At 28.7% G+C, this 57671-nt stretch carries 48 protein-coding genes and 1 tRNA gene (2 of these 49 cut by a window edge); 29 read left to right on the forward strand and 20 right to left on the reverse strand.

Annotated elements, in window-relative coordinates:
* Positions 1-294 carry the 5' end (the start) of a bifunctional riboflavin kinase/FAD synthetase gene (locus BS621_RS06940; RefSeq protein WP_077142291.1) on the reverse strand. It extends 630 nt beyond the left edge of the window, so 294 of the gene's 924 nt are visible here — the first part of the coding sequence; its start codon is at positions 292-294; its stop codon lies off the left edge, out of view.
* Between the two features lie 68 nt (positions 295-362).
* Between BS621_RS06940 and BS621_RS06945 the strand changes: the two genes are divergently transcribed.
* Complete coding sequence (locus tag BS621_RS06945) at positions 363-896, forward strand: DUF3611 family protein (RefSeq protein ID WP_077142292.1); 534 nt, start codon at positions 363-365, stop codon at positions 894-896.
* Here the strand turns inward: BS621_RS06945 and surE are convergent.
* Positions 876-1685: a 5'/3'-nucleotidase SurE gene (surE, locus tag BS621_RS06950; protein WP_077142293.1), complete on the reverse strand. Its 810-nt coding sequence runs from the start codon at positions 1683-1685 to the stop codon at positions 876-878. The two genes, BS621_RS06945 and surE, sit on opposite strands and share 21 nt — an antisense overlap.
* A 68-nt stretch (positions 1686-1753) precedes the next feature.
* Between surE and pheS the strand changes: the two genes are divergently transcribed.
* Both pheS and BS621_RS06960 read left to right on the forward strand, forming a co-directional pair.
* On the forward strand, positions 1754-2761 hold the full coding sequence (gene pheS / locus BS621_RS06955; protein WP_077142294.1) for a phenylalanine--tRNA ligase subunit alpha: 1008 nt from the start codon (positions 1754-1756) through the stop codon (positions 2759-2761).
* A gap of 71 nt (positions 2762-2832) precedes the next feature.
* Complete coding sequence (locus BS621_RS06960; RefSeq protein WP_077142295.1) at positions 2833-3741, forward strand: NAD(+) kinase; 909 nt, start codon at positions 2833-2835, stop codon at positions 3739-3741.
* Between the two features lie 7 nt (positions 3742-3748).
* On the opposite strand, the gene cbiE is transcribed toward BS621_RS06960, so the two are convergent.
* Positions 3749-5029, reverse strand: a complete 1281-nt coding sequence (gene cbiE / locus BS621_RS06965) for a precorrin-6y C5,15-methyltransferase (decarboxylating) subunit CbiE (protein WP_077142296.1) — start codon at positions 5027-5029, stop codon at positions 3749-3751.
* An 83-nt stretch (positions 5030-5112) separates the two neighbouring features.
* On the opposite strand from cbiE, the gene BS621_RS06970 reads away from it, so the two are divergent.
* The 8 genes from BS621_RS06970 (at position 5113) to BS621_RS07005 (ending at position 12672) form a co-directional block, all read left to right on the forward strand.
* On the forward strand, positions 5113-5364 hold the full coding sequence (locus BS621_RS06970) for a hypothetical protein (protein WP_077142685.1): 252 nt from the start codon (positions 5113-5115) through the stop codon (positions 5362-5364).
* Positions 5339-5839 carry a DUF3122 domain-containing protein gene (locus BS621_RS06975; RefSeq protein ID WP_077142297.1) on the forward strand — a complete coding sequence of 167 codons (501 nt, stop codon included), beginning with the start codon at positions 5339-5341 and terminating at the stop codon, positions 5837-5839. The genes BS621_RS06970 and BS621_RS06975 overlap by 26 nt, the downstream gene beginning before the upstream one ends.
* 15 nt (positions 5840-5854) lie before the next feature.
* Complete coding sequence (ribD, locus tag BS621_RS06980) at positions 5855-6949, forward strand: bifunctional diaminohydroxyphosphoribosylaminopyrimidine deaminase/5-amino-6-(5-phosphoribosylamino)uracil reductase RibD (protein ID WP_077142298.1); 1095 nt, start codon at positions 5855-5857, stop codon at positions 6947-6949.
* 116 nt (positions 6950-7065) lie between these two features.
* On the forward strand, positions 7066-8928 hold the full coding sequence (gene ftsH, locus BS621_RS06985; protein ID WP_077142299.1) for an ATP-dependent zinc metalloprotease FtsH: 1863 nt from the start codon (positions 7066-7068) through the stop codon (positions 8926-8928).
* A 28-nt stretch (positions 8929-8956) separates the two neighbouring features.
* A complete protein-coding gene (gene argF, locus BS621_RS06990; protein ID WP_077142300.1) occupies positions 8957-9883 on the forward strand; it encodes an ornithine carbamoyltransferase in 927 nt (308 codons plus the stop codon).
* Positions 9884-9945: 62 nt separating this feature from the next.
* The gene (lexA, locus tag BS621_RS06995; RefSeq protein WP_077142301.1) at positions 9946-10560 is read left to right on the forward strand and encodes a transcriptional repressor LexA; all 615 of its coding nucleotides are present in this window, start codon (positions 9946-9948) and stop codon (positions 10558-10560) included.
* 115 nt (positions 10561-10675) lie between these two features.
* Positions 10676-12499, forward strand: a complete 1824-nt coding sequence (locus BS621_RS07000; RefSeq protein WP_077142302.1) for a hypothetical protein — start codon at positions 10676-10678, stop codon at positions 12497-12499.
* A 100-nt stretch (positions 12500-12599) separates the two neighbouring features.
* Positions 12600-12672, forward strand: a tRNA-Ala gene (locus BS621_RS07005).
* A 353-nt stretch (positions 12673-13025) separates the two neighbouring features.
* On the opposite strand, the gene BS621_RS07010 is transcribed toward BS621_RS07005, so the two are convergent.
* Positions 13026-14156 carry a methyltransferase domain-containing protein gene (locus BS621_RS07010; RefSeq protein ID WP_077142303.1) on the reverse strand — a complete coding sequence of 377 codons (1131 nt, stop codon included), beginning with the start codon at positions 14154-14156 and terminating at the stop codon, positions 13026-13028.
* Between the two features lie 216 nt (positions 14157-14372).
* Positions 14373-15185, reverse strand: coding sequence for a hypothetical protein (locus tag BS621_RS07015; RefSeq protein WP_077142304.1), 813 nt, complete (start codon positions 15183-15185; stop codon positions 14373-14375).
* Between the two features lie 338 nt (positions 15186-15523).
* Between BS621_RS07015 and BS621_RS07020 the strand changes: the two genes are divergently transcribed.
* Positions 15524-16342: a class I SAM-dependent methyltransferase gene (locus BS621_RS07020; RefSeq protein WP_077142305.1), complete on the forward strand. Its 819-nt coding sequence runs from the start codon at positions 15524-15526 to the stop codon at positions 16340-16342.
* Between the two features lie 319 nt (positions 16343-16661).
* On the opposite strand, the gene BS621_RS07025 is transcribed toward BS621_RS07020, so the two are convergent.
* The 5 genes from BS621_RS07025 to BS621_RS07045 form a co-directional block, all read right to left on the reverse strand.
* Positions 16662-18236, reverse strand: a complete 1575-nt coding sequence (locus BS621_RS07025) for a nucleoside-diphosphate-sugar pyrophosphorylase (protein ID WP_077142306.1) — start codon at positions 18234-18236, stop codon at positions 16662-16664.
* A 5-nt stretch (positions 18237-18241) separates the two neighbouring features.
* Positions 18242-18583: a cupin gene (locus BS621_RS07030; protein ID WP_077142307.1), complete on the reverse strand. Its 342-nt coding sequence runs from the start codon at positions 18581-18583 to the stop codon at positions 18242-18244.
* Positions 18584-18667: 84 nt separating this feature from the next.
* A complete protein-coding gene (locus tag BS621_RS07035; RefSeq protein WP_077142308.1) occupies positions 18668-19492 on the reverse strand; it encodes a hypothetical protein in 825 nt (274 codons plus the stop codon).
* A gap of 1 nt (position 19493) precedes the next feature.
* Complete coding sequence (locus BS621_RS07040) at positions 19494-20663, reverse strand: hypothetical protein (RefSeq protein ID WP_198025639.1); 1170 nt, start codon at positions 20661-20663, stop codon at positions 19494-19496.
* Positions 20651-21178: a hypothetical protein gene (locus BS621_RS07045; protein ID WP_198025638.1), complete on the reverse strand. Its 528-nt coding sequence runs from the start codon at positions 21176-21178 to the stop codon at positions 20651-20653. The genes BS621_RS07040 and BS621_RS07045 overlap by 13 nt, the downstream gene beginning before the upstream one ends.
* A 343-nt stretch (positions 21179-21521) precedes the next feature.
* On the opposite strand from BS621_RS07045, the gene BS621_RS07050 reads away from it, so the two are divergent.
* The 8 genes from BS621_RS07050 to BS621_RS07085 all read left to right on the forward strand — a co-directional run bounded on the left by BS621_RS07050 (position 21522) and on the right by BS621_RS07085 (position 32165).
* A complete protein-coding gene (locus BS621_RS07050; RefSeq protein WP_077142309.1) occupies positions 21522-23348 on the forward strand; it encodes an N-acetylneuraminate synthase family protein in 1827 nt (608 codons plus the stop codon).
* Entirely contained in the window at positions 23341-24366 is a 1026-nt protein-coding gene (locus BS621_RS07055) for a GDP-mannose 4,6-dehydratase (RefSeq protein WP_077142310.1), read from the forward strand. Before BS621_RS07050 ends, BS621_RS07055 begins: the two co-directional genes overlap by 8 nt.
* On the forward strand, positions 24356-25312 hold the full coding sequence (locus BS621_RS07060; protein WP_077142311.1) for a dihydrodipicolinate synthase family protein: 957 nt from the start codon (positions 24356-24358) through the stop codon (positions 25310-25312). Before BS621_RS07055 ends, BS621_RS07060 begins: the two co-directional genes overlap by 11 nt.
* A gap of 38 nt (positions 25313-25350) precedes the next feature.
* Positions 25351-26058, forward strand: coding sequence for an acylneuraminate cytidylyltransferase family protein (locus BS621_RS07065; protein ID WP_077142312.1), 708 nt, complete (start codon positions 25351-25353; stop codon positions 26056-26058).
* A gap of 189 nt (positions 26059-26247) precedes the next feature.
* Positions 26248-26958 carry a phytanoyl-CoA dioxygenase family protein gene (locus BS621_RS07070; RefSeq protein WP_077142313.1) on the forward strand — a complete coding sequence of 237 codons (711 nt, stop codon included), beginning with the start codon at positions 26248-26250 and terminating at the stop codon, positions 26956-26958.
* Positions 26959-27067: 109 nt separating this feature from the next.
* Entirely contained in the window at positions 27068-28735 is a 1668-nt protein-coding gene (locus tag BS621_RS07075) for an ABC transporter ATP-binding protein (protein WP_198025637.1), read from the forward strand.
* 37 nt (positions 28736-28772) lie between these two features.
* Positions 28773-30203 (forward strand): CDP-glycerol glycerophosphotransferase family protein, encoded by a 1431-nt coding sequence (locus BS621_RS07080; RefSeq protein WP_077142315.1) that lies wholly within the window; start codon positions 28773-28775, stop codon positions 30201-30203.
* A 204-nt stretch (positions 30204-30407) separates the two neighbouring features.
* Entirely contained in the window at positions 30408-32165 is a 1758-nt protein-coding gene (locus BS621_RS07085) for an FAD-dependent oxidoreductase (RefSeq protein ID WP_156858205.1), read from the forward strand.
* Positions 32166-32241: 76 nt separating this feature from the next.
* On the opposite strand, the gene BS621_RS07090 is transcribed toward BS621_RS07085, so the two are convergent.
* On the reverse strand, positions 32242-33159 hold the full coding sequence (locus BS621_RS07090) for a phytanoyl-CoA dioxygenase family protein (RefSeq protein ID WP_077143820.1): 918 nt from the start codon (positions 33157-33159) through the stop codon (positions 32242-32244).
* A gap of 359 nt (positions 33160-33518) precedes the next feature.
* Here BS621_RS07090 and BS621_RS07095 point away from each other — a divergent pair, with 359 nt between their 5' ends.
* The 9 genes from BS621_RS07095 (at position 33519) to BS621_RS07135 (ending at position 44877) form a co-directional block, all read left to right on the forward strand.
* Positions 33519-34706, forward strand: coding sequence for a glycosyltransferase family 2 protein (locus tag BS621_RS07095; RefSeq protein WP_156858206.1), 1188 nt, complete (start codon positions 33519-33521; stop codon positions 34704-34706).
* 210 nt (positions 34707-34916) lie between these two features.
* Positions 34917-35846: a hypothetical protein gene (locus BS621_RS07100; protein ID WP_156858207.1), complete on the forward strand. Its 930-nt coding sequence runs from the start codon at positions 34917-34919 to the stop codon at positions 35844-35846.
* On the forward strand, positions 35839-36582 hold the full coding sequence (locus BS621_RS07105; protein WP_077142319.1) for a hypothetical protein: 744 nt from the start codon (positions 35839-35841) through the stop codon (positions 36580-36582). The genes BS621_RS07100 and BS621_RS07105 overlap by 8 nt, the downstream gene beginning before the upstream one ends.
* Positions 36583-36647: 65 nt before the next feature.
* Positions 36648-37784, forward strand: a complete 1137-nt coding sequence (locus tag BS621_RS07110) for a glycosyltransferase family 4 protein (protein WP_077142320.1) — start codon at positions 36648-36650, stop codon at positions 37782-37784.
* Between the two features lie 92 nt (positions 37785-37876).
* The gene (locus BS621_RS07115; protein ID WP_083703268.1) at positions 37877-39253 is read left to right on the forward strand and encodes a sugar transferase; all 1377 of its coding nucleotides are present in this window, start codon (positions 37877-37879) and stop codon (positions 39251-39253) included.
* A gap of 114 nt (positions 39254-39367) precedes the next feature.
* Positions 39368-40468, forward strand: coding sequence for an SLBB domain-containing protein (locus BS621_RS07120; RefSeq protein WP_156858208.1), 1101 nt, complete (start codon positions 39368-39370; stop codon positions 40466-40468).
* A 4-nt stretch (positions 40469-40472) separates the two neighbouring features.
* Positions 40473-42407: a GumC family protein gene (locus BS621_RS07125; protein WP_077142322.1), complete on the forward strand. Its 1935-nt coding sequence runs from the start codon at positions 40473-40475 to the stop codon at positions 42405-42407.
* Between the two features lie 251 nt (positions 42408-42658).
* Positions 42659-43699, forward strand: a complete 1041-nt coding sequence (galE, locus tag BS621_RS07130) for a UDP-glucose 4-epimerase GalE (RefSeq protein ID WP_077142323.1) — start codon at positions 42659-42661, stop codon at positions 43697-43699.
* Between the two features lie 167 nt (positions 43700-43866).
* Positions 43867-44877 carry an NAD-dependent epimerase/dehydratase family protein gene (locus BS621_RS07135; RefSeq protein ID WP_077142324.1) on the forward strand — a complete coding sequence of 337 codons (1011 nt, stop codon included), beginning with the start codon at positions 43867-43869 and terminating at the stop codon, positions 44875-44877.
* A 35-nt stretch (positions 44878-44912) separates the two neighbouring features.
* Here BS621_RS07135 and BS621_RS07140 read toward each other — a convergent pair whose 3' ends face one another.
* The 9 genes from BS621_RS07140 to BS621_RS07180 all read right to left on the reverse strand — a co-directional run.
* Positions 44913-46340: a mannose-1-phosphate guanylyltransferase/mannose-6-phosphate isomerase gene (locus tag BS621_RS07140; protein ID WP_077142325.1), complete on the reverse strand. Its 1428-nt coding sequence runs from the start codon at positions 46338-46340 to the stop codon at positions 44913-44915.
* 11 nt (positions 46341-46351) lie between these two features.
* Complete coding sequence (locus BS621_RS07145; RefSeq protein ID WP_077142326.1) at positions 46352-47323, reverse strand: GDP-L-fucose synthase family protein; 972 nt, start codon at positions 47321-47323, stop codon at positions 46352-46354.
* 15 nt (positions 47324-47338) lie between these two features.
* A complete protein-coding gene (gene gmd / locus BS621_RS07150) occupies positions 47339-48451 on the reverse strand; it encodes a GDP-mannose 4,6-dehydratase (protein ID WP_077142327.1) in 1113 nt (370 codons plus the stop codon).
* A gap of 193 nt (positions 48452-48644) precedes the next feature.
* Positions 48645-50084: a nucleotide sugar dehydrogenase gene (locus BS621_RS07155; RefSeq protein ID WP_077142328.1), complete on the reverse strand. Its 1440-nt coding sequence runs from the start codon at positions 50082-50084 to the stop codon at positions 48645-48647.
* 202 nt (positions 50085-50286) lie between these two features.
* A complete protein-coding gene (locus tag BS621_RS07160; RefSeq protein ID WP_077142329.1) occupies positions 50287-50907 on the reverse strand; it encodes a sugar transferase in 621 nt (206 codons plus the stop codon).
* Between the two features lie 79 nt (positions 50908-50986).
* Positions 50987-52150 (reverse strand): glycosyltransferase, encoded by a 1164-nt coding sequence (locus BS621_RS07165; protein WP_077142330.1) that lies wholly within the window; start codon positions 52148-52150, stop codon positions 50987-50989.
* Between the two features lie 54 nt (positions 52151-52204).
* Positions 52205-54589, reverse strand: a complete 2385-nt coding sequence (locus tag BS621_RS07170; protein ID WP_077142331.1) for a glycosyltransferase family 39 protein — start codon at positions 54587-54589, stop codon at positions 52205-52207.
* A gap of 1 nt (position 54590) precedes the next feature.
* Positions 54591-55646, reverse strand: a complete 1056-nt coding sequence (locus tag BS621_RS07175) for an O-antigen ligase family protein (protein ID WP_198025636.1) — start codon at positions 55644-55646, stop codon at positions 54591-54593.
* 286 nt (positions 55647-55932) lie between these two features.
* A protein-coding gene (locus BS621_RS07180) for an ATP-binding cassette domain-containing protein (protein WP_077142332.1) crosses the window boundary here: on the reverse strand, positions 55933-57671 show its 3' portion. 85 nt of this gene lie beyond the right edge of the window; only the last 1739 of its 1824 coding nucleotides appear in the window; its start codon lies beyond the right edge, outside the window; it ends in the stop codon at positions 55933-55935.

Consider the following 57671-nt stretch of genomic DNA (forward strand, 5'->3'; position numbering starts at 1 on the left):
TCTTTCTGCACTTAATTTAGATAATTCCTTGTTAAAAGGAATCAGAACTAATTGTTCAATCCCGAGGTCTTCAAGAATAGGTAGTTTTTCTTCAGGTAAATCAAGTCTAAGGCGTGTCTCTTTGTATAGAACTTCTCTTGGATGAGGCCAGAAGCTTGCAATTGTAGGGGTATATAGATTGTCTTCAACAACACTTTTTATTAATTTTCTGTGGCCGGCATGAAGCCCATCAAAACTCCCAATAGCTATTGAAGTAGGATTCTTAACTTCAGATGGCGATATTAAAGAGATCAAAAGATTACGTGCAATTTTATGTTTTTGATGGCAAATTTGAATAGATCATAGTTTATTCAATCAAATGAATGTCTGACAAAATTGATTTTCAGTCCCTTTCATTTGGAATGCGGCGCATTGGATGGATTCGCTTTTGGGTTCAATCCATTTTAGGTGTTGTTGTTGCAGCTGTTTTGCTTTTTTCAAATGTTGTAAATAATAGCGAAGGACAGCTTGGCTTGGCGCCTGGTTTATCACTTACAACAATATCCTTGATCTTACTACTTTTTAGTCTTTGGCAAGGTTGGTTAATAGTTAGAACAGGAAGAGCAATCGCAAGCAATGCAAGACCCTCAAGAGGGCAAACCAGTAGATTAATAAAAAGAGGACTAATAGTTGATTTATTAGGAATTTTGTTTGGATTAATTGGATATCAAGCTCTTATGGGGGCACTATTTATACAAGCATCCTCACAGACGACTGGACAATTAATAACAGCGACATCTGATATTCCAATTACTGGACTTGAAATATTATCTGTTCTCAGCAACACACAAGTTATTGCTGCTCATTTTTTTGGACTATGCTTTTCTTTATGGCTTTTAAGAAGGATTTACAAATGAATTATTAATTTTAGGTAAGTCATCTAAATTACCCCTCCAAAATAAATCTGGTTCTACAGGTGTAAGCGATATTTTATTATCTTGTATTTGAGATACATCACTAGGCCAATTCTTAGGACCATAACCTTTTGATTTAAGATCTAAAACTACTTCACCTGCTAACCAATAATAATCATCACCCCTTGGGTCTTCTCTTTTTGAAAATTGATTTTTATATTTTCTTACTGATAATCTTGTCCAGGATAATTCTCTTATTTTGCTTTCCTCGCAAGGGGGTATATTCAAGTTTAATAAAAGTGAAGCTGGCCAGTTATCCTTAATGGCTTGTTCGGCAATATTCATTGCAATTTCTCCAGCAAATTCAAAATTCTTCCATTTAAAACTAGCTACACTTATTGCCATAGAAGGAACATTTTCTAAAGTTCCCTCCATGGCTGCAGCAACTGTGCCCGAACAAAAAATATCTGTTCCTAAATTTGGACCGTGATTTATTCCAGATAAAACAAGATCAGGTTTATTATCCAAGAGTTCAGATAGTGCTAATTTGACGCAATCAGCAGGCGTGCCCGAACATCCCCAAGCTTCAATTCCTTCCTCGAATAATTCGTCCGCTCTTTCCACTCTTAATGGAGATTGTAAAGTAAGACCATGACCAGTAGCGGACCTTTCTTGGTCAGGACATACTACTTTTACCTTATGCCCTCTTATTCGAGCTGATTTTGCTAATGCTCTTATCCCCGCTGCAAAAACACCATCATCATTGCTAATTAAAATATTTAACGGTTTCATTAATCAATAAATTTTATTTATGGACGATATTTAAGTAAGATGAAGCAATACTTATTTTTACTATATCAGTGAGTCAGATTGAATCATTAAGTCAAATTGAGGAAAAATTAAATAATCTTTCTCTAACAGCAAAAAATAATATAGATAAAGCTAGTACTCATGAAGAACTGGATCAATTGAGAGTTTCCTTGTTAGGTAAAAAAGGTGAGTTGTCAATTGTCTTGAAAATAATGGGTCAATTATCTGCTACTGATAGACCAGTTGTTGGCCAGAAGGCAAATTTAATAAAGATAAATTTGCAAGAATTAATAACTGAAAGAAAAAATCAACTAAATAGTGAGGCCTTAGATAAAAAGATTAAAACAGAAAAAATTGATGTAACTATCCCTTCAATTGGAACCCCCCCTGGAAATAAACATCCTTTAATTTCAACTCAAGATGAAATAATTGATATTTTTTGTGGTTTAGGATATACAGTTGAAAGTGGGCCTGAAATAGAAACTGATTTTTATAATTTTGAGTCTCTCAATATTCCTAAAAATCATCCCGCAAGAGATATGCAGGATACTTTCTACTTAGATGAAAATCGTCTTTTAAGGACTCATACTTCTCCTGTACAGATAAGATACCTAGAAAAAAATCCTCCTCCAGTAAGAATTATTGCCCCAGGGAGAGTGTATAGGAGAGATGCTGTAGATGCTACCCATTCCCCTGTATTTAATCAGGTCGAGGTTTTATGTATCGATCAAGATATTAATTTTAGTCATTTAAGAGGAACAGTTCTTACTTTTTTAAAGACCTTTTTTGGAGATATTCCTGTAAGATTTAGAGCTAGTTATTTCCCATTTACTGAACCTTCGGCAGAAGTAGATGTTCAATGGAAAGGTAAATGGTTAGAAGTAATGGGATGCGGAATGGTAGATCCGAAGGTCCTAGAAAAATTAGGAATAGATTCTGAGAAATGGACAGGATTCGCTGCGGGATTAGGAGTTGAAAGATTTTGTATGGTAAGACATCAGATTGACGACATCAGAAAATTTTATACAAATGATCTTAGATTCTTAGAACAGTTCTAGTAAAATTGAAATTTTAAATTAGGATTGTCTAGCAAATTAGTTTAATATAGTCATAGTTTTTAGTTTTTTGATTGGTACGTAAAGCAGGGCTAATAGTTAATGATGGAAAAGAACTTGCGGTTCAAACTGCAAGTTCTGTTGAGAAAAAGTTGGCAAAATCTAATTATGAAGTTGTAAGGGTCAGTAGCTCTGGCGGAATGGTTGGCTTCGCGAATCCTGATCAACATGTACGTCCTTTGGGATATACGAATTGTGTTCCCGAGGGGTTTGACTCGTCAATAGAATTTGCAATTGTTCTTGGCGGAGATGGAACCGTGCTTTCTGCAGCAAGGCAAACAGCACCTGCTAAAATTCCAATCCTTACAATAAATACTGGTCATTTAGGTTTTCTTGCGGAAGCTTATTTATCAAATCTTGATGAAGCAATAGATAAAATCATTGCTGGAAATTGGGATATTGAAGAGAGAACATGCTTTATTGTTAGTGTAATGAGGAATGATCAGAGGAGATGGGAGTCTCTCTGTCTTAATGAGATGGCTCTTCATAGAGAACCTCTGACAAGTATGTGTCATTTCGAGATTTCTATTGGGCGACATGCTCCTGTGGATATATCAGCTGATGGAGTAATTCTATCTACGCCAACTGGTTCTACTGCATATTCGTTGAGTGCTGGTGGGCCAGTTATTACACCAGATTGCCCAGTTGTGCAATTAACTCCAATTGCTCCACATTCATTGGCATCTAGGGCATTGGTTTTTAATGATTCAGAGCCAGTAACTGTTTTCCCCGCAACTCCTGAAAGGTTGGTAATGGTTGTTGATGGGAATGCTGGTTGTTATGTTTGGCCTGAAGATAGGGTTTTAATAAGAAAAAGTAAACACTCAGTAAAGTTTATTAGACTTGAAGATCATGAATTTTTCCAAGTTTTAAGAAATAAACTAGGTTGGGGGTTACCCCATGTGGCTAAACCAGATAAATAAAAATTATTCAAGATTCTTTTTTTCCTTTTAATATAAAAACAGGATTATTTGGTTCTAATCTCATTCCTTCAGCGATACTTAAGCTTTTATAGGTCTGAATTAAATTTAAAATTGTTTCGAAATTTTTATCTTCTAATTCCTCTTTCAATTCTTTAATAGTTTGAATGTCAATTATTGGGATAACGATAATATCTCCAATACTCATACTCTCAGCCAGAGTATTAATAATTTGAAGTTTAGTGTTCTTATCACATCCTCCAATTACTAATCTATTAGGTTTTCCAAAAGAACTTAAATTTCTTGTGTTCAAGGAATTATTTATGTCTTCCTCTAAAATAAATTTTGGTTTAACGCCAAGCCTTTTTGAGTTTTCTAGTATTAATGCTTTTGATCCAATTCTTTTATCGATACAAAATAAATCTAAATTAGGCCTTAATTTTAGTGCTTCTAAACCTATTGATCCACAACCTGCTCCTATATCCCAGATGACACCATTTTTAGGGAGTTCTAGATCAGCTAAGATTTGAACGCGAACCTCCCTTTTAGTAAATAAATTTGGTCTATCATCAAAAGTTTTAAAAACATTGTCACTTATACCGAAAAGAGGGATATTATAATTTGTGTAATTTTCCTTTGTTTTTGTAAGAACGACAAAGTTCAAACTTGATATATCAGATGGTAATGACTCTTTAAGATTTAATTTTCTTATCTTTTCATTCTCGAAGCCAATCTCTTCAAAGAGCCAAAAATCATAGAAGTCAATAAGATTTAATTCTGATAAGTTTTTTTTGATTATTTCTAAACTATTGTTATTTGAATCTGTAATAATAGCCAAGCTTGAAGGCCTTGATTTAAGAGCCTCTACTAACCTATTAGAATCTCTGCCGTGCATACTCACATTAACAGTATTTTGCCATGGAATCTTTAACTTACTAAATGCCAATTGAATGCAAGTATTTGAAGGGTAGAAACTTAATTCATCTTTTGAAAAATTTTCTAGTAGTATTCTCCCAATGCCAAACCAAAGTGGATCACCTCTCGAAATTAAAATAACATCAGTTTTTTGTGATCTAAGCCATTTAACAAGTTCCTTATTACTGTTGCTCGAAAAGAATAATTTCTTTTTTTCTAAACCATTTTTGCTCCATGATTTTATTTCTTCAAAATATGAATTTGGAACTGCAATAGAAACTGTCTCTTGAAATAGATTTTGTAATTTGAAAGATAGATCCTCAAATTTATAAGAATTAATTCCTACTACATGAATTTTTCTTTTTTTTTCAGTCATAAATATTTAATTAAAAGAAACTTATCTATTTGAATGTTTTATTAAATTATCTTATGATTGTTCGAGCTTTTATAATAAATCAATTGTCTGAAAGAAGAAAGAGATTACATGATTTATTGTTAACTCTAATAAATAAAGATAGTAAATTTGAGTTTATTGAAGAAAACTCTAACGATTTAACATCTAGCTATTCAGAAAAAGACACTTTGAATTTATCTCGAGTTATAGAAAAAAATCGTAAAATAATTAAAAGATATCAATCTATTGTAAGAACAGCTGTTACTCTTGACGCCCTGATGGATTCTGAAAATGAAGAAAATTACAAAATCAAATAAAAATATTTTTTTAAAAAAAATATTACCTTTACTTTTACTACTATCTTTTATTTTTAACCCTTTAAAAGTATCCGCAGAAGTTGCTGAAACAGAAATAAATGGGGAATTAATGAATGCCAGCAGTGAGTTTTTAAGGGATTTGGACTTTGAAACTTGGCAATTAGTAGCTTATAAATCACCTCTATTTGAAAATAGGTTGATCTTGAGGGTAATAGGTTATCCAGGAAACCTTAGGATTGATCATCCCACTGACTTAAGGGTGGAATCAGGAAGGAAACAGTGGCTTTTAGATGATAAAACATTACTTAATGTGGAATTAGCAAATGATGGAAGACAAGCTGCTGCAGAATTTGATCTTAATGAACTTATTCAAAACATCGATAAAAATAGACCATTGAGATTATCTTTATCAGGTGTTTTTTCAGAGTTACCTGTACCTCCTTTTCTGGTTAAAGAATGGAGGACACTCAGTTGATTATTAATAGAGGAGATGTCTGAAAAATTAAAAAGCCATGCAAAATGGATGAAAAGAGCGATCTTTTTGGCTTCTCTGGGCAAAAATACAACGAGTCCTAACCCTAGGGTGGGAGCAGTGATAATAGATAAGAATGGAAAGCTCATTGCAGAAGGATTTCATTACAAGGCTGGCATGCCCCATGCTGAAGCGATGGCTTTTAATAATCTAAAAAAAGATGCTAGAGGTGGGTCAATTTATGTAAATCTTGAACCGTGCTGTCACCAGGGTAGAACACCTCCATGTGTAGATAAGGTGATATCCTCTGGGATAAAAAAGGCTTATATATCTATTGAAGACCCTGATGTAAGAGTCGCTGGTAAAGGTATTAAGCTGCTAAAAGAAGCTGGAATACAAGTTCACTTAGGATTATGTAAAAGGGAATCCTTAGATTTAAATAAGGCTTTCATTCATAGGCATATTACTAAAAAGGCATTTGGTGTTTTCAAATGGGCAATGAGTATTGATGGAAGAATAGCTTTAAAAAATGGAAAAAGTAAATGGATTACTAATGAAGAATCAAGGTCGCTAGTGCACTCTTTTCGAGCAGAATTTGATGCAATAATCATTGGGGGAAATACATTAAGAATAGACAATCCATTTTTGACTACTAGAGGTTTAAAAAATCCAGAGCCACTGCGAGTTGTTTTCACAAAAAGTTTAGATCTGCCTTCAAAATCTAATCTTTGGAATTGCAATAAGGCAAAAACCTTAGTTATTTATGATTCTTCTACAGCAAATGAAAGATATCTCTCAAGGATTCCGAAGTGTGTGGAAGTTGAAAAGGTATCATCAGATAATCCAGAGTCGATTTCAAAAATACTTGCTAAAAGAGGTTGTAATAAAGTTCTTTGGGAATGTGGACCCGGATTGGCTACTTCCGCTATTCAATCTAATTGTATTCAGGAAATAATTACCTTTATTGCTCCAAAAATTTTAGGAGGTAAAAATAGTATGAATCCCTTGGGTGATTTTGAATTTAAAGAAATGAACGAAATTTTTAAATTAAGTAATCCTCAGTTTAGCTTGATTGGGAATGATATATGCGTTAAAAGTTCATTCAAAAATTAAATTTTTTAATACCATTTTATATGGGTTAAAGTATCGTACGGTTCTTACCCAAAAAAAATATTACAGGTACGGAAACTCATTGTTTAGTTTATAATGAGTTCAAATTGTTAACAACTATGCCAATAAGACAAGACGATAATCAACCTAATAAAAGATTTGGAATTATAAATATTATTTTGATAGGAGTTGGAGCATTACTTCTTTTTAGTAGTCTTTTCCCTAATCAAAATATGCAAATCCCTAGGGTACCTTACTCATTATTTATAGATCAGGTTAATGATGGGGAAGTTAAGAGAGCATATATAACCCAAGAACAAATTAGATATGAGTTAAATGGAGCTGAAGAAGGAGCACCTTCAGTTTTGGCAACAACCCCAATTTTTGATATGGATCTACCTCAAAGATTAGAAAGTAAAGGGGTCGAATTCGCTGCGGCTCCACCAAAGAAACCAAATTTCTTCTCAACCATCTTAAGCTGGGTTGTTCCTCCCTTAATTTTTATCTTAGTTTTACAATTCTTTGCCAGGAGAAGTATGGGAGGCGGAGGTGCACAAGGAGCGCTAAGTTTTACTAAAAGTAAAGCTAAAGTTTATGTCCCCGATGATGAATCAAAAGTAACATTTGCTGATGTTGCAGGAGTTGATGAGGCTAAAGATGAACTAACGGAAATTGTTGATTTTTTAAAAAGGCCAGAAAGATATACAGATATTGGGGCGAGAATCCCAAAAGGTGTGCTTCTCGTAGGCCCTCCAGGTACAGGAAAAACTCTTCTTTCAAAGGCAGTTGCAGGTGAAGCAGAAGTTCCTTTCTTTATTATTTCAGGTTCTGAATTTGTTGAACTTTTTGTTGGTGCAGGTGCGGCAAGAGTCAGGGATTTATTTGAACAAGCCAAGAAGAAAGCTCCTTGTATTATTTTTATTGACGAATTAGATGCTATTGGTAAAAGCCGTTCAGGATCGATGGGAGTAGTTGGTGGTAATGATGAGAGAGAACAGACCTTAAATCAGCTTCTCACCGAAATGGATGGATTTGCATCTACTGATAAGCCAGTTATTGTCCTTGCTGCTACGAACCAACCAGAAGTTCTTGACGCTGCGCTTCTAAGACCAGGAAGATTTGACCGACAAGTTTTAGTTGATAGACCAGATTTATCAGGTAGAAAAACAATATTAGAGATCTATACAAAAAAAGTAAAACTTGCTGATTCAATAGATTTAGATTCTATAGCCCAAGCTACTAGTGGATTTGCTGGAGCTGATTTGGCTAACATGGTAAATGAGGCAGCTTTACTTGCAGCTAGAGCAAAAAGAAAAAGTGTAGAACAACAAGACTTAAGTGAAGCTATAGAGAGAGTTGTGGCTGGTTTGGAAAAGAAGAGTCGTGTTTTGCAAGATGATGAAAAGAAAGTTGTTGCATATCATGAGGTCGGTCACGCAATAGTTGGTCACCTCATGCCTGGAGGTTCAAAGGTTGCAAAGATTTCTATTGTACCCAGAGGTATGAGCGCTCTTGGTTATACCCTTCAATTACCCACTGAAGAAAGATTCTTAAATTCTAAAGAGGAATTAAAAGGACAAATTGCCACACTTCTAGGAGGAAGATCTGCAGAAGAGGTTGTTTTTGGAAAGATCACAACGGGCGCATCAAATGATTTACAAAGAGCAACTGATATTGCTGAACAAATGGTTGGAACATTTGGGATGAGTGATATACTTGGTCCCCTCGCTTATGATAAACAAGGTGGAGGCCAGTTTTTAGGAAATGGAAATAATCCTAGAAGATCTGTAAGTGATGCCACTGCTCAAGCAATAGATAAGGAAGTTAGGGACCTTGTGGATGATGCTCATGAGACAGCATTAAATATCTTGAGAAACAATTTACCTCTACTTGAATCAATTTCTCAAAAAATCTTGCAAGAAGAAGTTATTGAAGGAGAGGATCTCAAAACTCTTTTAGCAGAAAGTAAAATGCCTGCATAGTAGAATATTCATCTAACAAGAATTATTCATGCTAAAACCAAATAAGCTTGCTAATAATAATTTCCTATCAAGCTTGGATTTATCTACTGAAGAGGTTTTACATATTTTAGATCTAGCAAATAATTTTAAAAATAAAAAATTAAATATTGATCTTGACAATAAAGTTTTAGGATTAATTTTTGATAAGTCATCAACACGCACAAGAGTTAGTTTTCAAGTCGCGATGACTAGACTTGGGGGAACCACTATTGACCTCAATCCAACAACATCGCAAATAGGAAGAGGCGAGCCAATTAAAGATACTGCAAGAGTTTTAAGTAGATATTGTGATGTTATTGCAATTAGAACATTTGATCATCTAGATTTGGAAGAATACGCTAAGTGGTCTACAAAGCCAGTTATTAATGCTCTTACTGATTTAGAACATCCATGTCAGGCTTTAGCTGATTTTTTAACAATTAATGAGGAATTTCTTGATTTTAAAGATGTAGTTTTGACATTCATTGGAGACGGTAATAACGTCGCAAATTCTCTTATTTTATGTGGGGCGTTATTAGGAGTAGAAGTTAGGATTGCATGTCCTAAAGGTTATGAACCTAACTCTTTGGTGATCAATAAAGCATATGAAATATATAAAAATAAGAATTTGTTGAAAATCACTAATGATCCTATTACCGCAGTAAAGGGAGCAAATGTTTTATACACAGATGTTTGGTCATCTATGGGTGAAGAAAATCAAAAAGAAAAGAAAGATAAAGACTTTAATGAATTTAGGATAGATAGTGATTTAGTAACTAGGGCAAATAAAGATGCAATTATTCTTCATTGCCTTCCTGCTTATAGAAATAAAGAGATAACTGAAGCTGCGATGGAAAGTAAAAATAGTAGAATTTTTCAACAAGCTGAAAATAGACTACATGTACAACAAGGGTTATTAGCTTGCCTTCTTTCATAAAAAATAAATTCTTGCATATTGGGTTTTTTAGAGGTACAAATGTATTAGTCGTTAAATAATTAGTGGAAAATTTACCTGTGGATCTTACAGAAGCTCAAAACGAGCTTTATGGATGGATAAAAAATTATTTAAAAGATTTTCAACATAGCCCATCAATAAGGCAAATGATGCAGGCAATGGGTTTGAAATCTCCTGCTCCCATTCAAAGTCGTTTAAAACATTTGCAAGAAAAAGGCTATATTTCATGGCAGGAAGGAAAAGCAAGGACTCTTCAAATAGTAGATGAACTAACTGATGGAATTCCTGTTATGGGATCTGTAGCTGCTGGAGGATTAATAGAGACTTATAGTGATGTAAATGAGAATTTAGATATCTCGGATGTTTTAAAAAAGAAAGATGTTTTCGCTCTTACAGTAAATGGAGACTCAATGATTGATGCGTGTATTGCAAATGGAGATATGGTTTTGATGGAACCAATAAAGGATTCATATTCTTTAAAAAATGGAACTATTGTAAGTGCAATGGTTCCAGGACTTGGAACTACATTAAAATATTTCGTAAAAAAAGATAATAAAATCTTTTTAGAGGCAGCAAATCCAGCTTATGAGCCAATTGAATTAAATCTAGAGGAAGTTGTTTTTCAAGGAAAGCTACTTGCAGTTTGGAGAAAAATTTAAAAAATTTTACTTGCAATTTTGAAATTAGACTAGTACCTAACTTATAGTTTTTAAAACCATATTTAGTTATTATTCATCGTGTTATTATCTATTATTAAATCTATAAAGATTTGCCGTGATTTTTAGAGGAGAGAAAATTTTTTATTTTAAATCAATATTCTGGTTTGTTTTTTTTACGAATTTAAGTTTAAGTACATTTTTTGAGGCTATAGGGCAAGATGCAATTATTTGGGAAAAGTACAAAATTGAGAAATCAAGAAAAGATCCTATAGATACAAAACTAAAAAAACAGTCTTCTGATTTTGAGACTTTCGGGCAAGATGCAATTATTTGGGAAAAGTACAAAATTGAGAAATCGAAAGAAGATCCAATAGATACAAAACTAAAAAAACAGTCCTCTGATTTTGAGGCTATAGGGCAAGATGCAATTATTTGGGAAAAGTACAAACTTGAGAATTCACAAGAAGATTTTATAAATCCTGATGTTGCCAAGAAACCTGCAACTTGGAGGAATCGTATCTTACGATTTTCCTTTGAGGAGATTGATATGCCAGAGGAAGGTGAACAAATGGGTTTATATGGTTTAGGTGCTTATGAAAGATTTAATCCTTGGCTGTACGGTGGGATCACAGCTTATGGAGCAGCGACCGGACGCCGTGGTGGTTTCTTTACTGGTGGCTATACATTGGGCATGGAAGGCAAGTTAACCGATAAATGGAATATAGATGTTGGTGGATATGTAGGTGCTGGTGGCGGCGGTGCGGCTCCGGATGGAGGAGGGTTACATATTCGTCCCCATATAGGTATCAAGTACAACTTTAACTGGGGGTTACTTGGCCTGAATTATGCCTATGTAGATTTCCCCAACGGAGATATTTCTAGCGATGCAATCGCGCTTTCAATGGAGTTCCCTTTCAGTTCACTGATAGATAATTCAGATGATAATGGGATTGCTGCGACTGACTATTTTGGTACCGAATGGAGCAATTTAAGCCGTCACCGATCTCATTTGGCTGCTCGCGTTCGCTCCTACTCACCATACAGCGGCAGCAAAACCGTATCTGGAAAGTCGCTTGATAATCAATTGGGTCTCGTCGGCGTAGAGTATTCTTATTTTCTCAATGAAAACTGGTTTACCACCTTTGAAACTGCCGGTGCAGCATTTGGTGATGTAGGAGGTTACGCTGAACTTTTAGCTGGGCTAGGCTATCGCCTTCCCTTAACCAAAAACGATCGTATTGCCTTACTCCCCTCACTAACCATCGGCGGCGCCGGCGGCGGGGACGTTGGAACAGGGGGAGGATTTGTCGCTAGAGGAAATCTAGGCCTAGAATATCGACTTTCGAGTGATCTTAGCTTAATTATGGACAGCGGCTATCTAACCGCTCCAGATGGCAATTTTGACACCCAATATGTTGGATTGAATTTGGCATACGTAGAGGAAACTTTTGCACAGGATCAAAAAGGCGCTCCCCTAGAGGAAACTGAGCTTATAAAAACAACTAGATGGCGCTTTCGCCCAACGCACCAATGGTATTTTGATGCGCAACGTAAGGGAAATTCTTTACGAGATATGCAACTTTTGGGAGGTAAAATTGACTGGATGCTAAACGATTGGTGGTACCTTACAGGCCAAGGATTAAGCGCATATGGCGGCGGGGCAGGCGGCTATTCTGAAGGTCACTGGGGGTTAGGCGTTATTAGCCCGAGTTGGAAGAATTGGAACCTCTTTGGTGAAATGCTCATAGGTGCAGGAGGGGGCGGCGGCGTTGATAGCGGTAGCGCCTTATTGTACAAACCGAGTGTTGGTTTAAAGTACAAGTTAAATAATGACTTCAGCCTTCAAACTGGCATAGGAAAAGTGATTTCTAGAGAAGGGAATCTAGATGCTAATACCTTGGACGTTAGTCTGGTTTGGCGTTTTGGGACACCAAAATAAAGCTTCCATTATTTATTTATGGTTTTTATTATATTTAGTTCTTTCTGCCTTCTAAGGAAGCATATTAATAATGTATTATCTTAATAAATCATAAGATTATGGGGCCATAGCTCAGTTGGTAGAGCACCTGCATGGCATGCAGGGGGTCAGCGGTTCGAGTCCGCTTGGCTCCATTAGGATTTTCGCTAGTTATACCAATTAGTTTGGTCAGTAATCAACAATAATCAACAATAATACGTATCGAATAATAATGTATAAATATGGGTTCTCTGCCAGCTACTCTGCGAGCCGCAACCCTTGCAAATAGGTTTTTAGGGTTTGGAAAGAAATCAAAATAGAAAAATTTAATGAATTAAAGATGCTTTCTTTATTAAGTCGAGAAAATCAGAATGATTTAATCAACATTTCTGAAATTTAAAATTGAAAGATAGTAAAAAGAAGATTTTTTAGATGATGATTTTAATGAAATAGATGCAAGATTAAAAGCAGGTTGTTATGTCCATTGCGGTCAAAGAAAGATATAATTTTATATAAATTTTGCATTTGGATTAATGTTTTTTAAAATATCTTCTTTTATCTCATTATTGTAAGTACCCGCTTTCAAAATAATTAATGGGTTATTAATATCTTTCAATATTTTTGGAGATTTTACAAATAATTTTGAACCGTAAAGTCTTTTCCCTTGTTTTTCAGTATCATTATCTAGGATACATTCAATTTTATTAATATTTAATCCAAACTCTATAAGGTATTGAGAAAAAATATGTGCTCCAAACAGAAATACTCTATGAGAATTAATATTGATATCAGAATTTAACTTTTTAATTAAGTTTTGATGATATTTAATGTAACTCATAAAAATTGACTTATTTGTTTGATAATAATCTTGAGGCAAGTTAGATATTTTTAATTTCTTCGTTCTTATGCATTTATAGAATATGCTGTGATCCTCTTTAAAATATTTTTTATCTATTATTTCAAAACCACTAGAGGTTAAAAGGAAATCGATTAAAGGCTCAGTTATAAATATGGTGTGTTCGAAATTCAAGCAGTTAGTATATTTTCTTAACAACATCTCATGAAGATTTGGAAGAGAAAAAATAAGATAAGTTGATAATTTAGTTTTTGATAAATCCTTAAAAAATTGCAGAGGATCATATAAGTGTTCTAATAAATGAGAATGAACAATAGTATCTACTTCATCATCTATTTTAAATTTACTGTCGAAGAATCCTTTAATAAATTTCGCCTCACATCCAAAAACAGGATTTGGATTTGGTTCTATAATAGTCCAAGGAATTTTTGCTTTTGATAAACAATTCTTAGCGAGAATACCATGAGCCCCCCCAATCTCTAGTACATTTTTGGGATTATTTTCTAAGATATATTCTGAAAATTTCTGATGATGATCCATCCAAATAGATCCAATAGATCCAGAATTATGGCTTTGACCATATAGAATTTCTAATGGCACTAATTTACGTAGTTGAATTATCCCGCTTACTTTTGATATCTGCCAAGTTTGGTCAACTCTTATATCAGACTCGAAATTTGAATTAACACATCCCATAAATATTGGATAGTTTTTTAAAGTATGCAAATCTTCCATTTCGAAGTTGCCTGTAATAATATCCTTATCTCTAACAATTATTTCCATATTAGGTAAAAAAGATCTAAACAAACTATTTAAATTGTAAATTAAATTCCTAAAAACAAAAAATATTTTAAAAAAAAGAAGGAAAATTAAATATTTTCATTAATCAAGAAGAAATTCTATTATTCTTTTTTTTTATTAACTTATTTTTAATATTAAAATAATTTTTCGTTAACAAATTAGAAAAATTTACAAGTTAATGTTTTATCTAAAAAATTGCTAACTAAAAACTTTTGAGTAGAAACTTTTTAAATAAACCCTAAATTCACCAATTTTTCTTTTAATAAACATTTTTATTTTTGAAAGTATTGATTGTTTAAGATAATACCTAAGAGGTTTAACATCATTAATATCAATATAATAAAAAGGCTTAATATTTAAATAATTTAAATGCTCTAGAGAAGCAAAAGGACTTCTAATTGAATAGTTCAATATCTGATCATAAAGAGATGAAAATTTAATGGCTTGTTCATAAGAGGAGATAAATAAAAAATCATGAAGTGACTCATAGTTATCAAAAGCTCTTGGAATACAAATAAATTTGTTAATTAAATCAGGCGTCAAATCAATTTTCTTAGTAAAAAATAAATCATATCTAAGTTGAATAACAAAATCATAATTAACATCAAATTTTTCTTTGTATTCTTTCATTAATCCGATAGATTTTTTTACACTTAGCCATCTACTATGAGTTTGCAAAATTAGTCTTTTTAACTTCTCAATACCACCTTGTTTTGAATACTTGTCAAAAATAGCCTTATAAGATTTATGATTCTGAATTTTATAATCTTTTAATGAGATATTTGAAAAATCTAATTGTTGTTCTACAAAAATAGATTTAGGTTTATATGTATTAATTATTTTTTCTTTCATATTAACGGACCAAGAATGTGCAAAAAAGTCAATATCTAAATCCTTAAAAATCATTTTCTTATAATTTTTATAAGATTTATTTAAATTTAATTCCCTACCCTCTCCGTTACTACCTTTAGAACCCCCTGTCAAACCAAAAAGGCATACTGCAATTTTCATAATTAGATATCACTTAAGTTAATTTTTAATAATATAACATCAATAAAAAATGCCATAAATCATAAAGTTATTTTATTTTAAGGTTTTTTGTCTTATGAAAGACATACAGGCTGTTGGGGTTCGAGACCGCTTAGTTCCATTTTATTATTGAAGAATATTTCTTTTATAAAAATCTCCAAATTTTATTATTTTGGGATCTTTTTAGATATGATTCAGACTTACCTCTAAGGATAAATTTTTTTTAAAGATCAAATATTACAATTTCAAGACTACTAATTTACTTTTTTAAAAAGCATAGAATAGTGCATTTATAGTTTTATTAAGAATGAATATTTCAGGTGAGCAATCCTTTAACTTTAAAACTTAAGAAAAAATACTATAGATATAAATTCAAATTAAATATTGCCAAAAATATCATTATTGAACAACCTTTTAACAAAGGGATTAATTTAGGCGCTGGAAAGAATTGGAAGCAACTTAATTGGATAGGTATAGATAAATTAGATGGTAATTATTTAGATGACAAAAGTATATTACCTTTTAAGGATAAAAGTATTAAGTATGTTTATAGTTCTCATTTTTTTGAACATATTAATGATGAATGTGCAATAAATTTATTTCGTGAGATTAAGCGTGTTCTTATGGATAATGGCCTTTTAAGAATAATAGTTCCAAATTTTGAATTACTTCATCAAAATCTAATAAATAATGATTCCACTCTAATGGAGTTAAGTGGATTTAAAGGAAGAACTGAGTGGCAGAAATTTGGTATAGAAAATAATAACACTAATAAAATCCTTCACTGGTTCGCAAGTTATTCAAATTACCAAGAAGAAAATATATTTGAGAACTGTCCAGAAGACTTATATAGAGGTCCACCAAAATTAAAAAAAGAGGAAGTACTTTCAGCAGCAAAAAATTTGACAACCCTGGAATTTGGTGAATGGGCAATTTCTAAAATTAAAAAAAAATATATTAAAAATGGTGGTCATATAAATACTTGGACAACAAAAAAATTTATTGATCTCTTATTAGATGTTGGTATAAAATCTAAACAAAAAAACTATGGCGATTCAGAATCCAAAGTTCTTGGCTTATTTGATTATTTAAATGATAGGAGTCAAATTTCTTTATGTCATGAGGGATGTGTTGATTGAATAAATAATTAATTTAATTAAAATATTTTTCAAAATAAAGTATAAAAATCACCCTCTAAAGATTAAAAATTAGGATATCATCTTTTCTATGAATTCTATTTTCATTTTTGGAATAATCATTGACCAGCCCTGCGAGCAAAATCCCGAAAATACTTTTAAAATCTTATTAGCGTTTAGTTGTTGATCTGCATTTTATGAAGCGGTTCAGTATTTCGAGTCCACTTGCCTTTATTAGGCTTTCAAATTTTAGAGCATAAATTACAAGAATCAGTGCAAAATCTTGTGAGCTATTAGTTTGCTATGCATTAATGCTTATCTTCTATTTCAAGTTGTTTATATTTTTATATAGCATGCTTTTACCTAAAGAAAAAAGAAGTTCACTATATGGATAATGATGAAGACCTGCTATGTTTAGATAAATTAGAGAAGTTAATAAATAAACTTTTCTTGAACTGTAAGTATTATTATTTAACCAATTATTAAAATAGTTTTCACATTGAACTAGATTAAATGTTCTGTTTAAGTCAAAATTTATATCATCATTAATCCAATTTATTGAGTATAGATTTTTCTCAATTATTTTGTGGTTAACTATCAAACCATGCATTAATTTAGCAAAATCATAATATCGATCACCACATTTAATATTAGATGCAAAATCCTGTCTCCAATCAAGGAAAATAAATTTTTTGCTTTTATCATCATATAAAATATTTTCAAGATGAAAGTCACCATGAAAATCAGATGGGATTCCTTCTGATAAATGATTCCAATCTAGCTCAAGGATAAGATCTTTAACTTTTGGAATCTTTTCTCCATTAATATATGTAATTGTATCTTTGTGATTAAATTTTTTAAAAAACAAATCTATTCTTTTTTCCGTTTTAACTTTATAAAAGTCTAGGCACTTATTCTTGAAATTATTAAATTCGTCTTTGGATAGTTTTATATCTTTCCAAAAAATGGAAGATTCTTTAAGTAAATTTATAAATTTTGGGATATTAACTTTATTAGAGAGAACTTCCCCATCTGCTTTTTTATATGCGTACATATTCTCAGAAACATCAGTAATATGTGGAATGAAATCTTTAATTATTTTAGACCTTTTAACTCTATTTTTAATAAATTCCTTATCATCAGAAAATTTTATAACTTTATCATTTACGAACCAGATACATTCATTCTCTTTTTCTAAAATTGTAGGACTTTCCCTAAGTTGAAAATATATTTTTGCCTTCTTAAGTGAATCCAAGTTACCTGTATCGTGCCAAGTAAATGGTATGGATTTAATGGGTGTTGTTTTTATCAAATTTTTAAGTGCGTATGACTCCCCTATTCTTATAGCTTCTTCTTTACCTTTAATCATTTGATCCCAAAATTCTTTTGGTTTATTTATTCCAGCAAGTCCAATATATGGAAAACAATCTTTATCTGTAACTTCCTTTTCACAAATATCAAATACTAATTTATCTTTAACTTTTAATGACCTGTATTGTTTATCATTTTCTAGATTTGAATAACCCATCCAATTACAATTAGGAGATGGAATATTTTCCTCAACTAATGTATCGCATGACATAAATATAAAAGGCTCATTTAAATAATTCCTACATTGAATTATTGAATAACCCAGACCGCTTCCATCGCCTTTATAGTTATCAACATCTACAAAAATAAATTTTCTACTGGGATAAGAAATTTGTAAAAATTGTTTTACAAGTTTACCTTTATAACCAAGTGCTATAACAAATACTGTATCTTCTGAAAACTTTTCAATTTGCCAAGATAAAATTGGTTTAAGATTTATGCTTATTAAGGATTTGTTTAAGTATTTAGTATATTTGTCTAGTCTTGAGCCTAAACCAGCAGTAGGGATTAGTACTTTATATTTCATATTATTTAAATTCTATTGTAATCATCTAAAATCCTAACGACGTCATCCATTTCTGGAGTACTTGCCTCTAGATAAACACTATCCTCAACACCTTCCATTCTATGAATTTGTCCTGGATTTAATGTGATTGATTCACCCTTTAGATAAATTTCAGAATCCAATTCATTTTCATTTTCACCTTTATAAATTCTAAGCTTTCCACTTAAGATATATATGGTTTCTTTTTTATAATTATGATATTGCAAGCTGCATTTTTTACCCGCATACATAGTTAATTTTTTCAGCATATATTTGTCATTGATTTCTAATACTTCTTCCTTGCCCCATGGCTTATTTATAATTTTCATATTTTTTTTTTAACTATATTAATAGTACTTCTCTGGTGTCTAGTTGATTTTAAAATTTAAAATTTTATTATAATTTTATTAAAATTAAATCTTATAATGTTCTAATTCTGGATGAAATTCGAAAAATTTATCATAGAAGTTTTTTACGTATTGATTCATATCCCATCTGCTATTAAATCCATACTTTCTTTTGATCCATTTCTTACCTTCTTCTAAATACAACTTTCTATTCTCAAAAAAATCCTCTGTACGTATAAGATCTGATTTTTCAATTAAATAAGTTTCATTCTCTTCAGCAAAAACTTTTTTTGTAATTGCTGCTGCCCAATTGTTGACATATGCCTTAGCAATAATTTCACTTTCTGTAAAATATCCCCTAAAATTACTCCCATCAAATAAAAAATTTAAGTGATTAGGATTTTCTTTTTCAATTATCATTTCAATAAATTTTCTTCTTAAAAGTAAAGCATTATTATGGATAAACCAAAAATATTTGGTTTGACAAGAGTTTAATAAACTAATTTCGCCCCAATTTTTAGAGGCAGGAGATAATATCCCAACCATTGGATGTTCTTCTAGAACATTTAATAAAGTTTTTATAGTTTCTAATGGATAGAGCTCTGTGTCATTTGTTAGTAAAAAGAAAGCTTCATATTTGTCCCAATTTTTCTCTTTAAATAGTTCAAGTAGTGCATAATTCATTCCCCGACCATATCGTAAACCATTCTTAATAGCTTCATTATTATTAATGTACCATGTACAATATTTAGATAATTTATCTTTATCAGAACCAGCTTCGATTACATAAGTGTCATTATAATTAGCATCATATTTCTTTAAATGCTCATAAAGTGCATTAGTGGGATCAGGAAGATTCCTATTAAGAATTATCGTACAAATTCTTTTCATTTTATAGTACCATTCTAAAGTTTTTTAAGTATCTATAAATAGACTTTTTAATCGCTTCTTTTAAATTAAGATCCAGATTTATACCCTTTGTGTCTAGGATATTATCGGCTTTATTTTTTATTTCAATGAATTCTGGCGTTGAGAAATTATAATGACCAGCTATTATCGCTTTTTCTCTATCAGTTGTTTTACTTCCTTTGATTATCCATTTATCCCATTTTCTAGAATCATAAGAAAGCCTCAAGAATTGACTAGCGATATTTTTAAGGCCATTATTTTCTAAAGTTTTTAAAAAGGCTTTAGTTTCTGTAACCCCAAATTCAGGAGCTACATTCGCAGAGTGAATTCCTAGTCTTGGATGCCAAGATAAAACTTCATCAGAAAGATAGTCGGCATTATGTTCTTTCATATAAATCTGATATTTCTTACATATATTAATCATTTGAGGGATCTGAATTTCTGGGGGAATTTCTTTTTTAACCCTAAAAGGACTGTCCAAAGATCCAATATTTCTTAATTCTTTCACTTTTGTTCCTGTTTGGATAACGACAAATGTAGGTTTTGGGTATTTATTCTTTTCACAAAACTCATAAATTTTAGATAAGGTAAAGTGCAACTCTTCCTGACTGTTTGTGCTTCCAGTTTGTTCTTCAGTGCCTATTTCATAAATTATTTCCTTACCCTGTTTTTTTGCATAGTTACAACAAAAATCATATAGTTCAAATAACCTCTCTAAGCCTTCCTCAACACTTATAGGTCCATGTATATCAATACTTGGATCTAAATGTAAAATTTGAAAACCAGCATCAATATCAACTTTATATGATTTTTTTGCGGATTCCATAGCCTCACGAAGTCCAAATCTCTCTTTTCTTTCAAGATCACTCTGCCAAGGGCCACCATGGTCTCTTGCAAGATAAGTTAATCCAAGTTTATCCTTATTAAATACATATTTTGAAAATTCTTCTGTAGACCAATTATTCACATAACCCCCCCCAAAATCTTCTGAATCTATTTGTCTCCTAGAGGCTATTAAAATTAAGGGAATTTTTTCATGATTGCTTATTTCAATAACTGAATCAACACAATTCAATGACATTGGTCCAACTCCTAAAAGAGTAGAACATTTCTTCATATAGCTAATAAGCATTTCCTTGATCATATTGCCCATTCACCTGAAAACTTAACTTTATTATGGGGAAAATTTTTTGGGTTATAAGGCTTAAAAAACTTTTCTAGAATATGAAGGCATGCTTCAGCCACAGACCTGTCCCCACCTGATCTTTTAGTTACAAAATTGGCACTTTTTTTTGTAAAAGGATCACCATTTGAGGGTGCGATACTATATCTAACCTCTCTCATAACATAATGATCAAAAATACCGTCTCCCATATAAATAACATCATTGCAATTATAGTTATCTTTAATCCAATCAATTCTTTTAACAGTGCTTACAAGGTCAAGTTTAAATTTCATATCTTCTACTATTCTTTTTTGGGAGATTTTAAATCCTTTTTTATCGCCTGTTATAAATCTAATATCAATGTAAGGTTTTAAAAGTGTAAGAGCATCATGGTCGTCAGGTCCAAAAACTTTTAATAATTTACCTTCCTCTGAGTAAAAAAAATCTCCAGATGTCATAACTCCATCTACATCAAGAAGAAATATTTTTGGTTTATTATTCAAATTAATTAAAAATCTAAGATTTAAATTTATCTTATCATTTGTCGTTAACTGTTTTTATTTTACAAAAAAACCAGTTGAATTAATTTGTATCAATTAAAACAAATTTTTCAATTTTCAAATTATTTATCAAAAAGCTATGGCTGAATATTAATAAAATATTTATTTTTTCGTTAACTTAATCAACATAATTTTGTATTTTGATAAGTGTTTTATAAATAAATGTCAACTTAAGTAGTTTTCAAAGAAGAGTTTAAGAAATCAATAATATCTTAACTTTAGTATGAATAAATTTTTTTTGTATATTTGGAATGATATATATAAATAAATAAATATTTGATTCAAAATGAAAATAAGCTTAATAGCAGAAATTGGCATAAATCATGATGGAGATTACGAAAAAGCAGTTTTTTTAATTAAAAATGCCGCTAGATCAGGAGCATCTTCAATTAAGTTTCAATACAGAAATTTACAAAGATGTTATTCCAATTCTTCAAGAGAAGAGATAGGTGACCAAATGATTAAATCAGAAATAATTAGAAATTATTTAACTCCAGATAAAATATTAAAACTTCTTCACTTTGCTAGAAAAATAGATTTAAAAGTTGGTATTAGTTTTTTTAATCTAGAAGATATAAATGATTTTAAAGAAATCAAGGAATTTGATTTTTTCAAGATTCCATCTGTAGAACTTTTAAATTTCAAATTAATTAAGAAATTGCTATCATTTGGCAAAGAATTATTAATATCTACTGGGTGTAATTCAGAGAGTGAAATTATAAGTTGCATTGATAGGTTTAAAGAATATAAAAATTGGAGGATGCTCCATTGCGTATCAAACTATCCTCTGAATTTAGTAAATAGTAAACTCGGCTATATAAAAAGATTAAAAGAATTGTCACAAAGAGGAGTTGGATATTCTAGTCATGATGAGAATTGGGAAAATTGTCTTATTGCTGCTACACTTGGTGCAGAAATTATTGAAAGACATATAACTTACGATAAATCTTCGTTTGGTTTAGATCATACAACCAGTTCAGATGTATACGAATTCACTAAATTAAATAAATTTCTTCAATCATTACCAATAATATTGAAGGGGAATAATCCAAGGACATTAAATCAAGGTGAATTACTAAATAAACAAAATTTAGGGAGATCTTTATATGCAAAAAAAGATATCGAAATAGGGTCATATTTAAAACAAGAAGATTTAGAAGAATTAAGTCCCCAAACTGGTATAACAGTTAGGGAATTTTTTAAATATGAAGATCAAAAAGTGCTTAGATCTATTAAAAAAGGAGAAGTTATTGAAAAAAGCCATTTTGATAATCCATATTTTTTATCAAAAGAATTAAAATACAAAGCAAATAAAACAAAATTATCACTGCCTGTGAGGCTTCATGATTTTATCAATATAAATGATCAATTTAATTTAGAAAACTACGAATTTCACTTATCTTATAAAGAAGTTTTAACGGGAAATTTGTGTGCGAATAATTATCCTAATGATAAAAAATACAGTATACACTTACCAGACTATATCGATTCTTCCAACATAATTGATCCTTTTTCAAATAAAGAATATATCTCAGGTAAGAGTAATGAAATTCTGGAAAAGGTTATTAAATTTGCGAATGATTTGCAAGAAAGAACTAACGCTTTAGTACCCATAATTGGTAGTTTTAGTAAATGCGAAACTTCCAAAGAAATATTTTATGAAAATCATAAAAATCTTATTGAAAAACATGAAAACCTTGATTGCAAATTATTACCTCAATGGCTCCCTCCAATTGCTTGGTATTTTGGCGGTTCAGTATCTTTAAATGTCTTTAATAATAAGGATGATATTGAACTCTTAAAACAATTTTCAATTAACATTTGTTTGGATATATGCCACTTTGGAATGGGTTTTGCTGCTAACAACTTGACTAAGGAATCATTTGAAGATCTTTTTACATTAGCAGGACATATACACCTAGCAGATTCAATTGGCATAGATGGAGAAGGAATCCAAATTGGTAAAGGGGATGAGGAAAATAAATATTTCTTAAAAAAATCATTAAACTCCGAACTGACTAAAGTAATAGAAGTTTGGCAAGGCCATCTAAATTCCTACAGGGGTTTTCATGATGCAATAAAATATTCATTAAATATGGCTAATAATGAATAAAACGATTTTTATTACTGGTGTAAATGGACAAGATGGATCCTTACTTGCGGATTTTTTTGTTAAGAGTGGAGATAATGTAATTGGCACATTTAGAAGAGGAACTCAACCAAAATTTTGGCGACTTGAAGAATTAAATATCGTAAATAAAATCAAATGTATAGGATTAGATCTAGGGGATTCACTCTCACTTTTAAAAGAACTTGATGATTGCAATCCTGATCAGATTTATCATTTAGCTGGAGATAGCTTTGTAGCTGACTCTTATAAAAATCCTAAATCTTCCTTAGAAAATAGCGTAGAACATACAATAAATTTACTAGAAGCCATGAGATATCGAAAATCTAAATCCTGGTGTTTTATACCTTCAAGTTCCGAAATTTTTGCAGGAAATAAAAAAGATTTGTTAACTGAAGATGATTACCCTATATCTATGAGTCCCTATGGTTTATCTAAGTTAGTAAATTTACAGATTTCTGAAATGTACAGAAAAATTTACAATTTAAGAATAGCTTCAGGAATTTTATTTAATCATGAGAGTGCCCTAAGATCAAGAAGTTTTGTAACAAGAAAAATCACATACAATCTTGCAAAAATAAAAATTAGTTCAGGCCCCCCCATGTTATTAGGTAATTTAAATACATCCAGGGATTGGAGTAGTGCAGAAGATTTTGTAAAAGGCATGGCAGAACTAGGAGAGAAAAATAAAGTCGGTTCATTTATTTTTTCTTCAAATAAATTAACAACCTTAAGAGAATTTATTGGACTTGCATGCGAGGCTGCAGACTTTGATGTTTTTTTTGAAGGAAATGGATTACAAGAAAAAGTTATACATAAGCAGACTGGGAATATATTGTGTAAGGTATCAGAAAATTATTTTAGGATTTCAGATACAAAAGGAAAGATTGGTTCTAACAAAAAATTAAAATCTGAAATCAACTGGGAGCCTAGATATAAAATTAAAGAGTTAGTAAGTAAGATGGTAAAAACTGATATTGAGAGAAGATTAAATGAAAACTAACTTATTAAGTGATTTGAAAGAATCTTTAGATGGTCCTATTTTTACTATTTTTACTCCATACAAAGAAGATTTTTCAATAGATTATTTTTCAATTGAAAAATACATAAATTTTTTATTTGAAGGAGGAGCAAAAGTTTTTTATGTAATGGCTTATAATTCTAGATATTCACAACTGAGTAACAAAGAGATTATTGATCTTAATAATTTTTGCATTAAATGTGTTAAAAAATTAGATAAAAAAAACATCATAATAGTTGCAGATCCAATTCATTGCTCTACTCAAGAATCAATAAAATTTTCTTTATCTGCTAAAGAAAATGGAGGTGACGCAATTTCCTTAATAATGAGAGAAAAATATTTCTCAGATGACCAAGTACTTGAACATTTCTATTTAATTGGAGAACATACTAATTTTCCTATAATTATCCATGAAATGCCGTTCTTATCTGGTTATGATGGTAAACAGATTAATTGGCCAAAGAGTTTAATTTTACGCCTAGAAGAATTAAATAATATCTTAGCTATTAAAGAAGATGCAAAAAATATAGAAATATCTAAGTTAGTTCTTAGTTGTGAACCAAATATAAGAACAATATTTGCAGGAACAAAGAAAACTTTTTTACCTCTAAAAAAATATGGTTTAAAAAGTTATTTAAATGGAATTTCAATAATTAATCCTCGCATTGGAATTAAATTTTGGGAATTCTGGAAAGATAATGATTTCAGTGGAATGAACTGGATAATAGAAAATCTAGAAAATCCTTTTTTTGAAGGTCCAGTGTCTAAGTTTGGATGGCATAGATGTAATAAGGCCATTCTTCAAGCATCCGGACATATGCATAGAAGAGATCGCATGCCAATGCCCACTTTAAAAAGAGAAGAATTTAAAGAAATAGAACTTATCTATGAAACAATTAAAAACAATATTGACGATTTATTTTCTTAAAATGTAATTTATTTATATATTAGTTTTTAAAAATTGTTTTGCAAAAAATAGCATTTATACCTGCAAGGTCAGGTTCAAAAAGATTTCCCGATAAAAACATAGCTAAACTAAACGGTAAACCCTTAATAGTATGGGCTGTAGAAGAATTTTTAGCTACTAATTGCTTCGATAAAATAATTTTTTCTTCTGACTCAGAAAACTACTTTAAAGTACTTAAGGATTTTATAAATTCTGATTTACTTGTTTTCCATAAAAGAAGTGAAAAAGAAGCTGGAGATAAAATAAAAATATTTGATTATGTAAAAGATAATATATATAATTGGTGTTCTAATGATGATTTATTTGTTTTAGGATTGCCAACTTGCCCCTTTAGAAAAGCAATTCACATTAAAGAATGTATAAATTTATCTCTTAAAGCAAATAAATCAGTTTTCTCTTCTTGCGAGTACGACTTTCATGTTCAATTTGCTTTTTCCCCAAGATTTCAAAAAGATCAAATCATCGGCTGGGATTCCCCCTTTTCTAATTCGCCATTATTAACGGGTAATACTAGGAGTCAAGATCAAACCTCATATTTACACCCAAATGGTGCGATTTATGTTATTAAACCTAATCTAATTAAAGAAGAAACTAAAACTTTTTACGAAAATTCTTTACCTTATATTATGACAAGAAGTGAATCAATAGATATAGATGCAAAAGAAGATTTAGAGATAGCTGAAATTTATTCAAAAAAATACGAATAAATTTAAAAAAATTATGCTGAAATCTACCAAAAAGTTTTTAAAAGAATTTTAAGCTCTTAGCCTCAAAAAATTAAAATTAAAAATAGCTTTAAATATATTTTTTATTTACTTATCACATAATTCTGTGATTATTGCAATTTAAAAATTCCAAATATACATTATAATGAATCAGTTTTTAAATTTAGGAAATTGGAATTTCATCTCCATGGATTAAGTTTTGAGGAAATTTCATACCAACTTCTTATTGATGGATATTCAGTTATCAAGCCAGATTTCTCTAGGAATCTCTTAAATTTTCTTCCAGATCTTAAATCAAATACAGAGGAATTCATTTCGTCTTCAACTAAATATAATGATGATGAGTATGAGGGGGGGTTATATAAGATAATAACAAAAAAAAATTTAACCAATCCAAATTATAAGGTATTTAGAATTTACAATGAATTTTGTCTGAGTTTCATGAAAGCATTAAATATAAATAACCATGAATTCAATTCAATGTATCAAACAATAGATACAAAAAAAACTAAACATATTGCTCAAAAACCTCATTTTGACAGGCTACCAGCGCTTAAATTTATGCTTTATTTGAATAATTTAAATTCTGATAATGGTGCATTTAAATTATCTAAAGGAAGCCATCATTGGGTTAAAAAAAAATTACCTAATAATCGGCCAAAATTTGAATCAAAAGAATATTTAGAATACAGCAGGAATTTACCCAAATATATATTAAATGGTCTTAATCCCATTGAAGGAGATGCTGGAACCATAATTATTTTCTATACAGACTGCGTTCATCATCAAGGGTTAGTTAATAAAGGTAATTGTCAAATATTAAGGTCGCATTATTGGAAAAAAACTACTTTCTACGATAAATTAAAAAGAAAAATAATCTAAGTTATTTTTAAATTATTAAATGTCTAAAAAAAATTTTCAATACATTAAAAGATTTTGGAAATTTTTTAGTAAAAGAAGAAAAAAACAATTCTTTTTTGCTATTTTTTTAATGTTTTCTAGTTCCCTAGCAGACCTGATCTCTTTGAGTACTGCACTTCCATTTTTCTACATTACCATTTCAAATAAAGAAGGATTGAGAGATAATCAAGTATTAAGATTCATATATGATTTTTTTAATCTAAACAATTCTAATCAATTAGTTATTCTAACTTCCTTTTTTTTTGCATCAACTGTAATTTTATCGTTATTTATCAAGATCCTAAATATTAAATATAGTCAAAAACTATCTGCTTATCTAGTTAACGATTTAAGTAGTAAAGCATATTTTAATGTCCTTTCACAATCATATGAATTCCATATAAGAACAAACAGCAGTGATTTAATTGCCAGAATTGTAAACTTTTCTGATAAGACAGGAATAGTTTTTAATCAAACACTATATTTTTTAAGTTCAATAGTGACTTCCATTGGACTTTTTAGCGCCTTTTTGATAGTAAATTGGAAGATTGCATTTTTTTCAATATCTTTTATATGTTTTATTTATTTTTTTCTAATTTATTTCTTAAAAGGAAGAGTTAGCAAAATAAGTAAATTAGTCTCTGAAATTACAACTTATACTTTTAAAAATATCCAAGAAGGAATTGGATCAATAAGAGAAGTTATCTTAGGAGATTTACAAAACGTATATGTAGATGCCTATAGAAAACCTAATTTAAATTTAAGGTATAGCAGAAATAGACTTGAATTCTGGAAAATAATACCAAAGTTTGGAATAGAGGCTTTTCTTCTATTAGGTGTAACTATTTTTACTCTTATTTTTTCTCTTTATATTCAAAATCCCAATCCGAATCTTATTATTCCAGTACTAGGCTTTATAGCTTTAGGATTTCAAAGATTACTGCCTAATTTACAACAAATTTATTTTTCATGGCTCACAATTACTGGAGATAAAGAAGTGGTTAATAGATTTCTCGACTTGGTAGAGCTTGAACCAAATGTGATAAATAAAAAATATAAAAAAAACATTTTTAATAAAAGTGCTGATATAAATATTGAAAATTTATATTTTAGGTATTTAAATTCCGAAAAAGAAGTCATAAGGAATCTAAAATTACAAATTAAATCTAAGGAAAAAGTCGCTTTTATAGGGAAAAGTGGCTGTGGTAAAAGTACATTACTTGATTTAATTATGGGTTTACTTAAACCTTCTATTGGTAGAATTTTAGTAAATGGTATAGATATTAATAAAAGAAATATGATTAATCAATGGAGATCATCTATTGCCCATGTTCCTCAAAATATTTTCTTAACTGACACTTCAATAATTGAAAATATTGCATTGGGAATTACAAAATCGGAAATTGACTACGACAAGGTAAAGAGAGTCTGTGAAACAGCACAAATACAAGAATTCATTGAATCTACAGAATTTGGATACGAAACTATTATAGGTGAAAGAGGTATAAGCTTAAGTGGAGGCCAGCGGCAAAGAATAGGCATAGCGAGAGCTTTATACAAAGCGTCATCGATACTAATATTGGATGAGGCGACAAGTGCTCTAGATAATTTAACTGAGAAAAAGGTAATAGAAGCAATCTTTTCTACAAGTAAAGATTTAACTGTAATTCTTGTAGCGCATAGACTTTCCACAGTAAAATATTGTGATAAAGTTATCCGAATATCAGAAGGTAAAATTGAAGAATCCTATAAACCATAAAATATTTTTTTGATATTTGATAATTAATAATTTTTAAATGGATAAGAATTTAAAAAAATTTGAAAAATTAGAAAATACTTTAATACTTGATTCAGAAAAATTTTTCTTATGTTTTTGGTGGGAGGGAATTAGATATAGAGTTTTCGAAGAAATTAGAAATCAAAAAAATAATGAAATTAAAAAAGATAATATAAAACAAAGAAGAATAACTAGTTTTTTTAAAAAATGTATTAGGACCATCAGATTAATTTTATTAATAAAAGAAAAGTTTCCTTTTTTTTCAAAAAGAAAAAATATTTTTATCTTTTCTAATAATAGAAGAACTAGATTTCAAAATTATTATATTGATATTTATGCTGATCCTTTTATAGAAATTTTGCCTGAAAATTATGACTATTCTTTTTTTGAGGGCACATTTAATGGATATCATGGATTACCCCCCAAAAAATATAATATTTTCTATTTAGACTATTTTATTATTTTTTCCAAGATTATTGGAAAAATTATAAGACCATTTATTTTTTTAAATAAAAATAAATTAATTTTCAAATTAAAAAACGAACTAAAAAAATCATTTGGCAAAGACTACTCTATTTTGCAAAAAATAAAAATTCATATTGTTAATTGGCACTTACTATATTTCTTATATTACTTACTTCTATATTTTAAAAAACCTCTCCAAATTTTTGTGGTGGATAGCCAAGCCTTTCAACCATTAGTATTTGCAGCTAAGAAATTAAAAATTCCTGTACTTGAATTACAACATGGTAGTCCATTTAGAGGAAAACTTAATTATGACTACTCGAGTGGTGTAAGGCATTCTTCCTTTCCTGACTGGTTTTTATGTTTTAGTAAGTTTTGGAAAAATGATTTAGAAAAATTATTACCTATAAAATCTGAAAAAATTTTATGCTTTGGTTTTCCTTATATAAATTCTATATATGTAAAAAAGTTAAATAAAAAATCAGAGTTTCATGAATTAAAGAATAAGAAAGTAATTCTAATTTTATCTCAACCGACCGTAGCGAACGAACTTATAGATTTTACAATTAAATTAAGAGAGAATATTGATAAAGACATAAAAATCATATTTAAACCTCATCCATTTGAATATAAAAGTAAAGAAAACATTTTACATAAATTGAGCTTAAAATCGATCATAATTCCGAAAGAGACAACAAGTCTTTCAGAAATCTTTGCAATCTCTAACTGCCAATTAGGGGTGTATTCAACGGCTATATATGAAGGCTTAAATTTTGGTTTAAAAACATATATTTTAAATATTGCTAGATCAGAATATATGTCAAAAATAATTGAATTAGGATATGCAAAATTAGTTTCTGATCCTAGAGATATTATTAATGATTTTTTAATGAATCCAAAATCAGATTCCAATAAACCAGATTTTTTTTCAACAATAGAGGGTAACGAAATGATTTCATATGTATTGTCAAAAATAAATAATTAATGCCTAATTTTTTCCAGATTATATACAAAAATTAATCGACATAAATTAAAAATTTTTTAATATATTATTAACCTTGATTTAAATAGTTTTTAACCAAAAATATTTAATTTTGATTTAAATCCCAAGAAATAACATTGTTTAAATTTATTTATCTACTTCTTTTAAAAAGGTTAAGATTAAACTAAATAAACAAGATTTTGAAAATTGAATGAGATTAATCACCAAACTCAAATATCTAATGTACTAGTAATTGGTTGTGGGGGAGCTGGTTTAAGAGCTGCTATAGAGGTTAAGAAAAATGGCCTTGATGTTTGTATCCTTGGTAAAAGACCTAAGACAGATGCACATACCGTTTTAGCAGCAGGAGGAATTAATGCTGCTTTGGGGAATTTAGATAAAGATGATTCATGGCAACATCATTTTACAGATACATACTTAGAAGGTTATGGAATTGGAGACCCCTCAAAAATTGAGATAATGGCTAAAGAAGCTCCAAATGTTGTAAAGGAAATTGATTCTTGGGGTGCAAACTTGGCAAAATTAAAAGACGGTAACCTAGATCAAAGATTTTTCGGTGCTCACAAATATCGAAGGACTTGTTACTCTGGAGACTTTACAGGATTATCAATATTAAAAACACTCCTAAGGAAAGCTGATGATTTAAAAATTCCTATTTATGATAATCAATATGTCACAGAACTATTAATAAAAGAAAGTATTTGCTTTGGTGCGATGTCATTTAATATTTCTACATCTGAAAGAACAGTAAACTTGGCTGATGCAGTTATTTTATGTACTGGAGGTCACACTAGAATATGGAAAAAAAGTTCATCCCGAAAAAACGAAAATACAGGAGATGGATATTATTTAGCCTTAAAAGCTGGATGCGAATTAATAGATATGGAAATGGTACAGTTTCATCCCTCGGGAATGGTTCTACCAGAAGAAATTGAAGGGACATTGGTAACTGAGGCAGTTAGAGGCGAAGGTGGGAAACTATTAAATAATAAAGGAGAAAGATTTATGAAAAATTATGATATCTCAAGGATGGAATTATCAACGAGGGATAAAGTAGCAGTTGCTAACTACAAGGAAATTATAGAAGGAAGAGGAACAAAAAATGGAGGCGTTTTTCTTGATATAAGCCATAAAAGTAAAGAATTTATTATTGAGAAAATACCAACTATTTATAGACAATTTCTTGAAACTCAAATGCTTGATATCTCAAAATATCCAATGGAAGTTGCCCCAACTGCTCATTATTCTATGGGAGGTATAAAAGTTAATCCTTATAATCTTGCTACTTCAGTAGAAGGTTTATATGCTGCAGGAGAAGTTGCAGGAGGTCTTCATGGGGCAAACCGCTTAGGTGGTAATTCTCTTGCCGAAATTCTTATTTTTGGCAAACGAGCTGGTTTTGCAGCTGTAGAATACTCTAGGAAATTAAATCAACAAGTCAGATCAGGAAAAGCTATTTTAATCGCACATCAAAATATCAATAAATATATAAAAAGAGGTAAAGAATTAGTTAGACCACTTCAGCATGAATTACGCCTAATAATGTGGAAGAATTGTGGCGTTATAAAGAACCAAGAATTACTCTCAGAGGGTTTAGAAAAAATTAAACTTCTTAAAAGTAAAATCAATGATACCGATGTAAGGATTGATATACATAATTGCGAAGATTTAACTTTAATTTTTGATCTTCAATCTTCTTTAAAAAGCGCTGAAGCAACCATAATTTCTGCTATGCAAAGAAATGAAAGTAGAGGAGCTCATCAAAGGAGTGATTTTCCACAAACTGATCCCAATTTTGAATTAAATTGTATAGTTAGAATGTCTAATAATGAAGATGAACTAATTATTTCGAAAGTCCCCAAAAAGAAGTTAAGAAAAAACCTCCAAAAAATTGTACAAAAAACAACTAAAATTGAGGATTTTAAAAATAAATTACTTGAATGAATTTATCTGCTATAAATAAACTTTTTTAGAAAAATATAATTCTTAGTTCATATTCATAATTAAATTTAAAAAATTTCTAAAACTTCTCGTATTCTTTTCTATTCATTAGCATGTATGGACTATTGCCAATATTACTTAGATATCTTGTTAAACCATAAATTGAAGCTAGAGCAATTTTTTTTCTTGATCTCCTGCAAGACAGAGGATAACCAAAATTCCTTGCATTTTTTTTCTTAATAGATAACTTTTTTTTATAATTTGTTGTTTCTATAGATTCTGATATCCCATTCCCTCCCATTAATAATTCATTAGGACAATAATGCGCTGTAATTGATTTTCTTGAAAACCCTGGTTCTTTCTGAGATGATGAGCCATGGATAAGTAGAGGATGCCAAATCAATACATCTCCTTTTTTTAAAAAAATGTTTTTCTTCTTAAATTTCTTTTGGTTTAATTTTGTCCATTCAATTAGCTGATTATGATCAAGATTAATCCAAGATTTTGAAGAATTCTTATGAGACTTTGGATAAACATGAAAAGAGCCACCTTTCCCATCAATGTCTTCTAAAGCAACCCATACTGCAAGTAGACTTCCAGGAGGGTTTGTATCTAAATACCAAGAATCAATATGATCAATAGTACCGGTAGATTTATCAAAAAGCATATTTTGCCACATAGTAAATTCTTTAAAATAAGATAGTTTTGATAATGCATTTTTGATATCTGAGGATTGCAATATGTCTCTACCTGCTTTACCAAATCTATATGCCCAAAGGATGTCAGTGAAATTATGGAATGAAGTATTTAAGAGATTAAATTCATCTAAATCATTTTTAACTCTTCTATAGTTGTGTTCAGATTGAGAAAAGTATAATAAATTATTTTTTTTAAATTTATCTAATTCATCTAATAGCGAATCGATCTTTGCATTAGATATTAACTTAGGGAAAATTACATATCCATTTTCCTTATATTGATCAAAAAGATTAATCATCAAATTTCCTTTGCTCACGTAGTAATTTTACTTTAATAAAAATTTTGTTTCATTTAAAATTTACTTTAACTTAAAAGTTTCAGAACTAAAAATTACTTAAATTTTATACACACTTAAATAAAATTTTGTGATATAAATTCTTTCATTATTTACGTTTTTATAAATTTAATTTTTATAATGTTTTATTTATAAAACTCAAATCTTAATATTCTATAAAGTTTATTTGAATATTTTTATAATAAATAATTTTTTATTTATTTTTTTAATAAAATAAATGAAATTTTGAGTAAAAGTTGTATGCTTTTATATAATCAGCCTTTTTGGGTTGTAATCTATTATTTAAAGATAGCGCTTTTATTTTGAAACCAGTTATTTGTATAGCAGCTTATAATCGCCCAGATTCTTTAAAAAATTTACTTAATTCTATTAATAATGCTTTCTATCCATTTAATGTTAGTTTAATAATTTCTATTGAATATGGGGCACCTGCAGAGATCATAAAATTAGCAAAAGAATTCAATCATCCCAAATTAAATAAAGATATTATTATTAGAAAGGAAAGGCTAGGTTGTAGAAAACATATTTTGGCATGCGGAAATTTAACTTCAAAATATGAAAGTATAATTTTGTTAGAGGATGATTTAATTGTTGATAAATATTTCTATATTTATTCCTTAAATGCTGTTTTAGAATATTCAAAATCTCCTGATATTGCTGGAATTGCTCTTTACTCTTACAACCAAAATGAATTAAAAGGGATACCCTTTTATCCTCTAAATAATGGTTTTTCTACATATTTTATGCAATTTCCTTGTTCATGGGGGCAAGTTTGGACTAGAAGTCAATGGGAACCTTTTTACTCTTGGTATTTAACAATGGATGAAGATAAATTAAATAACATTTATGGATTACCAAAAGAAATAAAGAAATGGACCAAGCATTCATGGAAAAAGTTTTTTGCTGCATATCTTCTTATATTTAGAAAGTTAATCATTTATCCTTATCAAACGTTTAGCACAAATTCCTCAGGAGCAGGTGGAACGCATTATGCGTTTAAAACTAACTCTTTTCAAGTACCCTTAAATTTAAATGAAAGAAATCCTCCAGATTTTAATTTTGTACCAGTGCTTGATAAAAAAGTATGTTATGACATTTTTTTTGAACCAATCGGAGACCATATTTTTTCTGAATTAAATATAGATAAAAGAAGTTTAGAAATCGATTTGCAAGGATACAAACCTTACTTTCTTTTAAAGAAAAAAAAATATGTACTAACAAGTAAACCTGTTTCAAGGTATATTAAAATATTTCAATTAGATTTTTTACCTCCAGAAATTAATATAAAATTTAACAAGTTAGAAAAAAATAATGACTTCTATCTTGCAGAGTCTAAATATCTTATTTATTTACCACTATGGATAGTAACTTCAAAATATTTGTCTAAATTACCAGTTTTTAATTCATTAAGACCATTTAATATCTTTTGCCTTCTCTCAATTTTATTTAAAAGATTTAGTAATAAAATTACATACTTAATTAATAAATAAACATAAAGATAAAGTATTATAAAGACGTTATTGTTGTTTAATTAAAAGTTGCAAAAAAATAAATTTAAAAAGTATATAACAACAAATAATTTATTAATTTTGTACATATTTTTAATATGTATTGTTCCTTTTTTTGACTACACCTTAATTGGTTATTTAGGTATTTCAACTACAAGGGGATATTTGCTTACGTTTGGCCTATATTTTTCCATGGCTTTCGGTATATTTATTGGAAACAATTTTGGAAAATACATAAAAAAAAGGAGATTGGTTAATAATCAGTTATTAGAAATAAGTCTTTTTTATATTCCATTACTAGCAATTTCTGGAATGATTGGTATTGCATTATTTACTTTCAAACCAGGATTAACTTTTGAATATCAGCCATATATGGAATTTGCGGAATATTTAAAAGGCAGAGCAATAATACATTTGTTACCTGCTGGCTTAGTATATAAATTAAATACTAACTCAATAAATAAAAGGACACTATATTATACGGTAATAATTGCTATACTTTATGTTTTTTTATATGGAGAAAGGGCATACATAGTTCCATTTTGCGGAATACTTCTAATAAATTTAAATAGAAAAAATTTACTAAACTTTGGAAAATTGATAAATTATACTTTCTATTCTATTTTCATATTTATTCTTGTAGAACTTTCTCGATCATGGGTAGTTGTTCGTCTTGTAGCTAATGAACTTAATTTATTTGAAGCAATAAGACTATCTTTTTTGAGACTTGGAGTATATTATGCAGACACTTTTTTTAAAATATCGGCTTGCCTGGATAATACTCAATACAATTCAATTATGAAAGGTTGCAGAAGCGTAAGTTTAGATTGGTATACAACAACATTAACTAATAGAGGTTTTATATCTTATATTTTTCCTAATCTTCCATATTTATACATTCTTGCTTTACTTTTTATATTCTCTTATATTACCTCAAAAATAATAAAAAGTTATGAAAAATCTAACTACTTAGGATGGGACTCATTAATAGCTCCTTATCTTTTCACAGCATTTATTGAAATTCCAAGATGGGATTATCCACTAAGAATTCGCTTTTGGATGATATTCCCAATTTTAATTTTTTTATCATACACCTCATCAAAAAGTGAATATTATGAATAATTATATTTTTACAGTTGTTGTTTCTCTACATAATATGAAAAGTGAATTAGCAGATTTTATTCAATGGTTCAAAGATGAGCAAGAAAATATAAAAAACATTTTTTATATTATTAAAGATACAGGTTATAATTTTGAAACTCTAAAAAAAATTAAAAATTATAAAAACATTCTCATAATATCTGAGCCTGATAATTCTTTATATGAAGCGTGGAATAGAGTTCTACCTTTAGTTAAAACTAATTATGTAATGTTTCATGGTATTTCAGATCGTATTTCACATGTCCCAATAAATCTTCAAAATTATTTAAAAATTTCAACATCAGATGTTATTTATTTTGATTTTATAGGTAATAGCAACAAAATTTATAAATTAAAAAATGTTAATCAAAAATTCGCTTTACAGAAATTCCCTATAAATTTAAAATTTTGTTTTTCATGTTCGCTTATTAAAAAAGAGTCTTTATTAAAAAATCCTTTTAATTGTAATTATGAATATAAAATCCTTGGAGATTTAGACTGGATTATTAGAAATAAAAAAAACTTAGAATTTAGATATTACGCTACTTTACCATTTCTTATTTTTGATACTTCAGGATGTAGTAAAAATTACAAGTTTTTCAATGTTAGATTAAAAGAATATTTAAATATTATTAATTCAAATAATTATAGTTTTATTCACTATGTTGTTTACTTTTTGGGCACCTTTATTAAAACTATCATATTTAAATCTTTATAAAATTTATGATATTTGGCTTCTTATTAATCGCATGAATATTAAATTAAACGATATCTATTGTAGTTATGACTAAATATCAATCCCAAAAATTTGTTAAACATATTTTATTTGTTATTACACGCTCAGATGATATTGGAGGTGCTCATATTTATTTAAGAGATTTAGCATATTGGCTTCAAAGTAGAAAATATAAGATATCAATTATAGTAGGCGGTCATGGTAAATATATAAATCATCTTAGAGAAATTGGACTTAATGTCTTCCCAATTTCATCTTTAGGACGCCAAATTAATTTTTCAAAAGATATTAAATCTATTTTTAGATTATTTTTATTAATAAAAAATCTTAAACCAGATTTGATTTCAGTTCATTCAGCAAAAACTGGAATTTTAATTAGATTTCTTGGTATTTTCAAATTAATACCAAAATGTATTTTTACTGCCCATGGGTGGTCTTTTGCCGAAGGTGTTGGTAAATTATCCTTTTTCTATAGATTACTAGAGACATTTTTTGCTTATGTTCCCCAGAAAATAATAACAGTTTGCAAATCAGATTATAATCTGGCTTTAAATTTTAGAATATGTTCAAAAGAAAAACTCATTTACATTCATAATGGGATTAAGGATTTAAATAAGTACAACCCAAAATTTTATAAGCAAAATGAACCAATCAAATTAATAATGACGGCAAGATTTGAGAATCAAAAGGATCATCTTACATTAATTAAAAGCCTCTCACTTTTAAAAAACTATAATTGGAATTTAAAGTTATTAGGTAAAGGCCCACTTCAACAATCAATAAAAGTTAAACTTAAGGATCTAAATATTTCGGAAAGAGTAGAATTTTTAGGATGGAAAAATAATGTTGCAGATTTTTTAGAAAATTCGGATATATATTTACTAATTACAAAATGGGAAGGTTTTCCTATAAGCATTTTAGAAGCCTTGAGGGCAGGATTACCAATAATCGCTACAGATGTTGGGGGAATTTCAGAAAGTGTTAAAAATGGAGAAAATGGCTTTTTAGTAAAAAAAGGTGATCATTTGGAATTAAAAAAATATCTTGAATTATTTTTTAAAAAACCAAATCTTATAAAAGAATTCGGATTGAAAAGCAGGAAATTATATTGTGAAAATTTTAAATTTATAAAAATGGCAGAAAAAACTGAGAAAATATACAATGAAGTTATTGAAAATGATTAATCTCGAAATTAAAAAAATAAATATTGTAATATTTCTCTTTAAAATTTATAAGTATTTATCAAACCAAATGTAATATATTAAAAAATGATTTTATGAATAATCATACTAGAAATATTCCATGGCTTAAATCAAGAAAACAAATAATTTTATTTATATTTATAGACTTTTTTTTCTTGACTATTGTTAATAGTATATTTTTTAAAGAAATATTTTTAAATAACAAAAATGGACATTTTGAAACAATAATAAATTATTTACTTTATTACCTTGCATGGACTTGTGTAGCCTACATCACGGGAAGATATCATTTTTATCAAACCAAATTATTAATAAATAATTTCTACTACTATTTTTTTATAATTTTTTGCCCTTCATTTTTATTTGTGTTTATTATAGATCCCTTTTTAAATATATTTACATCCTTAGCAATAACTGAAATTTTGAAAGTTTCTAGGATCCAATTATTCTTAAATTTTTCTATAATAACTTTTTTTATTCAGCTTCCATTTCGAATCTTAATCCTTAATTTTTTTAATAGTAAAAAAAGTAAATGGTTTGTTTTATCAGATAAAGTACTTTTCAACGATTTAAAAAAATGGAGTAAAAATAACCTTAAGAAAATTAGTTTTTACTTAATAGACTCAGAAAATATTAAAAACCTAGATTTGCAAAAAACAGAAGGGCTCGTGATAAATGAATTGAGTTCTTTTAAAAAAAACGATTTAAATTTAATAAATCAAATATCAGAAAAAGGAATTGAAGTTATTGATTCTGTTAATTGGTGCGAAATAAATATGCAAAAATTGCCTTCCAAATTATTAATTAATAATCAATACCTTGATAAAAATTTACTATCAAAACACAATGGAGTTGAATTAAGAATTAAAAGAATTGGAGATATATCACTTGCTTTATTAATAAGTATTTTAAGCTTACCCTTTGTTTTATTAGCTTTGATTCTTATTAAATTAGAAGATAATGGTCCTCTTTTTTATCAACAAGAAAGAGTTGGGAAGGACGGAAAAATTTTTAAGATTACAAAATTAAGAACAATGAAACCTAACTCAGAATCAAATGGAGCTGAATGGTCAAAAAAAGGTGATCATCGAGTTACAAGAATTGGGCAAATACTACGAAAAACTAGAATCGATGAAATACCTCAGTTAATATCAATTATTTCTGGAGACATGAGTTTAATAGGACCTCGTCCTGAAAGATTATTTTTCATTAAAATTTTAGAAAAAGAAATTCCGTTATTTTCAAAGAGAACTTTAATAAGACCAGGATTAAGTGGCTGGGCACAAGTAAATTATCCTTATGGAGCATCAGTTGAAGATTCTGAAATAAAATTAAGCTATGACTTGTTTTACATAAGACATTTTTCTATTTTTTTAGATTTTCTAATTTTATTTAAGACCATAAAATTAGTATTTAATTTGAAAGGCAGCAATCCTGGTGAGGAAATTTAAAAACTAAAAATTTTTTGAGAAATTATAAGTTATAATAAATCATGATTTAGATAAAACTTGCTTAATAGATTCTCTATATTTTTATTTATTCTTTTATTTTTTGTTGGAAATGTAATGCCAATAATTTCAAAAGATAATACTTTAGAAAAAAATTCAACCTCTTTAACAATAGATTATCTAAATAGGTCGTCGGGGAATGATTATATTCTTGGGCCAGGAGATAATTTAAAACTAATAGTGTCTAGATTCTATCCAGAACTTACATCTTTTTTTACTATAGATGGAGAGGGCAATGCTAATATACCAAAACTCAGTAGAGTCTATTTAGATAAACTAACAGTCAAAGAAGCCACGCAATTATTAAATGAAGCATATAAGAAATTCGTTAAATATCCAAATGTAGAAATACAAATAATTAGATACCGTCCAGTTAATATTTTTGTGTCAGGTGAGGTTGAGAATCCTGGGAATCAAATATTAACTGGCTCTTTATCTATACAAGAATTTATTACCAACAATTCCAAAGATTCAGACTCTTCTATAAATGATAATAATAATTTAGATTCATTTAATACACAAGATAATTATCAAACAAACTATTTCCCTAAAGTATTTGATGCTCTAAGAAGTGTTGGAGGAATTACTCAATTTACAGACTTATCGAATATACAAATTATACGTAAACAAAGTATTTCAAATGGTGGAGGGAGTAAGATTGCGACTGTTAACTTCGAAAATATGTTATTAAATGGAGATAACACAGGAAACATCAGGATATATGATGGAGATATAATAAAAGTTGGCAAGAGTAATGTAACTAATACAGAAATTTTACAGAAATCAATACTATCAAAAATTACATCAAAGTTCGCAAATGTTTTTGTATCAGGAAGAGTTGAAAGGCCTGGGAATATAAAAGTTTCCAGAGCAGGTTCCCTTTCTGATGCAATTGATATGGCTGGCGGAACAAAAGTTTTAAAAGGTCCTATTACCTTTATAAGATTTGAAAATAACGGATCAATTGATAAAAGGAAATTTGCATTTAACCCAAGAAAAGAAAGAGGCTCATTTAAAAATCCTTTCTTAAAAGATGGAGACATAATCATAGTAGGAAACAGTTTCATTTCATCAACAAATCAAGTTATAAAAGAATTCACTAGTCCTTTTATTGGTATTTTCTCCACTTATGGATTAATAAAGGCAATATCAGATTAAACCAATGCTATATATTCAGGATAAAGAAAGTAAAAAAAATAATTCAAGTGATCAAGAATTTGATATTTTTTTGTTTTTTAAATTTTTACTAAGAAATAAATTTCTAATTGGCAAATTTTCTCTAATTTCATTTTTATTAGGAATAATTTTTTCTTTTACTATTAAAAATGTTTATGAAGGACAATTTCAGATAGTTCTAAAAAAAGATGAACAACAAGCTTCTGCGTATGGAAGCTTTCAAAACATAATAGGTCTAGATAAAACAAATGATTTAAAAACTGAGGTAGGAATATTAGAGAGTCCCTCATTACTTAAACCTATACTAAAGTACATTTTGTTATCGAAGGATTCAGAGGACATATCTAATCTTGATGCAAAGTTTTTTTCTTGGAGAAAAAATAATTTAGATGTGAATCTCCTTAAAGGTACCTCAATTTTAGATATTTCTTATAGAGATGAAGATAAAGATTTAATTATACCTGTGCTACAAAAAATGACCTTGGCTTATCAAGATTACTCAGGCAGAACAAAGAGGAGAAGAGAAGAATTAACAAAAACTTTTTTAATAAATCAAATTGATAAATATCAAAAGAAAAGTTCTGCATCCTTAAAAGCTGCTCAAGATTTCGCTATAGATGAGGATTTAGTATTCAATAATTTAAACATCGATGAAAATAGTAATTTAATACAAAATAATTCATTATCAACCACTAACCTTCTTCAAACAAATATAGGTTTCGAGAGAGATAGAGTAAAAGCTGCTAATCAATTAAAAAAAATTGATCTGCAAATTGAAAAGATCAAAAATCTAAAAGATGAAGTTGATGAACTTATTTACTATGGAGCTTCGATTCCAGCATTAGCAAAAGAGGGTCTGCCTGATGAGATAAAAGAATCTGAAAATAGATTACTAACTATTAATCAACAACTTGAGAGTATTAAATCATTAAATGAAAATGATCTAGAAGCCCTTCAATACATAGGAGCAAGTATCCCTGCATTAGTAGAGCAAGGTCTCCCACAAACACTAAAAAATATTGAATCAAATTTAGTTGATTTAAGAGCTAAATATACTGATGCTGACATCAATATAATTAACTTAATTGAAAAGAGAAAGCTTACAAGCTCACTATTAAGAGAAAGAGCAATAAAATACCTAAATGTAGAAAAGACAAATATCTTTTTAAATCGAGAGCCCAGAATAAATCTTCTAAAAGATAGGGCTATAAAGTATTTGAAAGCATTGCGATTAGAGATTGAAGCAGATATGGAAGCAGTTATGCGTCCAAAAGAAGTTATCTTAAAATATAAAGAATTAATAAGAGAGGCCGCAAGAGATGAAAAAACATTAATTTCTCTTGAACAACAACTTCGCATAATTGAATTAGAGGGAGCAAAAACTGAGGATCCTTGGGAACTAATTACAGAACCCACTTTAAAAAATAAACCGGTCGAGCCTTCTAGAATATTTATCTCATTTAGTTTTTTAGTATTAGGTACGCTTTTGGGCGTAATATTTTCTATTTATAAAAGAAGAAAATCAGATTTAGTTGAAGATTCACAAAATTTAGAAAATTTCTTTAATGTCAAAATTATTGAGAATTTAAGTTCAACTGATATAAAATTAGGTTCAACAAAAATATTATTTCTAAAGAAATTTTTTAATAACCTCTCAGGTGAAAGAACAGTTTTGATCTCACTTGGAGAATTTAAAGAAGAAAATTCTAAAAAATTAAAGAAATTGTTAACTTTAGATAAATCAAATGATAAAACCTTAATGATTAAATCATCATTAGAATTTATGGATGATACTACAGATTTCGAAAACGCTTTTTTAATAACTAGAGTAGATACATTGAAATTTAAGGAAATCAAAGAATTAAGAAAAAGGCTTGATTTCTTAAATTTAAGAATTAAGGGAATTATTCTTATGTATTAATAAACTAAATTTATTTAATTCTTTGTTTAAAATTTTATTCAAAAAAATTATCTTTTCTAAAATAAATAATAATTTAAGAATAAATATCTAAGTTTTTATATAAGTTATATTTGTTTATTTAAAAATCTCAAGAACTTATTCATGCTTAAATGTGAAAAATTACAATTTAAAGATAATAATCGTTAATTTAACATTAGAATTGGATGTTATATTATCAAATAAATTTTTGCTACAATCCTTTCCATTTTTTCATGAAATCTATTCTAGTTACTGGGGGCGCCGGATTTATAGGAAGTCATACATGTGTCAAACTGCTTCAAGAAGGTTTTGATGTTTGTATTGCTGATTCTTTAGTAAATAGTTCAGAATTTACCATAACACAAATAAATAAGATTATTAAAAACTTTCATAAAGATAAATACGGTAAATTATTTTTTAGAAAAGGCGATTTGAGAAATAAAAATTTTGTTCAAGATTTATTTTCTGAATTTAAAAATAAAAAAAATCCTTTTGAATCTGTAATACATTTTGCAGGCCTCAAAGCAGTTGAAGAATCTATCAATAAACCTTTGGATTATTGGAATGTGAATTTAATTTCTACAATTAATCTTTTATCAATAATGGAACAAAATAATTGCAATACTATCGTCTTTAGTAGCAGTGCGACCATATATGAAACAGCCAAAGATCGTTTATTGAAAGAAAATGATCAAAAGAATCCAATAAATCCTTATGGAAATACTAAATTAGCAATTGAAACACTTTTGAATGATTTATTCAATAGCAATCCAGGAAAATGGAAAATAGCAAATCTAAGATATTTCAATCCAGTTGGAGCTCATGAATCAGGCCTTATAGGAGAAAATCCACTAAATAAGCCATCAAATCTTTTTCCTTTAATTCTAAAAGTTGCAAAAGGAGAATATGAACATCTTTCAATTTTTGGAAATGATTGGGAGACTAGAGATGGAACCTGCATAAGAGACTATATACATGTTATGGATTTAGCAGAAGCGCATTTTGAAGCATTGAATTTTCTTAAAAGAAGTAAACCCCAGATTTTACCTCTGAATATTGGGACAGGAAAAGGTACAACAGTTTTAGAAGTTTTGGAAGCATTTAAAAAAATAAATAAATGTGAAGTGTTTCATAAAATCAAGAATAGAAGAAAGGGAGATAACTGTTGTGTGGTCGCAGACAATAATTTAGCTAAAGAAACACTAGGTTGGTATCCAAAAAGAGGTATGTACGAAATATGTTCTGATTTATGGAAATCGGCAAGTTTAGATTAATAGAATGATAATTATACCTACTTTGTTTTTTCTCTACTTATCTAAACTTGTATTAGGTTTTTTGCCAAATAGCCAATAATCATACTTATTTATCTTAAAAAAATTTTTAATCATATTATTTAATTTTTAAGGAAACAATGTAGAATATTCAAACAAACACTTATAAATTGAAAAATATTCTTATAACTGGTGGGGCTGGTTTTATAGGATCTGCTTTAATAATTAAACTACTTGAAAATGGTCATAATGTTATTGCTATTGATAATATAAATTCTTATTATGACCAGAAACTCAAAATAGACAGAATTAATCATATTGAAGAAACAAATATAAATAGAAAATCTTCTTTTAAATTCTATAAATTATCAATTTCAGATAAATCTGCCTTAACTAATCTTTTTGAATCTAATAATTTTGATACGGTAGTACATTTAGCTGCTCAAGCTGGAGTTCGGCACTCCATTGATAATCCTGATGTTTATTTTCACTCAAATCTATTGGGTTTTGGAAATGTTATAGAAGAAATTAGAAGAAACAACGTTTCTAATTTTATTTTTGCTTCAAGCAGTTCAGTATATGGAGGTAATGAAGATTTGCCATTCAAAGAAAGTCATATTGTAGATACGCCTGTAAGTCTTTATGCTGCTACAAAAAAATCTAATGAATTAATGGCTTATTCTTATAGTCATTTATACGGTATACCTACTACTGGCTTGAGATTTTTTACAGTTTATGGTCCTTGGGGAAGACCTGATATGGCACCAATGAAGTTTACAAAAGCAATCCTAGAAGGAAGAAAGATAAAGGTATTTAATTTTGGAAAAATGAAGAGGGATTTTACATATATCGATGATGTTGTTGAAGGAATTCTAAAATGCTGTTTTAAGCCTGCTACGAGTAATAAAGTTTCTAATAATTTATTCAATTCGGCGCCCTATAGAATTTTTAATTTAGGAAATGGCCAACCAGTAGAACTTATGGATTTTATTAATATTTTAGAAAATTCTTTAGGGATTAAATCAAAAAAAGAATTTATAAAGATGCAACAAGGAGATGTGGTCCAAACATGGGCAAATACATCGAGTCTTAGTGAATGGATAGGATATAGCCCTAAAACATCTATAAAAGATGGAGTTGATAAGTTTACAAGATGGTATAAAGAGTATTATGGGTTTTAAAAACTCTGTAAATCAAAATTAATTGATTATAAAAACTAACTTCTACCATAACTGTCCTCAAACCTTACAATATCATCTTCACTAATATAATTTCCGCTTTGAATTTCAATTAATACTAGAGGAATTAAGCCTTTATTACTTAATCTATGCTTTGCTCCTAATGGTATAAAAGTACTTTCATTCTCATTTAGTTCAAAAGAGTTTTCATTTACTTCTACATAGGCTGTTCCATTTACTACTACCCAATGCTCCGCCCTATGATGATGCATTTGTAAAGAAAGAGTAGAACCTGGATTTACATTTATTGTTTTAACGAGCCAACTTTCGCTTTCAATCAAAGATGTATAAAATCCCCAAGGCCTATAAACTTTTTTATTCATTTTTCCTTCTGAGAATTTATTATTTATTAATTGATTAACTATTGTTTTAATCTCCTTTGAATATTTTCTTTCTGCGGCGAGGATAGCATCACATGTTTCAACTAATATGATGTCTTTTAATCCCAGAGTTACTAATAGTCTACTTTCGCTTCTTAGGTAGGAATCTTGACATTTGTAATTTACGATATTTCCCTCTACTACATTTCCAGAGGCATCCTTTTTTTTGCTTTCCCATAATGACTCCCAGGAACCAATATCACTCCATCCTGCATCAAGAGGTATTACTACCCCTTTATCTGTTTTTTCCATGACAGCAATATCAATTGGAATATTCGGGGTTTTTAGAAAAGAATTTTTATCAACTCTTATAAAGTCAAGATCTTTCTTACTTTCATTCATCGCTTTTTTGCATTGTTCAAGAATTAATGGAGCATATTTCTGGAGTTCATCCATTATTACTTTGGTTTTAAAAACAAACATTCCACTATTCCATGTATATCGTTTGCTTTCTATAAGTTTTTTGGCTAAATCCTCATTAGGTTTCTCAATGAATTTTATGATTTTTGAGCCTTTTATGGCTTCTTTATCAAGATTAGATTCGCTTTCTATATAACCATACCCAACCTCAGGTTTATTAGGTAAGATTCCAAAAGTTACCAAATTATCTTCTTCTGCGCTTTTAAAGCCTTCTATTAAAACTTTCATGAAAAGTTCAACATCTTTTATTATGTGATCAGCGGATAAAACTAATAATAAAGAATTTTCATCTTCTTCAATTGCTTTAAAAGTTCCAAGAGAGATTGCAGGTGCAGTATTCCTCCCCTCAGGTTCAAGTATTATTGCCTTGGGATTTACATTTATATTTCTCATTTGCTCTGCAACTAAAAATCTATGCTCTTCATTACAAATGATAATTGGATCCTGAATATCCTTATGATTTGATATTCTTTCATAAGTTTTTTGCAATAATGTTTTATCTCCTTCTCCATATAGAGATAAAAATTGTTTTGGATAACTTTGTCTTGATAAAGGCCAAAGTCTTTTACCACTTCCTCCGCATAAAATTAAAGGGTATATTTTCATGGTTTTGAAATTTATTTTCTTAATTTATTATTCTTTAACTCTTCTAAAAAACTCTTATAAGATATCTTTAATCCTTGATCTAAATCAGTAGATGCAGACCATCCTATTTCAGTGAATTTACGGATATCAAGAAGCTTTCTTGGTGTGCCATCTGGCTTATCTTTTTCCCATAAGATTTCTCCTGTGAATCCACATATATTAGCTATTTTGTAAGCTAGGTCTTTAATGGTAATTTCATTCCCTGATCCTACATTTAAAAAATTTAATTCATTTAATTTTGGTCTCCAATTTTCTAAAGCATATACGCATGAACTACCAAGATCATCAACAAAAAGGAATTCACGTAGAGGTGATCCGGTGCCCCAGCATTTTACTTGTGATTTTTTTTCTAAAACTGCCTCATGAAATCGTCTAATCAATCCAGGAATAACGTGACTGTTTTCTTTATGGTAATTATCACCACTTCCATATAAGTTAGTAGGCATCAAGCATATTGCATCAAAGTTATATTGTTTTCTTAAAGCATCACATAATTTTATTCCTGTTATTTTTGCTAATGCATACCATTGATTAGTTTGCTCAAGCGAGCCTGTTAAAAGATCTTCTTCAACCATGGGCTGTTTACAATATTTTGGAAAGATACAACTACTCCCAAGAAATAAAAGCCTTTTAACATTATTTTTCCAAGCAGCTTCGATGATGTTATTTTGTATTTTCATGTTATCTAACAAGAATTCAGTTGGATAAGAATTATTAGCTATGATACCTCCAACTTTGGCAGCTGCTATAACAACAACTTCAGGTTTATTATTATAAAACCATTTGATTACTGATTCATGATTACAAAGATCTAGTTCATCTCTGCGAACAGAAATACTATTTCTATAGTTGTTTTTAATAAGTGCTCTACAAATTGCACTACCTGCCATGCCATTATGACCTGCAATAAAAAATCTATCTTTTTTATCGATTAATTTTCCCATAATCAAATTAAAAAATTAATTTTTATTTTTTTTAGAAAATTCTTTTTCTAAAATTGAATTTTTTAAAGCAATATTTTTATCATTTTCAATCATTTCTTCTATTAATTTTTCTAATGAAATTTTTGGTTCCCAATTTAGTATTTTTTTTGCTTTACTTGCATCTCCTATTAGAGTTTCAACTTCAGCAGGTCTAAAATAACGTTTATCAACTTTTATCACTTCTTCTCCTGTATCAGCCCTTATCCCGATCTCGTTTAGACCCTCTCCCTTCCAAATAATTGCTTTATTGGAGCTTGAATTTTTATTCCAACCTAATTTATTTGCAGCAATCTCAATAAATGTTCTTACAGTTTCTTGCCTGCCAGTAGCAATAACAAAATCCTCAGGTTTTTCTTGTTGTAACATTAGCCATTGCATTTCTACATAATCTTTAGCATGTCCCCAATCACGTAAAGAATTTAAATTACCCATATAAATACATTTTTCTAATCCTGCATTAATCCTAGCTAAACCTCTCGTAATTTTTCTAGTGACAAAAGTTTCCCCTCTTCTTGGACTCTCATGATTAAACAATAATCCATTGCAAGCATACATATTGTAAGCCTCTCTATAATTAACAGTTATCCAATAAGCATATAATTTTGCTACTCCATAAGGACTTCTAGGATAAAATTGTGTTTTTTCAGTTTGCGGCGTTTCTTGAACTAGTCCAAATAGCTCGCTTGTGCTTGCCTGATATATTCTCGTACGTTCTGTTAATCCCAAAAACCTTACAGCTTCAAGAATTCTTAAAGTACCAAGCGCATCTGAATTAGCTGTATATTCTGGCGATTCGAAACTAACCGCCACATGACTTTGTGCTCCTAAATTATAAATCTCATCTGGTATTATTTGCCCAATTAGTCTAATAATGTTTGTACTATCTGTAAGGTCACCATAATGCAGTATTAATTCACAATTAAAATCATGTGGATCTTGATATAGATGATCTATCCTTCCAGTATTAAAACTACTAGATCTCCTTTTTAAACCATGGACCTCGTATCCTTTACTAAGTAAAAATTCTGCCAAGTAACTACCATCTTGACCTGTGATACCAGTAATAAGAGCTTTTTTTGATTTATACATTTTGGTAAAATTCCCCTAAATTTTTTAAGTATAGTTTTCTATATATAATTAAATATTAATATTGAATTATGGCATATTTTGAATTAATCTTCAAAAATAAAGTTTATTTTGATGATTTTATTAATTTTGTATTAATATAAAGGCTTATAATTTTTTCAGTAGGTTTTCAACATTTGGGAAATAATATTATTATTTAATCTCCAACACCATCACCAAGTCGCCATAAGCTAAGACCTGCATCCCTAACTTCTTGAATATTAACAATTGACCTTGAATCAAAGACCCAAGCAGGTGGAACCATTTGTTTTGCTATAACCGTCCAATTAAGATTTTTAAACTCTTCCCATTCAGTAAGAATTATTGTGGCGTAAGCATTTTTAAAAATTTGATGATTATGAATACTTTTAATATGTTCCCAGCTTCCTGTGTCTTTATTTGAAGAAGTATTTTCATTCACTAAAGATTTTGTTGGATTTATTTTTAAATCATTTTTTATTTGGGAGGCGGAAACTTTAGGATCATAAATTAAAAGATTTGCTCCTTCATTAAGTAAGTTTTTGCATATATTAATTGCTGCAGATTCTCTTGTATCGTTAGTATTAGCTTTAAAAGCAAATCCTAAAATTATTAATTTTTTATTTGCTACAGTCCCAAAAAGTTTTTTTACAATAATTTCTGAAATTCTTTTTTGATGCCAGTTATTTATTTCAACAACGCTTTCCCAAAAATTAGCCACTTCTGTTAATCCAAAATATTCTGCCAAGTAAACAAGATTTAAGATATCTTTTTTAAAACAACTTCCTCCAAATCCTGGCCCAGAATTAAGAAACTTTGATCCTATTCTGCTATCTTTGCCAATAGCTCTTGAAACTTCTCTAACATCTGCACCAGTAACTTCACAAATCGCGCTTATGGAGTTTATTGAACTAATTCTTTGAGCCAAAAAAGCATTTGAAGTAAGCTTAGCAAGCTCGCTACTCCATATATTAGTTAGAAGAATTTTGTCTTCAGGAACCCATTCTTTATAGATTTCTGATAATCCAAGCATTGCTTGTTTATCATCACCTCCAATTAAAACTCTATCAGGATTTAATAAGTCATTTATTGCAGTTCCTTCAGCGAGAAACTCTGGATTAGATAATACCTTAAAACTTTTTTTTAGTACTCCAGAGTTTTTTTCAGCAGAATAAAGAATTTTTTGTATTACTTCTGCTGTTCTGACAGGTAAAGTGCTTTTTTCAACTACTATTGTATGACCCTTAGCAAACTTAGCAACTTCTCTAGCACTTGCTTCTACCCACTTTAAATCACTAGCTTTACCAGCACCAATACCTTTTGTCTTAGTGGGTGTATTTACTGAAATAAAAATCATATCTGCATTTTCTACTGATTCTTTTATTCTGGTTGAAAAGATTAAATTTTTGCCCCTTGTTTTTCCTACTATTTCTGCCAGGCCAGGTTCAAAAACTGGTAATTTTGATAAATCATCAGAATTCCAAGCATCTATTCTTTCTTTATTAACATCAACTACATTTATACATATATCAGGACACTTAAGAGACATTACAGCCATAGTTGGCCCCCCAACATATCCTGCTCCAATACAACAGATTTTTTTTATTGGTATATCCATGGCTTTGATATTTTTTTAAATTTATATAAAATAATAAATAATTCTATTTGTGTAATTTATTTTTGAAATTAAAAATACTTTTATCATAAAATAGGGATCTTTTTAATTTTGAGTTAAATTTTATAAATTGATTATAATTTACGATCTTAATTTCAAATTAATTTTTTAGTAAAACTTATGGTAAGTTTTATTCACTATTATATCAAAAACCACCCTTCCCAAAGGGAAGTATTAATACTTTCAATGTCTTTATGAAAATTTTAATATCTAGAAGAAAGCTGGTATTTTTGGAATAAAAAATATCTAATTCTATTCTTTTTTCATAAGAAAGATTATTCCTCCCACTTACTTGCCATAATCCTGAGATACCAGGTTTTATTAAAAAAGCTTTTTCAAAGTTATTCCCGTATTTTTTGATTTCACTTTTAACTATTGGTCTGGGCCCAATAAAACTCATTTCTCCTTTTAAAACATTAATGATTTGAGGCAATTCGTCTAAACTTGAAAATCTGAGAAATTTACCAATATTTGTAATTCTTGGATCATTTTTAATTTTTCTTGTATTTTTAAATTCATTTTTAAAATTTGGATTTTTAATTAATATTTTTTTTAAAAGATATTTTGATTCCGGCTTCATTGTGCGAAATTTGTAGCAAGAAAAAGTTTTATTATTCTTTCCAATCCTTTTTTGGATATAAAAAATAGCACCCTTTGAATCCATCTTAATTAATATTGCAATTAATAGAAAAAATGGAATTAAAAAAATTATTAATAAAAGAGAAAATACAAAATCACAAAATCTCTTGAAAATCTTATAGAACAAAACTTAGAAAAAGCTTTTAAAATAATAAATGGTTTTAATGATTAAATGTTAAATTTGTATTTTATAGTTAATAATTTGTTTATTTGAATTCCGTAAGAGATTTATCTATAAGATTTGAAAATTTATTTTTAAAAGTTTCAATGCTAAAATTTTGTGCCCATAAGTTTATGTCTTGGCTAGAGAATTCTAACCAAAGTTTTTTATCTTCAAAAAACTTTATACAATCTCTTAAGTCCGTATCGCATTGATTATTAAATAAAACACCAGTTGGGATAATATTTGTGGAATTTATACAATTAACTGTATCTAATATTCCAGCTTTTTTAAGTGCAATTATTGGAGCTCCTGCTGCCATTGCTTCAACAGGGGCTATTCCAAAATCTTCTGTTCCAGCATAAACAAAAGCTCTACACTTTTCCATAAGTTGTTTAACCGCAAGATCGTCTTGATAATTTAAAAAACTAATATTACCTTGGGCTATTTTCATAAGTTGTTTTTTTTCTGGACCTTCACCAACAATTACCAATCGTAAATCTAATTTATTGAATGCTTTTACTAATAAATCAATTCTTTTATTTGGAACCAATCTTGATACACTTAAATAAAAATCGTCTCTTGATTGTTTTGGGCAGAATTTTTTTATATTTACAGGAGGGTGAATAACTAATGAATTTCTACCCCAATATTTTTTTATTCTTTTTGCAGTAAAGTTAGAGTTTGAAACTAATTTATCGATCCTTACACTACTTAAATAATCCCACTTTCTTAAATCTTGTAGAATCAGCCTCAATAAAGGATTTATTCCCAATTTCTTATATGATGAATCTTTAAGATATGTATTCATTTGATCCCAGGCATATCTCATTGGTGAATGAATATAACTTATATGTAACTGATCAGGGCAAGTAATAACACCTTTTGCTACTGCATGACTTGAACTTATTACGAGATCATATTCTCTAAGATCAAATTGTTCTATTGCTAAAGGGAAAAGTGGTAAGTATTTATGAAAATGCTTTTTACTGAATGGTAAATTTTGTATAAAAGAGGTATTAATAACTTTTTTACTATTTAAATGCTGATTCTTTTCCAAGTGATTGACCAAACTGAAAATATCATAATTTGCTTTAGTTTCTAATATTATTTCTTCTATTTCCTTAAAAACTTTTTCTGCGCCACCATAAAATTCTCCTGCAAACCAGTCATGTATTAATGCAACATTTCCTCTATAAATAGTTTTCATTAATAAAAAAATAAATTATTATTGAAATTATTTTAAAATAAACAATTGCAGATTCTATACATTTATTAAAGATATTATTCTAAAATTTATTATTTTCGATATTAATTGAATAGTGTTAATGGTTGAATATAGTTTTTTATTATTATTAAATTTACTAGCTAAAGTGATATTCTTTTCAGCCTCTCTAGGATTAAAGTTATAAATATCAATAACAGCTTTTGCTAGATATAAATTAGAATTATTTTTTTCAAGTTTTATCAGTTCTTTTAATGTGCTGGCAGCTTCATTAGATTTTCTTTGTAATATTTGAGAAATAGCAATATTGTATAAATAATCAATATTTTTTTTGTTAACTTTATATCTATATTTAAATATCTGTTCTGAATCTTTTAAATATTTTTGAGAAGGATCTGACTGATTTACCAATTCTACAAGATTGAATAATTTGTCAAAATCTCCATTCTTTAAAAATTTACCCATCTTATCTAACTCATTTATTGTATTTATTTCAAATGAAGGATTTATATTTTCTTCATAAGTTGACTGATTACTTGATATGGCAAAATCTTGATTTTGCTTAGATAATATTAAGGCATTAAAATTTAATGTGTCATTAAAGTTTATTGGATTATCTAAATTAATATTTTTTATAATTTCAATATTTCTATTTGCATAATTACTAATTTTGGGTAAAGCAACATTAATCTCATATGTTTCTTTTTTATTTTTAACATCGATTAATAAATTACTATTGTTTAAAATTTTCTCATTACCCTTTAAATTTATTGTAAGTCCATTTCCCTTAAAGAATAAATCTAAAGTTGTAAGAGGATTTTTGTTGCTTATTAAGCTTACTGACTCATTCATTCTTTTTCTTTTATAAAGACTAGCTTTTGATCCATCTGGTAAACTCCAAGACTTAAAATTTTCAAATCTATTTGATTCTTTTATAAGTTTAGCTAATTTCTGTTTTGCATTATTTGTCATTGTTCCTTGATCCCCATCTTTCAAAACAAACCAACTAAATCTATTTATATCTTCTTTATATGTTTTTTCATTACTCATTACCTGCACAATAGCAATATTTGTGTCCTGTAATTCAGCCTCTGCGGCAATATTAAAAGTATTAAACTCCCTAGTATCTGGTAAAACTGCAACAACTGATTTAAGATTTGTAGAGAGGCTATTTACTTTTTCAATGATTTCTTTATGGGGCCAGTAAATAATTGATTTTTTTTCAAGATTTTTATAAATATTAATTTGATTAAATAAATGTAAAACTGAAGTAGATATTATTATTATCAAAAGGATAATTTTATAGTATTTAATCCAAGAATATTTCCTCAAACTTGAAATAAATAAACCAGAAAAAATGCACAAGCAAGGCAATATAGGTAATATAAAACGTAAGTCTTTTGTACTCATTAAAGTACACACTATTAATATATTAATTGGTAAGCTCAAAAGAAAAATATATTTTTTTGAAAAATTATTTAATCTTCTAACAGAAAACTTTTCTTCTTTTGAATTTTTAAAATATTCTATAAAACCAATAACAGAAAAACTTCCCAATATATATGGACCAACTAAATTGAATATCTCTATAGGATAAAAAATAATTCCCTCTAGGGTATTTGCTTCTAGACCATCTTGGTATTTAATACCCCATTGCCATGAATTAAATATACTAGTAAGAATAGTTAGCCAATTAATACTCAACCATGGCCAAATAGTTATTAAAAATGATGTTATAAAAGTGACTATATCTATTAATGTATTTTTTTTAAATTGAGAATTTTTTAGGTAATAATACAAAGCAACAATATATGGCAAAACTAAAAAAAGTAATCCTGTGGGTTTTGTTAAAAATACAAGTCCTAATGTTGTTCCCAAGAGGAATGATAATAAAAAACCTCCTTTAGTTTTAATAAATTTAAAAAGTATAAAGAAATTCAGATTGATAAAACAAACTTGTGATAAATCAATTAAGTAATCAACGCGTTGATCAAAAATATAAGGATTAAAAGCAAAGATAAGAGCACCCCATAAACCAGCCTTATTATTTCTAATTTCTTTAGCCATTTTGAAAATACAAAATATTGTAATGATCGAAAAAATATTATTTGAAATTAAACTATTTTCATAATTCTTACCGAAAATTAAAAGAAAAAATGAAGAAATTATATAAGTCAACGGCCCTCTATAGGTATCACTTATTTTCCAAAGATTATCCCACCAATCAAAGGAGCTAAAATTTATATTTGCAAAAATATTATATGTTCTAAATAAGTTAGTAAGATGATAACCTTGGTCCCAGCCAGGTAAATAAAGTGTATTTGCATGAAAAATTTTGTCTATTAATACGCTGAAAAATATTATTAGGAAAAGGGTAAATGTATCTTTTTTTCTGAGATTTAGATTTGATAATTTTTTATTCATTTTAAATTAATTTCTTTTCGTTTATAGTTGTTTTTAAACTCGCCAAAAGTAACCAAAAAACAATACTTATTCGTCCATCAAAATACTGTACATCTACTAATTGTGAAATAAGAAAAATTGATGCAGATACCCAGCAAGCTTTGTCATTAATATCTTTTAATGGATAATTATAAATTTCCTTAAATGAATTAGATAAAAGAATTATCAAAAAAATGATAAAAATAATGGTACTTGGTAGTCCATAACTTATAGCTAATTCTGTAAATATATTATGAGAGTGCCCTTTCCAAAAACCTGTTTCATATTCAAATATTATAGGGAAAGAACCTGACCCAGTGCCAAAAAAAGGATTACTAATTATGATTTTAGATGCAAACTGCAAGATTTCTATTCTTGTTGTATTTAAATGGTTGAAGCCTTGATCTGTAAATTCAAGCAAAACTTTATTAGGAAGAATATTAATTAAATTATCTTGAAATTTTCCTTGAATATTTTTTTTTAAAACTAAAAATAAAGAAGACAAAAATAAGGTAATTGGTAAAAACCACCAGAATGTTATCGTTCCAAAAAGTAAAGGAATTGTCAAAATTGATGATCCCCATGCATTCCTAGAATTTGTTAGAAAAATACAAGTAAATATCCCTAAAATTATTATTAATAAAAACGAAAACTTAAATTTGGTTTTTGAGTTTAAAATCTGGGCGATGCATAATGGAAAAATTAAAGTTAACCATGCACCTGCGTAATTTGCATGATTAAATAATCCCGTTAATCCAGATATTTCATTTATTGGTCTTTGGTACCAAATAATAAGCCCATTTAAAATTTTAAAAGGTCCAATCCAATTAAAGAAATATTGACCTAATCCAGATATTATTACAGGAATTGTTCCTAGAATTAAAATAAGGCTAAAGTCATTACGATCTTTTTTCGTTTCTAATAAACCTTGTGAAGCCCAAAATATCCAGAAAAAAGGGATCCAGTTAAATAATCCTATCCAAGTAACGTATTTTTCAATTATAAAATCATACTTGTTTTCTATAAATAAATTTTGCACTAAGCAACTTAATATCATTAAGGTACTTACGCAAAAAAGAATTTTATTATAAAAATCTTTAAAAAATAACTTTTTCCTTTTACAAGTTTGAATTAAAAGTGATATTAAAATGAATATTGATGAAAAGGAAAATGCAGAAGGTAATAAAAATAATCCAATTTTAAAAAATAATCCATCAAATTTTATTAATTTAGGAAAATTTTTTATTAACACTTAGATTATTAATTGTTTTTTTAATTTATCATTAAACTTTTTTATTTTTAATTTTTGGTTAAGTTTTTTATTTTTATCCATTTAATATTTTATTCTCCAGAAAATTAAGGTCTTGAAAACTTTTTGATACTTTACATAATTGTTTGAAATTGCCAAAATTGATAATTTTACCTTTTTCAAATTCATAAATTTTATCTGAATTTATAACTGTTGATAGTCTATGTGCAATAACAACTAATGTACAGTTATTACTTATTAAATCAATTGAATTCATAACTTCAGATTCAGTTTTATTATCTAGTGAACTTGTCGCCTCATCAAGAATTAATAGTCTTGATTTTCTATAGAAAGCTCTAGCAATTGCTAATCTTTGCCTTTGTCCTCCAGATAATTTAATTCCACTATCACCAATATTAGTATTTAAACCGTCAGGAAGATTTTCAACTAATTCTTTTAATCTAGCTGACTCTATTGCCTTCCATACATCCTCAATATTAATTTGTTCTTTATCCTTAGCAAAAGCTATATTTTCTAAAATACTAGAGCTTGGTAAATAAAAAGATTGCTGTACATATGCACAATTAATTTGCCATTGTTTCACATGTTTTTCCTTTAAGGGTAAATTATCTAATAATAAATTGCCTTCTGTAGGCCTTAAAAGTTGAAGCAATAAATTAGCAGTAGTTGTTTTACCACTACCCGTTCCGCCAACAAAAGCTATCCTTGATCCAACATCAATTTTTAAAGATAAATTGTTAATTGCATTTGTACTTGAATTAGGATAAAAATAAGAAATATTATTTAATTTTATTGTTTTCTTTGGAAATATGAAATGATCAAGATAACTATCTTTTTTTTGTTTTTTGATCTTGTTTTTATTTTTGATTAAATTCAGCGTAACTTCTAAGTCAGGAAGTCCTCCTCTGATTGCATTATAACCCTTAAAAGTATCTTGAAGAGGCGGTGTAAGCTTGAGGCATGCAGCTGCTATTGTTGCTAAAAATGGTATAACTTTTGCAATTTCTGTTATATCTGAAATAAATAATGATGGCAAAATACCAATTATGAAAATAAGAGTTATTCCAAATGGTTCTATTAATGCTCTTGGAATCTCGGGTAGAGTTTCTCCCTTCCAAATTGATGCTACTGAGTTTTTGCCTATATTTTTAAATTGATGTGAAAAAAAATTTTCAGAATTAGTTAACTTTATATCAATTATTGAATTTAGAGATTCATTAATAATATTATTTGATGCTAATTCAACTTCTAACCTTTTTTTTGTAGCAAATCTTATATAGGGAATTATGGATAAGGAGATAAAAAGAAAACCAAGCAATAGACCAATAATAAGTATTAGTGCACTAGATTTTGCTAAAAATAAAATTGCTATTGATATCAATACGATCAAAAACATTCCACTTACAGTTTTTAATATTGGTAGAACTATATTTTCGGCTACTCTATTTATACTTACAAGAATAGATGCTGAAAGATCAGTATTTTTATTTTCTATGAAAAATTCATATTCTTGAGAAAGTAGGTTTTTAAGTGCTAATTCAGAAAGATCTCTCCAAATAGTAGCTTTGAGCTTTAATTGTTTGGCTCTTACATAGAGCTTTATGAAAGATGAGAACCAACTAGTAATAATAAAAATAGATACAAGTATTAAAATTTTATATTTTGGATCAAAATCAAAAAGATTGCTCAAAATAGGTAAAGGATCTCTTGGCTGTCCACTTAAGAAGTTAAATAATCTAGATAAAATAGCCAAAACTATTATCTCTGAAATTCCAGCAATAAGAGCAACAGGTA

The sequence above is a fragment of the Prochlorococcus sp. RS04 genome (assembly GCF_001989455.1).
Taxonomy (GTDB): domain Bacteria; phylum Cyanobacteriota; class Cyanobacteriia; order PCC-6307; family Cyanobiaceae; genus Prochlorococcus_A.

Excerpts from the sequence above, each read along its gene's own strand:
- BS621_RS06945 (WP_077142292.1), top strand. The coding sequence starts at position 363 with ATGTCTGACAAAATTGATTTTCAGTCCCTTTCATTTGGAATGCGGCGC.
- surE (WP_077142293.1), bottom strand. The coding sequence starts at position 1,685 with ATGAAACCGTTAAATATTTTAATTAGCAATGATGATGGTGTTTTTGCA.
- cbiE (WP_077142296.1), bottom strand. The coding sequence starts at position 5,029 with ATGACTGAAAAAAAAAGAAAAATTCATGTAGTAGGAATTAATTCTTAT.
- BS621_RS06975 (WP_077142297.1), top strand. The coding sequence starts at position 5,339 with ATGAAGAAAATTACAAAATCAAATAAAAATATTTTTTTAAAAAAAATA.
- ribD (WP_077142298.1), top strand. The coding sequence starts at position 5,855 with ATGTCTGAAAAATTAAAAAGCCATGCAAAATGGATGAAAAGAGCGATC.
- ftsH (WP_077142299.1), top strand. The coding sequence starts at position 7,066 with ATGCCAATAAGACAAGACGATAATCAACCTAATAAAAGATTTGGAATT.
- argF (WP_077142300.1), top strand. The coding sequence starts at position 8,957 with ATGCTAAAACCAAATAAGCTTGCTAATAATAATTTCCTATCAAGCTTG.
- BS621_RS07010 (WP_077142303.1), bottom strand. The coding sequence starts at position 14,156 with ATGGAAATAATTGTTAGAGATAAGGATATTATTACAGGCAACTTCGAA.
- BS621_RS07015 (WP_077142304.1), bottom strand. The coding sequence starts at position 15,185 with ATGAAAATTGCAGTATGCCTTTTTGGTTTGACAGGGGGTTCTAAAGGT.
- BS621_RS07025 (WP_077142306.1), bottom strand. The coding sequence starts at position 18,236 with ATGAAATATAAAGTACTAATCCCTACTGCTGGTTTAGGCTCAAGACTA.
- BS621_RS07030 (WP_077142307.1), bottom strand. The coding sequence starts at position 18,583 with ATGAAAATTATAAATAAGCCATGGGGCAAGGAAGAAGTATTAGAAATC.
- BS621_RS07035 (WP_077142308.1), bottom strand. The coding sequence starts at position 19,492 with ATGAAAAGAATTTGTACGATAATTCTTAATAGGAATCTTCCTGATCCC.
- BS621_RS07040 (WP_198025639.1), bottom strand. The coding sequence starts at position 20,663 with ATGGGCAATATGATCAAGGAAATGCTTATTAGCTATATGAAGAAATGT.
- BS621_RS07050 (WP_077142309.1), top strand. The coding sequence starts at position 21,522 with ATGAAAATAAGCTTAATAGCAGAAATTGGCATAAATCATGATGGAGAT.
- BS621_RS07055 (WP_077142310.1), top strand. The coding sequence starts at position 23,341 with ATGAATAAAACGATTTTTATTACTGGTGTAAATGGACAAGATGGATCC.
- BS621_RS07060 (WP_077142311.1), top strand. The coding sequence starts at position 24,356 with ATGAAAACTAACTTATTAAGTGATTTGAAAGAATCTTTAGATGGTCCT.
- BS621_RS07075 (WP_198025637.1), top strand. The coding sequence starts at position 27,068 with ATGTTTTCTAGTTCCCTAGCAGACCTGATCTCTTTGAGTACTGCACTT.
- BS621_RS07080 (WP_077142315.1), top strand. The coding sequence starts at position 28,773 with ATGGATAAGAATTTAAAAAAATTTGAAAAATTAGAAAATACTTTAATA.
- BS621_RS07090 (WP_077143820.1), bottom strand. The coding sequence starts at position 33,159 with ATGATTAATCTTTTTGATCAATATAAGGAAAATGGATATGTAATTTTC.
- BS621_RS07100 (WP_156858207.1), top strand. The coding sequence starts at position 34,917 with ATGGCTTTCGGTATATTTATTGGAAACAATTTTGGAAAATACATAAAA.
- BS621_RS07105 (WP_077142319.1), top strand. The coding sequence starts at position 35,839 with ATGAATAATTATATTTTTACAGTTGTTGTTTCTCTACATAATATGAAA.
- BS621_RS07110 (WP_077142320.1), top strand. The coding sequence starts at position 36,648 with ATGACTAAATATCAATCCCAAAAATTTGTTAAACATATTTTATTTGTT.
- BS621_RS07115 (WP_083703268.1), top strand. The coding sequence starts at position 37,877 with ATGAATAATCATACTAGAAATATTCCATGGCTTAAATCAAGAAAACAA.
- BS621_RS07120 (WP_156858208.1), top strand. The coding sequence starts at position 39,368 with ATGCCAATAATTTCAAAAGATAATACTTTAGAAAAAAATTCAACCTCT.
- BS621_RS07125 (WP_077142322.1), top strand. The coding sequence starts at position 40,473 with ATGCTATATATTCAGGATAAAGAAAGTAAAAAAAATAATTCAAGTGAT.
- galE (WP_077142323.1), top strand. The coding sequence starts at position 42,659 with ATGAAATCTATTCTAGTTACTGGGGGCGCCGGATTTATAGGAAGTCAT.
- BS621_RS07140 (WP_077142325.1), bottom strand. The coding sequence starts at position 46,340 with ATGAAAATATACCCTTTAATTTTATGCGGAGGAAGTGGTAAAAGACTT.
- BS621_RS07145 (WP_077142326.1), bottom strand. The coding sequence starts at position 47,323 with ATGGGAAAATTAATCGATAAAAAAGATAGATTTTTTATTGCAGGTCAT.
- gmd (WP_077142327.1), bottom strand. The coding sequence starts at position 48,451 with ATGTATAAATCAAAAAAAGCTCTTATTACTGGTATCACAGGTCAAGAT.
- BS621_RS07155 (WP_077142328.1), bottom strand. The coding sequence starts at position 50,084 with ATGGATATACCAATAAAAAAAATCTGTTGTATTGGAGCAGGATATGTT.
- BS621_RS07165 (WP_077142330.1), bottom strand. The coding sequence starts at position 52,150 with ATGAAAACTATTTATAGAGGAAATGTTGCATTAATACATGACTGGTTT.
- BS621_RS07170 (WP_077142331.1), bottom strand. The coding sequence starts at position 54,589 with ATGAATAAAAAATTATCAAATCTAAATCTCAGAAAAAAAGATACATTT.